The following is a 57,671-nucleotide window of genomic DNA, read 5'->3' on the forward strand; positions in this document are numbered from 1 at the left end:
AATTCAAACCGAAGGTAAAGAAATTACGGATTACTTTAATTCAAAGCTTTATAATGCAACTTTTAAGAAGTAATACTATATTGCCTGTGAGTTTAGCCACCGCCTTAGGGCGGTTTTTTTATGGGTGAGAATAATGGATTCTACAGAATACTTTTGGCTTACTCGGAAAAAAGAACCTAAAAACAAGCCTAAATCCAGACCGCTACCTAAAGCTACTCAAAAGTACTTAGAGGCAGAGGAAGAATTTACTGAAGCTTTAGACAATCTGGAAATTAAATACGAAAAGAAATTCCAGTTTAAATCAACAAAGCATTGGCGTTTTGATTTTCATTTAATTGAACATCGTATTTTAGTTGAAATTGCTGGCGGTCCCTGGTCAGGTGGACGAAAGGGCAAGCTGGCAACAAAGGCGTGGAGTATGGACCGTTACGATGTTGCTGAATCAATGGGATATACCGTTGTTCGGTTAGAGGCAGCACCAAGATTTAAGATTAATGAATCTGGTCCATTACAGATCCAAGCTCATTTCGCAAGCCAATGGCTTAAAAATTTAAAGAGGCAAATATTTAATGGATCAGATCAGACCATTTCCTCCAACTGATTTTATGGATCAGGCCGAAGAAGAGGAAGCACTCCGTTTAATACCTGCACCTGATTTAAAGAAATGGGTTGTGGCCAACTACTTAACGATAGGTGGGCCTCTTTATAACCCCGATCATGATCACATAGCTGAGCTGCTTCACGATAATGAAGAATTTTTATCATTTGCTTGGGCCTCTTCTGCATATAAAAGCAAGCAAGCTATGGTGTTAGGTCAGTGCGAAAAAGTCATGTTCAATGTTGGTGGCTGGCGTAAAGCTAGACAAGAGCAACAAATGCGCGACTGGTTTGGCGCAGTTCCAACTTATTTAATTACTGTCGATGCTTCTTTCTGTGAACGTGCTAATGATACTGAATTTTGTTATTTGCTTGAACATGAGCTGTATCACATTGGCGTTATGAAAGATGAAGATGGTGAAATCATCTATAGCGATAATACAGGCTTACCTAAGCACTATCTTGCAGGTCATGACGTTGAAGAGTTTATAGGCGTAGTTAAACGTTATGGACCAAGCAAAAATGTTAAGCGACTTATTGAAGTCGCAAAGAATCCGCCGTTTGTTTCTGATTTAGATATTTCGAAATGTTGTGGAAACTGCATAATTACCTGAGCCTTGAGGCTCTTTTTTTTGGCTATTTAGGTTGACGTAGGTTGACAGGATTGAGGATATGGCGGCTCTAAAAAAAGAGGTAAAACTCTTTATAGTTCGCTCACTTGCCGTATTTAATACACCCACAGAAACTGCTGAGCTCGTCAACCAAGAATACGGGATAAAAGTTACTAAACAGCAGTGTGAGAAATACGACCCGACCAAACGGGCAGGCGAGAACCTGAGCGAAGAATTAAGAAAAGATTTTGAAAAGACTCGCGAAATGTTTTTGGGCAAGCCTGAGGCCATACCTATTTCAAATTTAGCAGTACGTATGCAGCGCTATGAAAACCAGTATCAAAAACATAGCAGAAACCGTGTTGCTGCTATGAATATTCTCAAACAGGCAGCTCAGGATATTGGCGGGCAATTCACTAATAAAACAGAGCTAACCGGCGCTGGTGGTGGTCCACTTCAAAGCGAGCATGTCACACAAGTTGTTGCAACGCCTGAACAGATACGGCAGGTGTTAGATGAACTCAAAGGTAAATACTAAGCTGCTTGAAATGCAGCTGGAGCGTGAACTCTGTGAGAAAGAACACTTATTCTTTACACGGCGTTTTTTCTTGCCTCGCATGGGCTTTAAGTTTTCGGTCAATTGGCATCATGAATATATTGCCGACAAGATTGACGAGGTAATAGCTGGCAAGGTTAAAAACCTAGTTATTAACGTTCCACCCGGAAGCGGTAAAACTGAATTACTCACAAACCTTATTGCCCGTGGAATAGCGCGTAATGCACGTTCGCGCTTTCTGTATTTGTCTTTCTCGCAATCACTTGTAGAGGATGTTTCAGCTACAGCTAGAAATATTGTTAAGTCGGAAGACTTTCAGAATTTATGGCCTGTAAAGATCTCTACCAGTACGGACGCTAAGTCTAGTTGGAAAACCACAGTCGATGGATATGACGCAGGTCATGTTTATTCTGCTTCGATGGGTGGGCAGGTCACAGGTCGCCGTGCCGGTACATTAGCCAATGAGGGCTTTACCGGTGCGATTATTCTTGATGACCCATTAAAGCCTGAGGATGCATTTAGCCAGACCGCTAGACGTAAAGCTAATCGTAAAATTCTAAACACGGTCAACTCTCGTAAAGCTAAATCTGACACGCCAATTATTCTGATCATGCAACGTTTGCACGTTGAAGATCCGACTAACTTTGTGTTGACGGGCAATGTACCTGGTGAGTGGGAACAGATCAGTATTCCCGCACTTATTGATGATGAGTACATCAGTAAGCTACCAGAGCACATACAGCGCAAAATTCCACGTGATGTTGAACGTGATGAGAAAGGCAGACAAAGCTACTGGCCATTAAAAGAATCTTTACTTTCATTGCTGCAGCTTGAGAAAGGCGGGGAAGATAAAGACGGCGCCACAGTGTCACGCTATACGTTTGCAAGCCAATACATGCAAAACCCTAAAAAGCTGGGTGGTGATCTTGTTAAGGCTGAATGGTTCCCACGTTACCTAGATTTACCTGTTCTTAAATGGCGTGCGATTTGGGCAGATACGGCGCAAAAGACAAAAGAGCATAACGACTTCTCAGTGTTCTTATGTGCTGGTCTTGGCTATGACAATAACCTTTACATCATTGACGTGAAGCGTGGCAAATGGGAAGCGCCAGAGCTATTGAAAGAAGCTAAAGCTTTTATCAATAAACACAAGGACAGTAACACAAAGATTGGCAAGCTTCGTTATATGGCCGTAGAGGATAAGGCGAGTGGTACTGGTTTAATTCAGTCCATATCTAAGCAGACCACTTTACCAATACGTGCGATTCAGCGAAGTACTGACAAACTCTCAAGGACAATGGACGTCATTCTTTATGTTGAAGAACGCCGTGTCTGGTTACCAGCTAATGCACCGTGGCTATTGAACTACATTGAAGAGATTGAAGGCCTAACTGCTGATTGGTCACATGACCATGACGACCAGTGGGACCCGACCATTGATGCGATTAATGATTCATTAGCCAAAAAGCCAACTGTATTTGATTAGAGGAAATTATGGCTGAAACTAAAAAGCCCGATGCAATTGGCGATGCAGGGGCTTACACAAACTTTGTCTCAAATATTGGTACCGAACGTGACAAAGCTTCACACGGTTCTTTCGTTAAGAAAGTAATTCCTGATGAGCAATTAGAAGCCGTGTATCAACACTGGTTGGCTAAGCGCATCGTAAACCGTCCAGCAAGTGACATGCTCCGAGCTGGATGGTTTTTTGAAGGGATTCAAGACAACGATTTACTAAAGCTTAAAGAGGCGTGTAAGGCTTTTAACTTAGATGGGGTTCTCTTATCTAGTTTGGTACTTTCTCGCTTATATGGCGTTTGCTATGTGCTTCTAGGAACTGTGGACGGCGGCAACTTAGATCAACCGTTTGATTTAAACAAGTTAGGTATTGGTCGTTTAGAGTTTTTCACGGTGCTTAAGAAAAAGCACATTGAAGCTGATACCAGTAAATACTTATCGCCTAAGGAGGCAGGTGGACTTTTAAAGCAGCCTGAATTTTATAAGCTAAAGCTTGATGGAAAATCTAACCAACGGATCCACTACACTCGCTTAATCAAATTTTGCCATGCAGATGTAGTTAATGAAGAACCTGTAAGTGTTTTGCAGGAAGTTTATGAAGATCTGCTTGATCATGCCGCCGTTAAGAAAGCCTCAGCAAGTCTTGTGCATGAATCAAAAATTGACGTGATTAGAACTCCCAACTTGGTCGATAAGATCAAAGAGGACATGAAATCCGTAGCTGAACGTTTTCTTAGTGTCGGATTGCTTAAGGGCCTAAACGGCATGATCGTCTTGGATAAAGATGAGGAGTATGACTCTAAATCTTATAGCTTTGGTGGTTTACCTGACCTCATGCGTGAATTCTCTATCCAAGCTGCTGGTGCTGCCGATATGCCATATACGATTTTATTCGGGCAATCACCTGCAGGCATGAACGCAACTGGTGAGCACGACACACGGAACTATTACGACAGTATCGCTACTAAGCAAATATGGTCCTTAAAGCCATTCATGTTGAAGCTTTTAAGAGTAATTGTTCAAGCTACATTTGGTCGTCAGATTCCAAGCTTAGACGTTGTATTCAATCCACTCTGGCAATTAGACGCTAAAGTCCGTTCTGAAGTTGAGAAAGCTAACGCCGAACGGGATGCTAAATATTTAGAGATGGGCATCATTACAGAGCCACAAATAGCACGGCAGCTACTCATTGATGGTGTTTATTCAGTGATTGATGAAGAACATATCAAAGAGCTTGAAATAATGGTGAAGCGAAATGACAACGATAATTCAGATCCTGAAACCACACCTCCAGCAGGCGAAGAAACGTAAAAAAGGTCGTAAAGCTTCTAAGCCGAGGGCCGTGCATGTAAATCGCCGTGTAGAGCTTTATTACACGCGACAACTACTGGCTATTTCAAAATACTGTCAGGAACAAACTAAAGAGTTAGTTATTCCTACAGTTGGCCAGAATATCGGTGATGCTTGGTTTTCTGACATGATGACGGCGTTTCGGGAAAAGCTCACAAAATATGTTGTTGAGGTTTCTCGACCGTTGGCCACTAAAGTTGTGACTGACACTCAAAAGGAAGTAGACAAGCAAATTGCTGAGCACACTAAAACGATTATTGGTGTGGATCTTACGCCGTTCTATCGAGCTGCTGATATTCAAGATGAGGTAGATCTAAACATCACGGCCAATGTCAGTTTGATTAAGTCTATTCCGCAGCAATACGCCGATAAGCTTGAGGTATTAATCACCAATGCTTTGCAGACTGGACAAACTAATGAAGAGTTGGCCAAAGCAATTAAGCAATTGGGTTTATCTACTGATTATCGTGCACGTCTTATTGCTAGTGATCAGATGGGCAAGATTAACGGCCAAATTAACCAAGCCAGACAACTTTCTATGGGTGTCGAGACATACACATGGCAAACGGCGAAAGATGAGCGTGTAAGGCCAGACCACCAGCATAAACAGGGCAAGACATTCAGATGGGATTCACCACCAGACGGTGGGCATCCCGGTCAGCCTATTCGTTGTCGTTGTACAGCATTGCCTAACTATGATGATATCTTAATTGACTAATTCTAACGCTAGCGAGAAATGCTGGAAGTGTGGGAAGGACCACGGTCCAAGAAGACCCACTCCGCCGATTGTTTGTACACCCCCATTAGTTAAAGTAGATGGAGTTGAAAGCTCTAAAAAATTGACACAAGAGCAAATGAATCAGATCCGAGAACTTACTTTGAAAAAGGTTTTCTTGTCAGTTCTTTTAATCTCAATTCCCATTCTGCTTTGGAAATTAGATTCGATCATTATGGCAATTAAAGCTTAAAAGCTTCTATATAGGATCGAGTAATGGGACGTAAGAAGAAATATTCAAAAAAACGTTTTTATCGTCGTTTGAATGCAAAGCAACAAACAATTCAAGAACCCAATAAGTTTGAATCTATTATGATTGATTTCGCTAAAGGGCTTGATAAAACTGTTCACGCATTTAAGGACATGGTGAAAGGTACATTTCTGGCTTTAAGTGAAATGTCTAATCAGCAACTAAAAGACCTTGAGCATAAATTGAAAACTGAAAGAAAGTAAAGTTAGGGCAAATAGACGAAATATTTTAACTTCAAGCAAACCACCTTCGGGTGGTTTTTTATTGAGCGCAATTTATGAAAAACATTTACCGCTTCAAGGTAGGTGACTTTGCTCCAAGTGAATCCACACGCTCATATACACCAGAAGGTTATTTGAAATGTGTAAATGTTCGCTTGGGTAAAGCACCTCAGGTACGTCAATACTATGCGTATGAGTTCCCAAACTTAGAAGGCTTTTCAGCAGATCAGACTATTAACGTCTATACATCCGCAGAAGAGCTATTTAAGCCGGCAGCGATTAAAAGTTGGGATGGTGCTGATGCTACAGATTATCACCCACCCAAGAATGAAATTAATGCAGCCAACTGGAAGGACTATCACATTGGCTATTGTGAGAACGTCCGCCAAGAAGGCGAATATCTATTGGGCGATTTGCTCATTAAAGATAAGGACAGCATTGATTTAATCCAGAACAACGAGCGATTAGAAATGTCGCTGGGTTATGGAGCCACATTAGTTTTAGAGCAGGGCACGGCGCCAGATGGCACGGTGTACCAAGCAAAATTTATTAATTTTATTGGCAATCACGTAGCACTCGTTAAATACGGTCGCTGTGGTGGTGATTGTCGCATCGGTGACGAAAAGCAAACTCCAAAGGGGAAAACAATGGAAGTAAGTGTAAACGGTATTCGTTTTGACATTGGCGATAACAAGCCCTTGGCGGATGCATTAAAGCAGCAACAAGAGCAGCTGGAAAACTTGAAGGCTGCAAAACTTAAAGTAGGTGATAAGCAATTTTCTATCGGTGATGAACTGAACGCAGTACAAGCGGTTGTAGATCAATTGCATACCGATAAAACTACTCTTGAGCAAAAAGTGGGAGATCTGGAAAAGAACCAGATGACTCCTGAAAAGCTTGAACAAGCTGCTGCCGAACGTGCTGCTGTTATTGCCGATGCAAAGGCATTGGTACCAACGGTAAAAACTGAAGGCTGCACATGTGAGCAAATCAAACGTGACGTTATTGCAGCTAAAGCGGGTGATGCTTTAGTAACAGCTTTAATGGGTAGTGTATCGGTAGGTGATGCAAAGCCTGAGCAGATCGACACAACTTTCCGTGCACTCTGTGCTGTGAAGGGTACACATCCTTCTAATCCTGTAGGTGATGCTCTTCACCAGCAACAGCAAGTTAAAACTGGAGACGGTAAACCAGTAGATGGGGAGCCTAAACCAAACAACAAAAAAGAAGCTTGGAAACAAAGTTTCTAATTAACTGGAGAACCTCAAATGTCTTTAACCCCTCAAGCTATTCCGGGTATGCGTGCTCGCCTGCACATGCCCGAAGAAATTTTATCTTTGCCAGTTGCTGGTACAGGCGTAGTTAGTGACGGTGAAGTGGTAGTCCAATCTGCTGACGGAAAAACGGTATGCGCGGTAACTGGGGCAACCAATACAAAGTTTGGTGTAGTGGTTTTTCAGCACGTGGGTAAATCTGGAAAAAATGCCTTAGGTAAAGAAGCCTATCAAGCTAAGGACTGTGCACCTGTAATGCAAATCGGTTCTATCTGGGTGAAGCCTTCAGCTCCAGTGATTGATATCAATGCGAAGGTTTATGTACGTACTGCGAACCCTACTGCCCAAGCGCCACTTGGTTCACTTTCTTCTGCAGCATTAGATTCTACGGAACTACCTAATGCCTCTTGGGAAACCATCACTGGTCCTGATGGATTAGCTATTCTTCGTTTGCGTGGAGCATAATCAATGTCAAAACAATTAGAACAAATGAAAATCCGCCTATCAGCAGTTGCACATGGGGTGCAAATCGCTGTAGGGGATGCATTTAATTTAGATAACTTTGCCTTCTGCGTGGGCGTTTTGATGATGCCCAGATTCATAGCGCTGGTGAACAATTTGTACGCCTTGATCGGGCTATCTTTGAGTATGGATTTAATGAAAATCTTGTGGGTAAACAGATCTTCTTAAAGTTTACTAGCTTTAATGGATTGGAGCGCAAAGAACAGACATTGGATGAGGTAACAGCTTTTAGCTATACATTATCGGGTGGACGTCCTGCGGGTGTGAAAGGCCTGTCACTTCAATCGCCGTTTGTAGGCACAACATTTAAAGTCCAATGGCAAAGCTCAACCGGTGCAGCTGGCTATCGTGTACAAGTCTGGTCGAATGGGGCAATGATTCGGCAAGTTGATACAACAAATACGGATTACAGCTATTCGATAGAAGAAGCTAAGACTGATGGAGTAGGACGAGCTTATACAATACGTGTAGCAAGTAAGAACGGCGACCAGATCAGCACCTATGCTGAATTAAGTATTAGTAATCCGGTACCGCCAGTTCTTCTAAATGTTTATACGGCTGCAACGGTAGATTCTATTACAGTGAATTGGGTACCGAGCGAAGTACCAGACCTGAAAGATTATGCAGTATGGCTAAGCAGTACTCCTAATTTTGATCCTACACAAATGTCGCCTACGTGGACCGGCACAGACTTAACCACTACTTTTGGAGGGTTACAACCAACAACTCCTTATTACATTCGTGTCGCTGTACGGGATGTTTGGGAAAACACAGTCTGGAACTATACAAATCAGATTACTCAAAGTACTTCTGAAGGTTAATTTAAATTACGTATTTAGCACCCAATCGGGTGCTTTTTTTTGCCTACTTCTGGAGTAAAAGGCATGGAACCAGTTTCTACAAGCGGTTTAACAGCATTATTAAAATTTTATGGGGCAGCAATTATGGTGACTTTAGCGGTCGCATTAGTTGCAACAGTTGTCTTAATGACTCGTATGCCACGCTCACCTCAAGAGTGGGCTGTGGGGCTCATTTGTACGGTTGTATCAAGTTTAGCGGGTGGCTCATTCATCATTGTGAAGTGGGGCCTCCACGAATGGATTACAGATATTTGGGGGATGATGGCACTCGGTGGATTCTTTTTTGTTTGTGGTATTCCCGGTTGGGCTTTAGTTAGGTGGACGTTTAATTTTATTAACAAACAGGAAGGTAAAACGATTATTGAAGTAATCAAAGAAGTTAAAAAAGCCAGAAGTGATATCGAAAACAGTTAATGCCGCCTTCGGGCGGTTTTTTACATCTAAAGGAAACTGAAATGAACATTGAACAATATCTTGAAGAACTCATTAAACGCGAAGGCGGTTATGTAAATAATCCAGCCGATCGGGGAGGAGCAACAAAATACGGCATTACTGAAGCAGTTGCTCGCGCCAATGATTTTAAAGGTAATATGCGTGATTTGCCTTTAGATGTGGCTAAAGCAATTTATCGCAAAAATTATTGGACAGCTCCACGGTTTGACCAGGTGAACGCTATTAACTCTGCAGTTGCTGAAGAGCTTTTAGATACTGGTGTTAATTGCGGTACCGGCTTTGCTAAACCACTTTTACAGCGTGCACTAAACTTATTGAATAACCAGGGTAAAGCAGGGTGGCCAGATTTATCAGTAGATGGGATTTATGGTCCAGCAACATTAAATGCACTTAAAACTTATCTGGCCAAGCGCGGCAAAGAAGGAGAGAACGTATTGGTGCGAGTTCTTAATATCATGCAAGGCCAGCGTTACATCGAAATCTGTGAGCGAAATCCTAGCCAGGAACAATTTTTCTATGGCTGGATCAACAATCGAGTGGTGATGTAAATGACTCAAGCAGAAACAGTAACTGAGCTCACTCCTTTTCTAGAATATTGGAGTAGCGGCATCTATATGTTTAAGTGCCCGGGTTGTAAATATTTACATCCATTCCATGTGAAAGAAGGTGCACATCATAATGGCAGTACTTGGGGTTTTAACGGCGATATAAATAAGCCAACGTTTACACCGTCTTTACTTATTAATGACCATTATCCAGCAAGCCGATGCCATCTGTTTTTGACTGATGGGAAGATTCAATTTTTATCTGACTGTCATCACGAATTGGCTGGTCAAACGGTCGACATGGTTCCGATCGATGTTTAAGTTTTTGATGTTAATTATCCTATTATCAGGATGCTCAGCGCATACGATCAATAGTAATGTGAATGTAGCCATTTGTGTAAAAGCCCTCTAAGGAGGGCTTGATTGAGAAAATATTTGCTCATTTTTAATTAATTTTGCTGAATTTGTGCAAAATTATGCACACTTTTTAAAAAAACATAGTTGGCATTGTCAATTTAAGTGTTCTTGCAATTTATCTAAAATATCTTTTATAACTTTGTTATAAGTATTTTTTCTTAATGATAAGTACTCGTCAAATAAGTTACTATAATTTCTCCAGAATTGATTATATGAAGAGTAAGAAAGTTCATCTTCATTTTTATAAAATTTAAAAAATTGTCTATATAAGTCTTTTTGAATAATTAAAATTTTATCTCCTTGATTGGTAACTACGCAATAGTCAACCAATTGACTCATGAAGTTCATAAATTCATTTTCAGCTTCATGTACTTGTGAAAACATCAAATTCATTTCATTTCGTTTTTCTATTACCTTTGAGTCATCGAGTGGCAACTCAATTTCATTATACCAATCAATGATATTTGATAAGTTTGAAAAAGTATCATTAGCTTTAAATAAAGCTAATTCAAATTTTTTAAATTGATTATATGTCTTTAGAGAAAAATCGTTTTGGACTTGTTTATTATGAAGTTCTTTCCAATCATTAAATAGTGATATTGCAATTAAAGCAGCAAACAGCGTAGCTCCAATTGAAAATATATCCTTAATAAAAGAAATTTCAATTTCTTGTCCATAAAAAGATTTTAATATTACTATTAGCATAAAGCATATGGAAACTACTATTCCAAAAATGCATTTTGCATTAATTACATTGTCTTTATTTATTCGCATAATACGCCTAGCAAAAATTATTTACTAATAATCAATAATTCATCCCAAGTAAAGGGGTTATTACTCAATTTATCTCTGCTCATCGACCAAGTTCGACCAGGTATATAACAAGGACCAACACCGAGCTTTTTCTTTCCGAATTTTGTGTGTACGTTATCCAGTGTTTTCATCAATTGTTCTTTCTTTTCTATTACTTCAAAATCTGTGAGTAGGTCATAGGTATGGCCAGATTTGGGCTCAAGTCCTGTCAGCACTACGCCGCATTTCTTATATTTGATGCCTTCTTTAAAGATATCTGACACCATCCTTACAGCTGCTCTTACGAAATCTGTTGTGCAATCTGTGGGTTCAGAAAATGCGCCAGTACTAGACTTATTATAAAATGGCGCACTTTCATCAAATGGGCTTGATTGAACAAATACAAGTAGACAACCACATAGTGACTCTTCATCACGCAACCGTTTACATGCTTCTTGTGCATGCATTGCTATAGCTTCTTTCAAATCATCTAGCTCAGTTACTTTTGCCCCGAAGGAACATGATTTAATAATTTGTTTTTTTGATGGCGGGGTGTCTTCAATCTCAATACATGAAATGCCTTGTAGCTCATTAATTGTACGAGCCATGACGATAGAAAATTGACGCTGCATTTCACGTGCTTCAGTACAAGCTAGATCCAATACTGTTTTAATCCCCAGAGAATGCAACTTCTTTGCATGTTTACGGCCAACCCCCCAAACCTCTGAAACATCAATTAAAGAAAAATAATATTCTTTATTACACGGATCCATATTTACCAAATCACAGACGCCGTTAAACCCTTGATTTTTCTTAGCTATATGATTGGATATCTTTGCCTCCGTCTTGCTGCGACCAATTCCTACGCACACGGGCAAACCAATCCATTTCCATATCTTCGCCCGCATATCGTGACCGACTTTTTCTAAATCAAAGTTCTTCTCATAAGCTGTGAAATCAACAAAGCATTCATCGATTGAGTAGGGCTCAACCTCTTCATCTGTTACGTATGAAGCAAGGATCTTATGAAAGCGCCGTGACATTTCTGCATACATTGCATAGTTGCTTGAAAGAACGATCACATTATGTTGCTGGACAATGTCTTTGATTTGAAAAAGTGGCACACCCATTTTTATGTTTAGGTTTTTTGACTCATTGCTACGCGCGACGGCGCACCCATCATTATTGCTGAGAACAATCACAGGCTTATTATTCAAACTTGGGTCAAAGACTCTCTCACATGAAACGTACATGTTATTCACATCGATGAGAAAAAAGACTTTATTCTCATGTTTCATGATCTTTTTCTTGTCATTTTAATGATATGAGTGACAACACCCCAGATAATTAGTTCCTGACCATCTGCCAGATAAATATTTTTATACTCAGGGTTTTCTGCTTTAAGCCACTGACCTGATTCATCAATCATCAGACGCTTAACCGTAAAATCATTATCGATTAGTGCTACAACAATATCGCCATGCTTTGCATCTAAGCTACGATCAACAATTAGCTCATCATCAATTTCGATTCCTGCATTCAACATAGATAAAGATGCTACTTTGACAATAAAGGTTGCAGTTTCATTTTTTATTAAGTGCTCGTTCATATCGAGCGCTTTATCTACATAATCTTGTGCAGGGCTTGGAAATCCTGCAGAAATCTTTTCTAAAGCGTAAGGGACAAGCATATGAGTTGTTGGTACAACTAGCTTGATAGACATAACATCAGACAAAGCAATACCTTGAGTAAGGTAAGGCTTTATCTGGATAATGGATGGTGCAATTTCGCTCATAAAATATCCCCTAACTTGAATTTGTAACATATTCAAGATGATATGCTAGAGCTTAGTTAAATTTCAAATTTAAAAAGTTGTGGATAAATAATGACTAGTCGTAACTTGTCGCACATTATTGTGCATTTGGTCGGAATTTCTACAAATTAAATTACTTTGTAAACTTGGAATAATAGGGTGAAAAAAGTAATAAGAAAATTATAACAAAATGAGTCACTTCTAGAACAATATATATATAAGTTATTGATTTTATACTTATCCACAAAGTTATCTATAAATGTTTTTTAACAGCTTTGCTATGGTAACTTCTAACAAATCATAAAGATAAAAATTTAATAAAAAGTCAAGATTGATCTGCTATTAGACGTGCTATAAGCTTAGAAATACAAAGAGATAGCATGCTGTCTAAATAGCTAATGTATTTATGGCAAGAGAATTTGTTCGTTGATTTTTTTGACTAGGAATAAAAACATTAGGAGGGGCTGCTCACTTTCGAAATTTTGGTCGAGGACGAAAGTAAGCAGCGGATTTAAACAAGCGCGTTATTAAACGTTGTTTAATTTAATTTTCAACGAAATTTAAAACTAAGTCTTAAATCGTTTTCAATTGAGAATATATTGACATTGTTTTAAAGAAAATTCAAACAACGAATTATAGCGCCGCAATAAAGGCGAAATGTAATGTTAGGACTTAAGGTCTTGAAATTCGTATGCTTTCATTTAATCGGGATCTTAGCTGATTTAGTTCAGATCGCTGATTTTGTGATTCGTTAAGAACTTGAAAAATAAGCTGAACTTAGACCCGTTTGCTGGTGCAGGCGGGTCTTTTATTAAAGTGTTATTTTATTTTTGGAAAGTATTCAGCAGTATATTCCCCAACTGGCATTTCAAAGAAAAATTGGTCTGCCTCTTCTTTTTTACAGTTTAACCAGTCAATTCGATATTCTTCAGGAATGACGATGATAGAACGCTTTTCGTCTTCGGGTTTGTGGAATTGGTTCATGAAAGGATGATTAGTAGCATTGATTGTCAACATAGACATTGACCTAACTTGCTGACCTTCAATTATTGTAGATTCATAAATCGCAGCCACAGTGAATGGCATGCGATCTTCACGATAAATTCCCCAACGTTCTGCTTTCCCGTTCACATATTTGGGTTCATAAATCTTTTCTACAGGTATTAACGCAAATTGGCTTTTAGCCCATGCATGTCTAAAACTGTGTAGGGTAGATACTGTTTCAGTTCTTGCATTATATGTATAGTGAGAATATTTAAGGTCATGCTTCCATTTTGGGATCAAGCCAAACTTAACAGATCTCCATTCTATATTTCCATTGTTGCTAAAAATAAGAGGGCAGTCATAACCAGGATAGACATCATTTTTATATTCAAATGTCGGCTCAAGCAAATCTAGTAGATGTACTCGGTCTTTTGATATAGGTTCATAATTAGCGCACATAGACCACCTATTAATTAGCCCAACTATCTACGATATTAGCCCAGTCTTGTAGCATTTTTCGTCTGCTTTCAAGATATTTTGCATGGTTATATGTAGCTCTGGTTTTATTTCCATCCGCATGTGCTAGTTGTTTTTCAATCCATTTATCATCGTAATCTTTTTCATTTAGTAATGTGGAAGCTGTAGCGCGAAAATCATGAGCCGTTACATCAGACAAACCAATATAATCAAGCATTTTGTTCATTGTAGTAGCTGAGAGCATTCCATCTTGATAAATCGCTGGGAAAACATATTCACGATTTCCAACAATATTGCGTTGCTCTTGAAGAATATTGAAAACTTGATCGGACATAGGAACGATATGAATACGTTTCTTTTTCATCATCTCTTTTGGAAATGTGATTGTTCTTTCTTCAAAATCGACATATTCCCATTTCATGCGACGGATCTCGATAGTCCTAAGCATTGAGTAGAGCATTACAAGACCAGCGTTTTTAACTGTAGTAGATCCACCATAACTATTTAATTTATTCCTGAGTTGCACAGCTTCATGTTTTTCCATTGGTCTGGCATGTTCTATTTCAGGACGCTCAACAACGTTTTTAACTGCATACGTTGGGTCATACTCAGCTCTAAGTGTAGCGATTGCATAACGCATTACACCACCAATAAAAGTACGATTTTGGATTGCTGAAACTTCGCCAGTACCATGGTTTTTTTGACGCTTAACTCGTGCAATCGTCTTTTTCATAATTGTCAAAACGTCTGCTGAAGTAACTTCTTTAATATCCTTATCACCAATAACTTTTAAAATATCTTTATCTAAAGCACGTTGAAAAGCTTCTTGATATCTTCCTGAACGATTATTTAGTTTTTCAGCTTTATATTCTGCAGCAACATGTTTAAAGAGAACTCTATTTTCATATTCATCAGATTTAGCTTTTTTTTGATTTTCTTTTTCTTCAACTGGATTTATACCGCTTGCTACTAAAGATTTAGCTTCATCTCTTTTTGTACGAGCTTCGGCTAATCCCACAATAGGGTACTCGCCTAAACTCATCATTTGAGTTTTCTTAAGCCACTGGAAACGATAGCGCCAATACTTCTTTCCATTAGGTTTAATTTCAATACATAACCCGTCCGAATCACCAATCCGATAAAGCTTTTCTTTTGGTTTTGCACTTCTAATTTTAGAGTCACTTAACATGAAATCTTGAGTATCCAATTTTGATTTTTAGGGCCATACTCAAAATGATACTCAAGATTAGTGATTTTGCATAGTTTGCTTAGATTTGCTTAGATTTGTATTTTTAATAATTTTCAATAATTTGTGATTTTTAAAATTTTGCTAGATTTTTTTAGATTTGTTCAATACTTCTTTTCGATCATTAGAAGCATGATGAACTTAACCTCATGATAATTAAAATATATTTAATGAGTAGTTAGAATATTACTCACATTCATACTCACTGTTTAGAAAAGACTTTTTAGGTTTGAAAAATAAGAAGCCGTTTTCTAATGGGCTAATATAGCAAAAAAAGAAGTAACCAGTTTAACTATTTCATTCGTTAGAAATTTGCAGAAAAACGGCTTTAAGAAGTGAGGTTTTTTGAAATGATATATAAGTACAAATAAGGCAGAATAAGCTTCTATTATAAATAAAAAAACTATTCTGCCTTGGTCATACAAGAAGATTAAATCTTACGTGTGTTATAAATCAACCAATCTAAAACATCGCCAGATAAATGTTCAGCCAGTCTTTCTTGAACAGTTTGATGATAACCATTTAACCAGCCTTTCTCTTCATCCGTTAGCATGTCAACGACAATACAATCTAAATGAATCGGGCAAAGGGTCAGCGTTTCAAACTCTAAGAAATCGCCGTAGGTTTTCTCAAACCCTGAGTGAAGTCTGTTTGCAACCAGATTTTCAATACGAATACCGTATTGTCCCTCATGGTATAAGCCCGGCTCGTTGGAAAGAATCATACCTTCACGCAACTTACTATAGGCATGAATAGGTGCGTAATAAGAAAGCACTTGTGGTCCTTCATGCACGTTAAGCGCAAAGCCTACACCGTGACCTGTGCCATGGCGATAATCTAAACCATATTGCCATAACGTATGGCGACAAATTGAATCGAGTAGAGGAGCCGCTAAACCTTCTGGATAAATCGTCTTTGCCAAAGCAATATGACATTTTAAAACCAGAGTATAGTCACGTTTTTGTTGTTCTGTTGGTGTTCCTACAGGAACAACACGGGTAATATCCGTTGTTCCATCAACATACTGGCCGCCAGAGTCAATGAGTAATAGGCCATCGCCTTCAATGAATGAGTAATGTTCTTCAGTTGCACGGTAGTGAGGTAGAGCACCATTGGCATTAAAGCCGGCAATCGTTGAAAAGCTTGGGCCTATAAAACCCTCTTGTTGAGCACGGAAGGCTGTAATCTTTTCATCAATGGTGAGTTCTGAAATGCGTTGACTTTGATGAAGTGCTTTTTCTAACCAGTGGAAGAAATGGCAAAGGGCAACACCATCTTTCACCATGGCATGACGGATATGAGCTATTTCACTTTCATGCTTACGCGATTTAAAAAGTGTACTTGGGTTGATGTCGTAGACAACCTGAATATCTTTTGCGATAGCTTGCTCATGATAAATCGATACTTTGGCGGGATCTAATAGCACAGATGCATTAGAAATATTTGCTAAAAACTGAGCTGAATCTTGATAGTCACGAATCTCAATGCCATCAGCTTTAAAAGCCTGTTGGGTGCTTAAATCAACTTTGTTACTATCAATGAATAAAACAGCCTGTTGAGCACTGATATATAAATGCGAAAGAAATACAGGGTTATATTCTACATCTTGTCCACGTGCATTTAAGACCCATGCAATATCATCTAAAGATGAAATGAAATGTCCTTCAATCGCCTTAGTTTTTAACGTTTCGCGTATTGCCTGAATTTTTTCTTTACGAGATAGGGCATTTAACCCTTCAGGCATTAAATGAATCTGCTCTAAAGGAAGTTCTGGACGATTAGACCAGATCGAACCAATTAAATCTTGCTGTGTTTCAAGCTTAAAGCCACGTTGCTTTGCTGTATTTTCCAATGCTTTAAATTGCTGGATTGAAAGTGTTTGCCCATTTACTGAAATAACCGAACCAGCCGGTAGATTTTTCTCAATCCATGCAAGATGTGTAGAAGATTCATCACTGGTCAGTTTTTGTAACTGAAAGCCAGTTCCAGCGAGTTGTTGTTCGGCTTGTACCCAATAGCGCCCATCGGCCCAGAGTCCTGCAAAGTTTTGGGTCACAACTAAAGTGCCAACAGAGCCACTAAAACCGCTTAACCACTGCCTTGCTTTCCAATAGTCTGGTAAATATTCAGACATATGGGGATCTGCACTCATAACAACCAAAGCATCAATACTTTGATTGGTCATGAGTTCTCGAAGTTTCGCTAGTTTTTCTGGAACAGTTAAGTCGTTCATATCGTTTCCAAATCAGGTTGAACTTTGTTGGTACTTTTGTCCATTAATTTATTCATTGGTTTCTTTAATAAAAATAACACGATTGCACCAATAACCAAGGCTAATACACAGCGCATAAATAGGCTAGGTAAATGATTAATACCATCTGCCGAGACTTGCCCGCCAATTAAACCTGCCATAAGGTTGCCAAGGGCTGTACCTGTAAACCATAAACCCATAATTTGACTACGTATGACATCAGGTGCAAGTTTAGTCATGGTTGATAATCCAATTGGGCTTAAGCACAGTTCTCCTATGGTAAGTAAAAATAAAGTTCCTACTAACCAAAATGGTGAAACTAGGCCGCCAGCAATTGCGAAACGACTAGCAAAAGACATAACAAGAAAGCCACCTGCTGCTAGTAAAAGTGCAATAATAAATTTGCTGATATAGCTTGGGTCTTTATTTGATTTACCCAGTCGTGCCCAAAGCCATGCTGCAACTGGGGCAAAAATAATAATAAATAGGGCATTAATTGATTCAAACCATACAGTTGGAATCTCAAATCCAAAAAACATACGATTTGTATAGTCTTGTGCAAATAAAGTAAAAGTTGTGGGCTTTTGTTCGAAAGCTGACCAGAATAGGGCAGAGGCTGCTAATAAAACAAAACAAATAATAATTTTAAATTTGTCATGCTGCTCTAAATTCAGGAAAAGCAGTAAATATGCAAAATAAGCAATAATCCCAATACCAATCCCAACTGTTAAATAAGTTGCTACCTCGACCGGATTGATATGAATGACACCAAATAAGGTAAGAACAATAACGACTGCAACAGATAGTAAGAAGGAGAAAGCAATTTTTGGCGCATTTTTGTTTTGTACGACAGGTTTATTCCAATTATCATTTTCTTGACGTAACTCATTAAAAGTTTGTAACTGAGGAACAGCCAATACACGAAAAATAAGTAATGCAACTAACATCCCAAGGCCACCGATTCCAAAACCTAAGTGCCAGTTATGATCACGTGCTAATAAGCCTGTTAGAAGAGGAGCAATAAAAGAACCTAAATTAATTCCCATATAAAAAATGGAGAAACCAGCATCTCGTCTACTATCTTGAGCTTTGTATAATGTTCCGACAATTACGGAAATACATGTTTTAAATAATCCAGTACCTAAAACAATCAATACTAACCCGAAATAAAAAAAGAATTGATCAAAAATGGTAGTGAGGGCAATAGATAAATGACCTAGTGCAATAATAATAGAACCATACCAGACCGATCGTGCCTGACCTAACCAGTTATCGGCAATCCAGCCACCAAAAACGGTCATTAAATACATAGATCCAGCGAATAACCCAACAATTGCGGCTGCAGTTGGACGGTCAAGACCTAAACCACCGTCATTAACCATTGCAATCATATAAAGAACGAGTAAAGGCCGAATACCATAATAAGAAAATCTTTCCCAAAGCTCTGTAAAAAATAAAGTTTTTAATGGTTTTGGATGGCCGAAAAAAGCTCTGTCATATTGTTCGAGTTCATGCTTCATTTCAAATCCTTTGAACATATTTGTAGTTTAGATAAAACAAAACTTTTAGTTTGTTTAATTATAAAAAAAAGTTATGTTTTATTTTTTAGATTTTTTAAAATGAAAAAGCAAGTTGGTCATGTATAAAAAAGGTATATAACAAATGGTAAAAATTAGAAAGTTGAAATTATCAGTCGAAAAGATTCCTCTTGGCGCACCAAAGCTGATCAGGCTAGCCCTAGCGTAAAACTACGATGAGAAAAATTAAATTAGCACTTTAAAACCTCAACCTTTCTATGGATGGGCAGTGAAGAGTGGTAATTGATATTATTTAAAAAAAATTGTGTAGAGTTACTTAGAAATCGTATTTATGTTCAAACTTTTTTGGCAAGGGCATATTGTAGATAACATCGTCTAATTTAGAGATTAATAGTTCTATCGGGAATAGATTATTATTTTTAAGGATTACAGTAAGAAAGTCAGATTTCTATATAAGAAAGTATTATGATCACAAATTACTGTTAGATATTGATGCGGTGATTCATATTAGCGCAACAATTTTGCACCAAATTAGGGCGATTGCGAGCTATTCTTGTATGCCATAATTTGAAAATGTCTGAATATGGTGCATTTAACTATGCAAACAGTATAATGGGTTCAAGACAAGGGGCCTAAATCATGGATAGTTATAAGCAATTCAATGTTTTAGGTAAGTCTTATAAAGTTGGTATGAGAATTGCTATATAAATACCAGCAACTAACACGCACTTAACAAGTGCAACAAAATTTCATTGGAGCAAAATGAGCATGGCGAACAAGGTCCTTCAACTCATACAAGAAAGTGGCGCAAAATGGGTCGATTTTCGCTTTACTGATACTAAGGGTAAAGAGCAGCACGTAACTTACCCAGCTGATTCTATTGATGAAGATACTTTTGAAGACGGTAAAATGTTTGATGGTTCTTCAATCGCTGGTTGGAAAGGCATTGAAGCATCTGACATGATTTTACGTCCAGATGCGGAAACTGGTTTTATCGACCCGTTCTTTGCTGAACCAACTGTAGTTGTGACTTGTGACGTTATTGAACCTTCAACTGGTCAAGGTTATGAGCGTGACCCGCGTTCGATTGCTCGCCGTGCAGAAGAATACTTAAAATCTACAGGTATCGGTGATACTGCATTCTTTGGTCCAGAACCAGAATTCTTTGTATTTGACGAAGTGAAGTGGGACATCGATATGTCTGGCGCTCGTCATACATTAATCGCTGAAGAAGCTGCTTGGTCTACTGGTAAAGATTACGAGTCTGGTAACTCTGGTCACCGTCCACGTGTTAAAGGCGGTTACTTCCCAGTTCCTCCAGTTGATTCTTCACAAGATATGCGTGCAGAAATGTGTGCAAAAATCGAAGACATCATGGGTCCAGGTCGTGTAGAAGTACATCACCACGAAGTTGCTTCTTGCCAGTTAGAAATTGGTGTGAGCTTCAATACACTTGTACGTAAAGCTGATGAAGTTCAACAGTTCAAATATGCTGTTTGGAACGTTGCACATCAATATGCAAAAACAGCTACGTTTATGCCTAAACCAATGGTAGGTGATAACGGTTCTGGTATGCACGTTCACATGTCTATCTCTAAAGATGGCAAAAACTTGTTTGCTGGTGATGAATATGCAGGCCTTTCAGAAATGGCATTGTATTTCATCGGTGGTATCATCAAGCACGCTCGTGCATTGAATGCAATCACAAACCCATCTACAAACTCATACAAGCGTTTGGTTCCTCACTTCGAAGCACCAATCATGCTTGCTTACTCAGCACGTAACCGTTCTGCTTCTATCCGTATTCCATACGTTTCTAGCCCTAAAGGTAAGCGTATCGAAGCTCGTTTCCCAGACCCAATGATGAACCCGTACTTAGGTTTCGCTGCATTGTTAATGGCTGGTATCGACGGTATCCAAAACAAGATCCATCCGGGCGAAGCTGCTGATAAGAACTTGTATGATCTTCCTCCAGAAGAAGAAGCAAAAATCCCAACAGTTGCTCATAGCTTAGATATGGCTCTTGAAGCACTTCAAGCAGATCACGAATTCTTGTTAAAAGGCGGCGTATTCACTAAAGAAATGCTTGATGCATACATCGAACTTAAAACTGAAGATGTACGTCGTCTTAACACGACTACTCATCCAGTTGAATTCGATATGTACTACAGCTTGTAATACGTATTTCGTAAAAAAGCCTGCATATGCAGGCTTTTTTATTGCCTGGAATGTTGATTGAATTCTCTACGTTTTTTATCAAAAAATTGGAGTAAACTAAGTGCGAGTTTTCATGTGAGCAGATTATGCGTAAACGACAACCAGTACTTAAACAGGAAAAGGCTTTAAATCCTGAGTTGAAAACATGGTTGTATGCTTCTGGTTCTCTGACTCAACAATTAACTGAGCTCGGTGGCGGCCAGTTTAGTGTGAGGCCCTTTAAAGAACACTTTCAGCGTTTAACGTTTGTAGATAGCCAATGGATGAACATGTCTCATGCTCATACTTCATGGGTAAGGGAAACCTACTTATATGGCTGTGAAGCAGAGCCGTGGGTGAAAGCAAAAAGTATTTTTCCAATTCAAAGTTTACAAAAAAAAGCGCGTATATTTCAGCACATCGGTTCTAAACCGATTGGCTTTTTTCTATTTCAAAGAACAACTCCGCTTTGTGACCGTCGTGTCATTCGTTTGCCAGAAGGCTGGACGCGACAAAGTTGCTATACTTGGCATGGATGTAAATTTATCGTCCAAGAAACATTCTTACCGGCTTTTGAAGCTTTTTTAAATCAGCAGCACGACAAGGAATTACTATGACGACTGCAACAGGCACAACATGGCGTCAGCGTTTAGAAGCTTATTATTATCTATGTCGATTTGATAAGCCTGTTGGAACAGAACTGGTGTTTTGGCCAACCATGTGGGCACTTTGGATTGCAGCAGAGGGAATGCCACCTCTACATATTCTTTTGGCGATGGTATTCGGTACAATTTTTATGCGTGCCGCTGGCTGTGCGATTAATGATTTTGCTGATCGTAAAGTAGATGGACATGTAGAGCGTACAAAAACGCGCCCTTTGGCAACAGGGGTAATTAGTCCAAGAGAAGCGGTATATGTATTTTTAGCATTAGTATTTGCCAGTGCTTGTACGCTGTTCTTTTTACCTATCGCGACGTTCTACTGTGCATTAGGGGGCTTGGCGTTAGCATTTATATATCCTTTTATGAAACGTTATACCCATTTACCGCAAGTAGTGTTAGGTATGGCATTTTCTTGGGGGATTCCAATGTCATTTACTGCAATGGGTAAGCCTTTAGATATAACGTGTTGGCTAATTTATTTTGGTAATTTGGCATGGACAGTGGCTTTTGACACTCAATATGCAATTACAGATCGTGAATATGATTTAAAGATTGGCGTGAAATCTACAGCTATTCTTTTTGGCCGATATGACATCCAGATTATTGCTCTTTTACAAGCAACTAGTCTTATTTTAATTGGTACTGCATTATATTTAGAAAATATCTTATTCCCATGGGCAATTATTGCTTTAGTTGTAGTGGCCTTTGATTTTGTATATCAAACAATTAAAATCAAAGACCGCAACCCTCAAGTATGTTTTTGGGCATTTCGTCACAATCGCTGGGTTGGATTAATCATTTTTCTAGGAATATTTTTAAATTTCATATAGTAAAAATGACCGTGAGGTTGAAAAGTGTTCTATGCAGAGCACTTTTTTTATGTCTTAATATTTGTGCATAAAAATATGCGGAATAAATAACACATAAAAAGGATATTCTATGAAACGGTCAAAAATTGCTTTAGCTATAACATTATCAATTTCAGCATTATTTCTTACAGCATGTAATGACGATGATGATGACTATATTGGTGTTAATCCCGATAAAACTTATGTTTCTGAAAAAGCCTATTCTAAGGATACCTTAAGTGGCGCTTCATCTATAAAAGTAATGACTTATAACATGGTGAATGTACAAGGGAAAACAGCTGAAGCAACCGCTTTAGTCATGTTCCCGAAAGTTGCTCAACCAAAGGATGGTTATCGCGTAGTGGTATGGGAGCACGGCACTGTAGGAGTAGGGGATAGTTGTGCACCAAGTAATAATACGATTAATCCACGCTTCAAAATTTTAGCTGATACTTTATTAGCTGCTGGATATGTGATTGTGGCACCTGACTATGAAGGTTTAGGTACTAGAGGCATGCATCCATACCTTAATTTGGGAAGTGAGGCTAAATCTGCAATTGCAGCAGTTAAAGCTGCTAAAGATCATTACGGTAGTCAATTGAATAGTTCATGGATGTCGATTGGACAATCTCAAGGAGGTCATGCTTCATTAGGAACAGCTGAATTTGCTAATAACGACAGTAACTACAAAGGAGCGGTTGCAACAGCACCAGCTTCTAGCCTTGGCGATATTATTTCTAAAGTTGCTCCGCAAGCAATTAGAGATATTCTTCAGAAAGAGCAGGCTGGTACTGCACCTGTGGGTACGGCTGTAGAAGTGTATGCTGAGCTACTCGCATATGCTGCATATACCACAGTGGGTATTACTGCTTATGAACCTAAATTTAATTATCGTGAAATTTTCCAACAACGTTCTCAGAGTATAGCTGAGTTTGCAGAAGGCACTACGGGTGAAAATGGAGTCTGTTTAACTGATTTGCATAATAAATTTGCTGATGATATTCGAGATTTTCTTGCGACTAATACTGGTAAAACAGTTCTAGATTATCCAGGCCTAGCTGGTAATTTCCAGGAGAATCCAACGGTGCAAAAATTCTTGGTAGATAATCAACCTGCTACCAAAAAAATTAATTCACCAGTCATGATTGTTCAAGGTACTGCTGATATGGCTGTACCATATCCTATTACTAATGCCTTACAAGAAGGGCTTAAAAAAATGGGAACTGATGTGACATTTGTTCCTGTTGTAGGCGCCGCTCATACTCAAGCGATTGTATGTAGAAATGCTGAAATCTATCAATTTGTACAATCTAAGATGCCAGCTAAAACAAATATAGTGCTTGATCCATCAGTAATAGATGCTAGTAAGAATGTTGAATGTACTGGAGTAGCACAATAATTTTTTGTATTTAAAATCTTCAAATTAAAAAGGTCCTGAAAAGGGCCTTTTTTGTTATATTGTTACACAGTTTGATTTGATACTATTTGAGTTTGAAAAACTTATGAGCCAGCAACCTGTTGAAAAAAAATCTGTTCCTTGGTTATTAATGGGGTTAGGTTTACTTATTCCTTTAATAATTATTGGAATACTTTTCTTGGCTGCAAAAAGTGATGCTAAGAATAAAAAACAATATGAACAGCAGCGTTTAGAGATGGCAAAAAGAATAGCTGAGAAAGAAGCTGCAAACTCTGAAACAAAATAGCTTGTTAATGAATATCCTTTTGTAATTGGCGTACAGTAGGAATATTTGTGTAACGCTTTACAAGGTAGCCTGCTTCAGTGAGCATTTGATCACGAATACGGTCTTCTTCTACTTTTTCAAGATGGGTAGGGTCATCTAGCTCAATAATGGCCATGACTTCCATCTTGTCGTTGAGCACCACAAAGTCAGTAACTTTACGATTGAACTGACTACGAATTTTATAGTCATTACTGGTAATTAAAGCGCTAAAAGCCACTTGTGCTAACACATGATAATTGGGAAAACTTTGTTTTAAGCGTATAAACATTTGAGTTTCAAAGTTTGTAATGACAGGGCGAGCAAAGAATTTTTGTTTTGGAAATAAATAAGGGCGTAAACAAACAAGAAGAAAAATACAGGTACTTACGCAACCTAAAACAATAAAAAATAAGTGACTCGATTCGAACATGTGAAGGCATCATACAAATAAAAACCCACTCATGATGAGTGGGTTTTTAAGAATCTTGGCTCTCCCACCTGGGCTCGAACCAGGGACCTGCGGATTAACAGTCCGTCGCTCTACCGACTGAGCTATGGGAGATTAGTAGATGGCTCTCCAACCTGGGCTCGAACCAGGGACCTGCGGATTAACAGTCCGTCGCTCTACCGACTGAGCTATTGGAGAATCTGATGCGCATTTTATGGATGAAATCTAAAAGCGTCAATAAGAATATTAAAGAAAATGAATCGTTTGCTTGATTAATATGCTTTTGTTGTATTAAAAATAAAAAAACCACCCAAAATAGGGTGGTTTTTTATAAAGAAATAAAATTATTTCTCTACGCCAGCTGGTTGACCTGCAAGTTTTGCATTTGCATAGTCCCAGTTCACAAGGCTTTCTAAGAAAGTTGCGATGTATTTAGGACGTAAGTTACGGAAATCGATGTAGTAAGCATGTTCCCATACGTCAATTGTTAAAACAGCAATTTGACCATGTGCAAGTGGAGTGTCTGCATTAGAAGTTTTAGTAATAGATAATTTACCATTTACTTCATCAGCAACTAACCAAGCCCAACCTGAACCAAATTGAGTTGTTGCAGCAGCAGTAAATTCTTCTGCAAACTTTTCGTAGCTACCAAAAGCTTCGTCAATTTTAGCAGCGATTGCGCCAGTAGGCTTACCACCACCATTTGGCTTCATGCTGTTCCAGTAGAAAGTGTGATTCCAAACTTGAGCAGCATTGTTGAAAATACCAGCTTTAGATGCATCACCAGCAGTCGCTTTAATGATTTCTTCTAAAGTTTTACCTTCAAGGTCAGTTCCTTTGATTAAGTTGTTTAAGTTAACAACATAGGTATTGTGGTGTTTATCGTGATGGTATTCTAAAGTTTCTTTACTAATATGTGGCGCTAAATCATCATAGCCATATGGAAGTGCAGGTAAAGTAATGGTTGTCATGTTCCTATTCCTTGCATTTGCTGGGTTATACAATTAAGTGGCTCTATTGTAAATGATTCTGGTAACAATAGGGCATCGTTTTAAAGAACTATACACAATAAAGATCTAATTAATACGCATAACACAGATTGAAAAAAAGACTTAATTAAATCGGATTATTCAATTCAAAATATTCAGCTTCAATTGAAAACTGTTTTGAGATCGCTTGTGCCAAACGCTGAACTCCATAACGCTCAGTAGCATGGTGACCACAGGCGAAATAGTGAACCCCTAATTCTTTTGCTTCATAAAAAGTTCGTTCACTGACTTCACCTGAAATATAAGCATCACAATTTTGCAAAGCAGCTTTAGCAATAAAATCTTGAGCGCCGCCTGTACAGAAGCCTACTTTTTGAATGCTTTGCTTTTCTGCTGGTAAATGAATCACTTTAAAATCAAAACTGTTTTGAAGCTGTGCTTTAAACTCATCTACAGAAACTGCTTGCTCTAAATAACCAATATTACCAATCGGATGTTTCTCGGTTAAATCGAGTGGTTCTAAATTCTTCAAGTTTAGTTTTTCTGCAATCGCTACATTGTTGCCCAAAGTTAGGTGTGCATCTAAAGGTAGATGATAAGCGACTAATGAAATATTATTTTGAATGAGTTTTTTAATGCGGTTGCCTCGCATTCCAGTAATTGGATACGGTTCACCCTTCCAAAAATAACCATGATGTACGAGTAATAAATCTGCATTTTGAGCAATTGTTGCATCAATCGCATCTTCGGAAGCAGTAACCGCACAAACGATACGTTTTACTTCAGTTGAACCTTCAATTTGCAGGCCATTTGGTGCGTAATCTTTAAATTCTGCCGCTTTTAAGGTTTGGTCGCACCACTGAATAATTTCATGCAAATTTGCCATGATATTTCCTGAATTGAGTAGTAAATAATTGCTAAAGCTATAGAAACATATTTTGTTGTGTAACTAAAGCTAGACAAATCTTTTTTGACTTTTTTATGTATATCGACATATTTAATTTAAAATGCTTAACTGAAAACTCTTTTTGTTCAATATATTAATTTAATTAAAAACTTCTTTGCGTAGAGGATATGAACGTGCGCCGCACCTTTACATGGTTACCTTGGGTGTTACTTATTATTGTAATTGCCAGTTTTATTGCATGGCAAAAATACCATCAGCCGAAACCAACTGTTGCAGTTGATGGGGTGCAAATGCCTGCTGAGAAAGTTGAACCACTCGTTGATACTTCGAGAGCGGGCGGGGTGGTATCTTATAGCGCTGCAGTAAAAGTTGCAGCGCCAGCAGTTGTTAATATTTTTACGACCCAGAAAGTTAAACAAAATCATCCATTATTAAGTGATCCAGTATTCCGCGAATTTTTTGGAAATCAGGTTCCTGAACAACAACAGCAAAATGAAAATAGCTTAGGCTCTGGGGTTATTGTACGAGCTGATGGTTATATTCTGACGAATAATCATGTGATTGCTCAAGCTGATCAGATTGTAGTTGCATTACATGATGGTCGTCGTGCAGAAGCAACGATTGTTGGAACTGACCCTGATACCGATTTAGCCGTAATTAAAATCGATTTAGATAAATTACCGGTATTGCCATTTAAACTGAGTGGTAATGAAGTAGGTGATGTTGTCTTGGCTATTGGTAACCCATTTGGCGTAGGCCAAACGGTAACTCAAGGTATTATTTCTGCGACTGAACGCTCTGATTTAGGCATTAATACCTATGAAGACTTTATTCAAACAGACGCCGCAATTAATCCAGGTAACTCTGGTGGAGCATTAATTGATGTGGCTGGGAATTTAATCGGGGTAAATACTGCTATTTTCTCTCAGTCAGGTGGATCTTTAGGAATTGGTTTTGCAATTCCTGCTAAAGTTTGCCAACAAGTACTAAACTCAATATTGAAAGATGGTCGTGTAGTTCGTGGATGGTTAGGTATTAGTTTAGTACCACCTACCCAAGAAGATGTATTGGCACCAAAACAGCAAATTGGGGTGGTGGTTGCAGATGTCTTGAAAAATGGTCCAGCTGCATCAGCAGGTATTAAGATTGGTGATAAAATTATTCAGGTGAATAATCAACAAATCACTTCAGCATCTCATTTGATTAATTATGTTGCATTACAAGCGCCTAACAGCGAAATTAATGTAATGGTTGAGCGAGATGGGAAGCAACAAAACTTTGTGGTGACAGTAGGGGAAAGAAAAAACCAAAATACTCAATCACAATTTATACCGCTGCCTAAACAGTAAAGATAAAAAAGCCTCGTAATGAGGCTTTTTTCTTGGTGTTAATTAAGTATGAGATAGTGCTTGATGCTGATGTTTGAACTCAGTTAAAGCATCAATACGGTACTGAATGAGCATTTCACCAATCTCAGCACCTTTAATGTTTTCAGGTAAATCCTGAACTTTAATAGAGCGAACGATTTGCATCGCATCCAACATGTACTGAGCTTGTGGATAAGGTCGGTCTTCTAAACCTAATCTTCCTTTAGCATCACATTCACATGCTTGTACAAAAGCTTCAACTCTCTCAGGACGTCGTAACACATCTAGACGCTGTAATAGACGCCATACAGTTCCTGGTTTTAACGACATAATTTGATGACATTTTAGATGTTCTTTACACACTGATAATGCCAACTGTCGAGTTTGAGTTGGAACTTTTAAACGTTCACATAATTCGGTAACGGGTTTCACTCCACGTTCTTCATGCATGATATGACGAGGGAGTTCGTTAGCTGGAGTTAATGCTTTACCCAAATCATGTACTAAAACAGCAAATCGAACATCAAGCGAATAGTTTGATTTACAAGCTTGCTGTAACGACATTAAGGTATGTATACCGCAGTCCACTTCTGGATGATATTCAGGGCGCTGTGGTACACCAAATAATGCGTCAATTTCAGGGAAAAGATGTTTCAACGCCCCACAGTCACGCAATGTCTGAAAATAAACATCCGCATGATCTTCTAAAAGTGCGCGAGAAGTCTCTTTCCATACACGTTCTGGTGTTAAGGCATCAAGCTCACCTGATTCGGCCATGGTTTGCATAAGCTGGATTGTCTCTGGCGCAATCTGAAAACCATATGAAGAATAGCGAGCCGCAAAGCGTGCAACACGTAAAACACGTAAAGGATCTTCAGCAAAAGCTTCTGAAACATGACGCAAAGTTTTATTTTCTAAATCTGTTTGACCGCCATATGGATCGTATAATTTGCCATCTTGATCCATTGCTATGGCATTGATCGTTAAATCACGGCGGATTAAATCCTCTTCTAAACTTACTGTGGTATCGGTAAAAAATTGAAAGCCGTGGTAGCCTTTACCAGATTTTCTTTCAGTACGTGCAAGTGCATATTCTTCTTTCGTTTCGGGATGAAGAAACACAGGAAAATCTTTGCCTACAGGTTGAAAACCTTGGGCGAGCATGTGTTCCGGCGTTGCACCGACAACAACATAATCTTTTTCTTGATAGGGATGCCCAAGTAAAAAATCACGGACGGCACCGCCTACTAAATACACTTGCATGAAAAAACCTCTATTCTTCAAGCAATCATGCTACAGAATAGAGGTTTTCTCAAGTCATTAGAGATGCTTTTCGTAAAAAGCAGTTTCTAAATTACTTTTCTTGTTGTTGGATTTCAGCAACAGTTAAAGCAGTCATATTGATAAGACGACGAGTCGTTGCTGTCGGCGTTAAAATATGAACAGGTTTTGCTGCCCCAAGTAAAATTGGACCAATAGTAACGTTGTTACCAGAAGTCGCTTTCAACAAGTTAAACGAAATATTTGCTGCATCTAGGTTTGGCATAATGAGCAAGTTTGCCGAACCTTTGAAACGTGAGCCAGGGAATGCAAATTGACGAATGTTTTCGTCTAATGCTGCATCACCATGCATTTCACCTTCAACTTCAAGCTCAGGAGCTTGCTCAGATAAAATACGATAAACTTCACGCATTTTTTGAGCACTAGAGTCAGTCTGGTCACTACCAAAACTTGAATGAGAAAGTAGAGCTACACGCGGAGTAATACCAAAACGACGTACTTCTTCAGCTGCTAAAATAGTCATTTCAGCAAGTTGTTCAGCAGTCGGGTTTGTATTTACGTACGTATCAGCAATAAACAAGTTACGATCTTCAAGCATTAATGCATTTAGCGTGAAGAAGTTGTTCATACCTTCTTTTAGACCGATGACATTGCGTACAAAGTCAAGGTGAATGTTATAGCTACTGTAAGTACCACATAACATACCGTCTGCTTTACCGAATTTAACCAGTAGAGATGCAATTAAAGTTGAACGGCGACGAGCTTCACGTTGAGCATATTCAACAGTAATGCCTTTGCGTTGCATTGTTTGATAGTAGTCTTTCCAAAACTCTTCATACATCGGGTTTTGTTCTTGATCTACAATCTCAATGTTTACGCCATGTTGTAAACGTAAGCCTAATTTTTTGATATTAGCTTCAATTACAGCAGTACGACCTACTAAAATTGGTTTAGCTAAATCTTCATCAACTGCGATTTGCACTGCACGTAATACGCGCTCATCTTCACCTTCAGCGTATGCGATGCGTTTAGGATCAGTTTTTGCTTGAGCAAAAATCGGTTTCATCAAGAATGCAGAGTTATAAACAAACTCAGATAATTTTTGACGGTATGCAGAGAAATCTTCGATTGGACGAGTTGCGACACCTGAGTCCATTGCAGCTTTAGCAACAGCAGGAGCAATTTCTAAAATTAAACGTTGGTCAAGTGGGCGTGGAATTAAATAGTCACGGCCAAATGAAGCAGATTTTTCGCCATAAGTTGCTGCATCTGCTTCTACGTGTGCCATACGTGCAATTGCATGTACACATGCAATTTTCATGTCTTCATTAATCGTTGTTGCACCAACGTCAAGCGCACCACGGAAAATGTAAGGGAAACATAACGCGTTGTTTACTTGGTTTGGATAGTCAGAACGACCAGTTGCCATGATTACATCAGGACGTACTTCATGTGCATGTTCAGGTAAAATTTCTGGATCTGGGTTTGCTAAAGCAAAAATAATAGGGTTCTCAGCCATCTGTTTCACCATTTCTTTGGTGAGAATACCAGCAGCAGAAAGACCCAAGAACATATCAGCATCAGCCATTACTTCATGTAACTGAGTTGCTTTGATATCTTGAATATAACGTTTTTTCGATTCATCCAAGCCTTCACGTGAAGTAGTGAGTAGACCGCGAGAATCGGCAACAATAATATTTTCTTTATTTACGCCTAAAGCACAAAGTAAATCTAAACAAGAAAGGGCAGCAGCGCCTGCGCCTGAAGCTACAATTTTGATTTCATCAATTTTCTTATTTACAAGTTGCAATGCATTAAGCAAAGCTGAACCTACAATGATACTTGTACCGTGTTGATCGTCATGGAATACAGGAATTTTCATGCGTTCGCGAAGTTTCTTTTCGATATAGAAACATTCTGGCGCTTTAATATCTTCGAGGTTGATACCACCGAAAGTTGGCTCAAGAGAGGCAACAATATCTACAATTTTATCTGGATCGTTTTCTGCAATTTCGATGTCAAATACGTCAACACCAGCAAACTTTTTGAAGAGAACGCCTTTACCTTCCATTACAGGTTTAGAAGCTAATGGGCCAATATTACCTAAACCAAGAACAGCTGTACCGTTACTGACTACGGCAACCAAGTTTCCGCGAGCTGTATATTTAGCAGCAGCAGATGGATCACGTTCAATCTCTAAACATGGCGCAGCAACTCCTGGTGAGTAGGCTAGAGCCAAATCTCGTTGGTTGACAAGTTGCTTACTTGGGGTGACGCTGATTTTCCCTGGGTTTGGATATTCATGGTAATTTAAAGCGGCCTGTTTTAAAGATTGATCGTCCATCTGAGTCTCTATTTGATACAAAAAAGCAAACTAGTCAAATTGCTCATTTAGGGAGAGGCAACTCACTTCTTAACTACGCTTTAATTTTTACCAATTAAGAGAATAGTAGACGAATTGCCAATAGCCCCGTGGTGAGCTAAATGCTAAAGAATATAACACTACTTCTTTATTTCTCACAGTCAAAAACGCTCATTTTTGGAAAAAGCAGCATAGGTAAAATAGATGATTGGAACAATTAAGAAATATGCGGATTTGTTTGTAGATAAGGAATAATCTGCTCGGCAGGAATAGGACGACTAAAGAAATAGCCTTGTAAAAAATCACATTGTTGTTTTTGTAGATAGGTGACTTGTTCTTTTGTTTCTACACCTTCAGCAACCAGTTTAAGTCCCATACTTTTACCCATCGCGATCATTGCATTTACAATTGCTTCTTGTTTATGGTCACCAATTTTAGAAATAAAAGCACGATCAATTTTTAATACGTCAATTGGGTACTCTGTCAAATAGGCTAAAGAGGAATAACCCGTACCAAAGTCATCTAAAGCAATTGAGATATCTCGTTGTTTTATCGCATGTAATAGTGTTTTTACATTGGCAGTATTATCTAAAAGGGCTGACTCTGTAATTTCAAGTTCGAGATCTGAACCTTGAATATTATATTTTTGCAAAACCTCATCTAAGTCATTGAGTAATAAGCCTCGATGTATTTGTTGAGCGACGATATTTACAGAGACTTGAATATTGATATAACCAGCATTTTTCCACTCTTGGAGTTGCTTTCCAACTTTATCTAAAACAACTTTCCCAATATCTGAGATCAGGCTACTACGCTCAGCAAAAGGTATAAACATATTTGGCAGGATTAATCCTTTTTCAGAATGCTGCCAACGAATGAGTGCTTCAAAACCAATAATTGATTGATCGTGTAGATTAATTTTGGGCTGGTAATAAATGACAAATTCATCATTTTGAATGGCTTTACGTAGCTCTTGCTCTAAATCGGCAGTTTTATATGAGTGATTTGTTTTATTGCAGTAATAGCAAATTGTATTACCACCTAAACGTTTTGCCTCGGAAAGTGCTTGCTCTGCATGATTGTTGAGATGATCAATTTGTCTGCCATGTTCAGGAAAACATGCAACACCGATAGATGCGGTAATAAAATATTCGTGATTATCAATGTAAAAAGGTGCATTGAGTGCTTGTAAAATATTTTGGCAATATTGCTCAACATTTGGATGAATTGGCGAAATCTCATAAATGATTGCGAAATCATCACTATTTAAATAGGCAACTAAAATCGCATTGATATTGATTAAGCGTAATCTTTGTGCGAACTGTTTAAGTAATTCATCACCACTATCATTATTTAAAAATTCATTGAAAGCTCGGAAGCGGTCAATATTTACCCGTATTAAAGCTAAATTTTTAATGTTATATGAAGGGTTTACAAGATATTGGTGTAATTGATTGTAGTAGTAAAGGCGGTTAGGCAGGTGGGTGAGGCTATCGTAGTTTTTTAAGTAAGATAGATGTTGCTCTTGGCGCTTTTGCTCAGTGAGGTCACGTGCAAATCCAATATAATTGGTAATTTGATTGAATTCATCTTTGACCACATTGATATGCAACCATAAATATACGCTTTTACCAGAACTGAACATTTCATCAAACTGGCCCATATATTCTCCTGTCTCCAGAAGTTGTTGCGTTATTGATGTATGAAACTGTTGTTGCAATTCTTTTTGATTAATTGTAATGCTAAATAGTTCTTTATTCAGAATTTCTGACTTAGAAAATCCGGTTAATTTTTCATAGTAGGGATTTACATCAATATAGTTTAGGTGCTCATCTAAAATAAATATTCCTTCCGCAGCTTGCTCGAGCACAATTGCAGATAGCCTTAGATGTTCTTGATCCTTCTTCTCTTGATGTATATCGCGGGTCATTCCTACCATACGAAGCGCTTTTTGTGTCTTTGGATCTCTAGTGATGACACGGCCTACATCATGAATCCATCTCCAAGAACCATCTCGACGTAAAATTCGAAAGGTGATATTAAAATGATCTGTAACGCCTTCCAAATGTTGTTTTAAACGTTCGTTAAAAAGTTTTTTATCGCTTGGGTGTATACGATCTAATATGGTATTGAGATGAATAATGGCGGTTTGAGTTTGTTTTTGTTGATCGAAAAACGTAATTTCTAATCTTTGACTTTCAATATCCCAATCCCAAGGTCGAATACCCGCAGTTTCATGTGCAAAAGCTAAATTATAGTGATGGCTTTCGAGTTGCTCATTCATTTTTGTGAGATCATAGGTACGTTCTCGTACTTTTTGCTCAAGTAAATGATTATTAAATTGAAGCTGGGCTTCAATATCTTTGGACTTATTCACTTCTTGTTGGAGTTGTACACATAATTCTTCAGCCCATTGGGTATGCTGGTCTGAAATTTGAACAAGCTGTTTGTTTTTTAATAATAATTGAGAGATCTTTTGGTAATTGCGTTGAGTTGCATATGCACAAAGCACAGTTGCCACAAAGGTGAGGTTATAGGCGAAATAAAAAGGTAGCTGAGTAATTGGATTATGTGTGAATTGAGCAATTAGTAGAGGGAAGGTGCTAGGAATAAATAAGAGATAAAAATATCGGGGTTGTTGGGTTAAAAAAGTAAGACCGATGATATGAGCCGAAGTAATAAATAAAGCAATTAAAATATGAGCATCTGGTAGTGCAATTAAGTCAGGAGGTAGATAGAAATGAATAATTGTGACATTTATTCCAATTAAAATTCCTGAGAATAAACAAATACTTTGTAAGACACGATCAGCTTTTTTTGTAAAATCAATCGTGCGATAGTGGGTTAAAATATTTGGAATAAATAATAAGCAGACAAGAGCGACGACGGTAAGGCCAATAGACCAGCTAAATATTGTTATTGTAGATGAAAAATAGTAAGAAAAAATACCATATGAAATGAGGCACAGTAATATCAGGCTAATTAAATACCAGCGGATATATTGAGTTGAAAGTTTCAGCTGTTCAATTTTTGTTTGATGCTGTAGATATTCTTCCTGAAGCCCAGACATAAGATTTTTCTATCCTATTTTTTTACATATATACAGAAAGAATCTGATTTATCAGTGAAAAAGAGTTTGAAATTTTATTCATACAATAAAAGTAAGTTAACTTTAAATAATGATTTAATCAATGTGCAGAGAACTTAGGTGGATAAAAATCGATAATTTAAAATAGACAAGGCAACAACAGGGGCAGTTTCTGTACGCAAAACTCGGTCACCAATACACCAGTTCATAAATCCAGCTTGATTGGCTTGGGTAATTTCATTTTCACTTAGTCCACCTTCTGGGCCAATCAATAAGGCAAGTTCAGGCTGTATCCCCGCCAATACATCTTTTTGTTCTTTTTCTGGCGCTAAAACAAATTTAGATTGAGGAAGCTCAGAAGAACTTAACCATTCATGAAGAGAAATAGGCGCTAGTACTTCTGGAACCAAGTTCAAGCCACATTGTTCACATGCTGCAATTGCAACAGCTTGCCAGTGATCTAATTTTTTTTGATCTCGATCGTATTTTAAGCGCATTTCACAACGCTCACTTGTTAGCAATTGAATCTGGCTTACACCTAATTCAGTGGCTTTCTGAATGGCATAATCCATTCGATCGCCTTTACTCATGACTTGACCTAAAACAGCTTTAAAAGGGGCATCACGGTTTGCAGGGTTAAAATTCTCAATGGTGACAAACGCATTTTTTTTATTAATTTCGGACAAAGTCGCGAGATATTCACCACCTTGTCCATTAAATAGAGTCGCTTGTTCTTGTAGTTGTGCACGTAAAACGCGTACCCAATGATGGAATACTGATTCTGTCAGTTGAATTGTTGAACCAACTGTAAGTTCAGTTTCGATAAAAAAACGGTTCATTGGGTACGCCTTACAAAATTAATTTAAACCAAGATCAACAACAAGTTGACGAGTTGGTTCGACTTGATTCATTGAATAGAAGTGTAAGCTTGGTGCGCCACCTGCAATAAGGCGTTCGCATAGCTTAACAACAACTTCATGACCGAAAGCTTTGATACTTTCACTGTCATCACCATAGGCTTGTAATTGCTTACGGATCCAGCGAGGAATTTCAGCACCCGTACCGTCTGCAAAGCGAATTAAGTTGCTTGCATTGGTAATAGGCATGATTCCTGGAGCCACCGGAATGTTAATTCCAGCTTGCTCTAAACGCTCTATAAAATAAAAGTACGAATCTGGATTAAAGAAGAATTGAGTAATTCCTGCATTGGCACCAGCTTGTACTTTTTCAATAAAACGTTGAATATCTGAATCAAGGTTTTCAGCTTGAGGATGCATTTCTGGATAAGCTGCAACTTCAATATGAAAATGGTCACCTGAGTGCTCACGAATAAAACGTACTAAATCCTGCGCGTAAGGAAGTTCCCCAAGTCCAACCTGACCAGAAGGTAAATCACCGCGTAAAGCAACAATACGGTTAATACCTTGAGCTTTATATAAATCCAGTAACTCAGCAATACGAGCTTTATCATCACCAATACAAGAAAGGTGAGGTGCAACTGGTGTACCTTTACCATTGAAATCATCAATAGCAGCAAGAGTACGTTCGCGAGTAGAACCACCAGCCCCATAAGTAATTGAGAAAAACTCAGGGTTTAGAAGTTGTAATTCTTGGTGAACAATACGAAGTTTTTCAGCACCAGCATCAGTTTTTGGTGGAAAAAACTCAAAAGAAATAGGTGTACGTTTAGTCATGTCAAATCCTTGTAAACAGCGAAACATTTTAGAAAAAAGGGCAGTCGGTTCACCGTCTGCCCTTAAGTTCTTAGTATTTGTAAGCGTCAGACTTGAATGGTCCCTCAACAGCTACGCCTAAATAATCGGCTTGCTCTTGAGTTAACTGGGTAAGTACACCACCGAAACCTGCAACCATTGCAGCAGCAACTTCTTCGTCAAGTTTCTTAGGAAGAACTTCTACACGAATTTTTGCAGCTTTTTCATTTGCAGGAAGATCAGCAAATTTCTCTTGGAATAAGTGAATTTGACCTAAAACTTGGTTAGCAAAAGAGCCATCCATTACACGTGATGGGTGACCAGTTGCATTACCTAGGTTTACAAGGCGACCTTCAGAAAGAAGGATAAGGTAGTTATTTTCATCTTCTGAACGATAAACTTGGTGAACTTGTGGCTTAACTTCAACCCACTTGTAACCACGTAAATAAGCTGTATCAATTTCTGTGTCGAAGTGACCGATGTTACATACAACTGCACCAGCTTTTAAGCTGTCTAACATTGCTGCATCGCACACGTGGTAGTTACCAGTAGTGGTTACAACAAGGTCAGTATTTCCAAGTAAGTCGTGGTTAATATCTTCTTTTTTGCCTGTTTGTACGCCGTTTTTGTATGGAGATACAACTTCATAGCCGTCCATACATGCTTGCATTGCACAAATTGGGTCAACTTCAGTTACACGAACGATCATGCCTTCTTGACGTAAAGATTGAGCAGAACCTTTACCTACGTCACCATAACCCACTACAAGTGCGCGACGGCCAGACAAAAGCATGTCAGTTGCACGTTTGATTGCGTCATTTAATGAGTGACGGCAACCATATTTGTTGTCGTTTTTAGATTTAGTAACCGAGTCATTTACGTTAATTGCAGGAACTTTCAAAGAACCGTCTTTCCACATTTCGATAAGACGTTGAACACCTGTTGTAGTTTCTTCGGTAATACCGTGAATACGTTCTAAAAGCGCAGGATATTTTTCATGAACAAGAGCAGTTAAATCACCGCCATCGTCCAAGATCATGTTGGCATCCCAAGGTTGGCCATTTACATTGATCTGTTGCTCTAAACACCATACGTATTCTTCTTCAGTTTCACCTTTCCAAGCAAAAACTGGAATACCGCGAGCAGCAATTGCAGCAGCAGCGTGGTCTTGAGTTGAGAAAATGTTACATGATGTCCAGCGTACTTCAGCACCTAATTCAACAAGCGTTTCAATAAGAACCGCTGTTTGAATGGTCATGTGAATACAACCAAGAATTTTTGCGCCAGCAAGTGGTTTAGAAGCTGCATAGCGTTTACGTAAGCCGATCAAAGCTGGCATTTCTGCTTCAGCAAGTTTGATTTCTTTACGGCCGTAGTCAGCAAGAGAAATATCAGCAACTTTGTAATCTGTAAATGAAGCATTAACCGCGTTCATCAGGATCTCCTAGGAAAAAATAGTATTGATCATTCTGTTCGCGGATGCCGTTGTTGGTTAAAACGACTGTTTAACCGATCGTCGAGCCTGGCAAATTGATCTTTAGTGCCGATCAATTGTCGCAGCATCCCTCGACTAGCGAAACATTGTACTTGGAAAAGCTTTTAGTGCCAATCCAGTTTTGTTTATTATCTGCGTAATTATCACTTTAGATTCTAATTATGGCATTAAATATTCCCGAGTCGTTGGCAAGCCTAGAGTCAAACTGTGGCGTTTTTGCAGTTTGGATGTTACTTCAGCATCATGGAGTACAAATTGATGTGGTTGAGCTGATTAATGTTTGCCGACACGATGAAGGAGGCACCTATACTATTGCCTTAGCTGTTGCTTTAAAGAAACTAGGATTTGAAGTGTCATTTCATTCAGATGAGGATCCTAGCATTAGCCAAAGCGAACGCATGAGCTATAAAGAAGCAAAGGTATTAAAAATTCCAACTGGACCAGCGCTGAGCTATCAAGATATTCAAGCTGCAATTCAAAACGGAAAAATGGTGATTGTGTACTACGATACTTTAGAAGGTGTTGGAAATCAGTCGCTCACTTATTCTATAGATCAAAATGAAATCTGCTTTTTTGATAGTTTTGAACCGATGTCAGCGGCAGTTTTTGAAAAGCAGCGTCAAGTAGAGGGGATTTGCCGTCAGGCTATTGTGATTAATGATCGTAATTTTCAGATGCAATCATCCAAATTGAATTAGATAAGAAGAGCCAGTAGAGTGCTGGCTCATATTGAAGTTATTTTTGTTGATATTCTTGAATGACTTCTAAAGCAGCACGAAAAGCTTCTTGTGTAGCAGGGGCACCGCAATATGGCAAGCTGTGCAATAAAGTTTCTTGAATCTCTTCAACTGTACAACCATTGTTGAGTGCACCACGAACATGGCCTTTGAGTTCAGTTGGTGATTTAAGTGCCGTGAGCATTGCCAAAGTAATTAATGAACGATATTTACGAGGTAGCACACCTTCACGCTGCCAAGTCGATCCCCATGCATGTTCATTAATCCAGTCTTGTAAAGGCTGGGTAAAGGGTACGGTATTTTCTTGGGCACGTTTTACAAAAGCTTCTCCCATCACTTCTGTGCGTACTTTTAATCCATTTTCGTAATCTTGCTTAGACATTAATTTCTCCTAAAAATAAAAGCGTCAATTGACGCTTTTATGGCTGTTTATTAATTAATGCGAATCAAGTGTGATTGCAATAGTGAATTAGTGGAGGCATCAGTCACTAAATTTGATGAGGGTTCGAAAAAGGAAGATCTTTATTTAAATCTTCATCAAAAACATCGGTAAGCATGCTATCGAATCGAATTGCGTTGTATTGCAATAATTGTTGAGCTTCGCTTTCAGAAATAAAGCCTTCTTTTATCGCTTGTGCAATATTCTCTTCGAAAGTAAGTCCTGTAAATTTGCCTTTAGATTCAGCTTTTTTAAACTTATCCCAAAGTGGTTCAAGTGTTCGTAGAATTTGGAAAGCATGCTCTAAACGACCAGTTACATCATCGGCTTTGGTTGAATAAAATACGTGATGCTTAAGCTGTTCTCTGAAAGGATGCTCTTGCATCATAAGTTCAGCGACTTCTTGTTTTAACTCATCATCTGGTTTTGAAATAACACGACCAAAAGGGAAACAGATCCATTTGACAAATGCTGCTGGAAGTCTAGCTGGGAAGTTTTCAAATAATCCCCAAAATGCTTCCTGAATATTCAAGAAAGCTTTTTGTAGTGCTAATTTAGCGTGAAGTTGTTCAGCTTCAGTTTTTTGCCCAGCTTCATAAAATTTTAAAATCGCAGTAGAAATAAAGAGGTGCGCGTGAATATCTGCCAAGCGGCCTGATAACATTTCTTTGCGTTTTAAGTCGCCTGCAAGTAGGCCAAGTGACATATCTGAAACAAGTGCGAAGTTGGCACTAAAACGATTAATCGTTTTATAGTAACTTGCAGTGAATTGATCTGCTGACTGAGGCGCATCACTTGAGCCACCTGTCCAACCGTAGGCAAATGATCTTGCACCACGGTTAAAGGTATAGGCTAAATGTTTAAATAACAAATCATCGAATTTTTTGACTGAGTTATTTTTATCTTCAGATTGAAGGAGTTGTAACTCTTCAAATAGATAAGGATGACAACGCATTGAGCCTTGACCAAAAATCATCAATGAACGGGTCAAAATATTTGCGCCTTCTACCGTAATAGCAATTGGAATTGCTTGATAGGTAAGGGCAAGGAAATTACGTGGCCCAAGTTGAATTGCACGTCCTCCAGCAATATCCATTCCGTGATTGACAACTTTACGCATCGTTTCAGTTGCATAATATTTTGCCATGGCAGTCATCACGGCAGGTGTTCCACCTTGGTTTAAGCCACATGTCACTAAATAACGGAATGCTTCAAGCATATAGGCATCGCTGGCAATTTCACTGGTTGCTTCTTGTACGCCTTCAAATTTACCGACAGAAATATTAAATTGCTGGCGAATTTTCGCAAAAGCACCAACGGTTAAATAACTCATTTCACCTGCGGCTGTTGCTAGAGCTGGAAGGGAAATACCACGGCCTACACCTAAACATTCCATGAGCATTCGCCAGCCTTTTCCGGCATTTTCTTGACCACCAATAATCCAGTCAATAGGAATAAAAACATCTTCTCCTTCTACTGTTCCATTCATAAATGGTGAACCAGGATAATGGCGTGCTCCTATTTTTACACCCGTATGACTTGCAGGAATTAAGGCACAAGTAATACCGTATTCTGTTTTGTTTTTATCTCCCAGTAGGCCTTCTGGGTCATAAAGTTTAAAGGCTAGACCAACAACGGTGGCAATTGGCGCAAGCGTAATCCAGCGTTTAGAGAAATTCATGCGAAGTCCAAGGACTTGAGCACCTTCATATTCACCGTAGCAAACAACACCTGAATCTGGAATGGCGCCTGCATCTGAACCTGCTTCTGGGCTGGTTAAACCAAAGCATGGGATCTCTTCACCTTTAGCAAGGCCCGGTAAATACTGCTGTTTTTGTGCATCTGTACCATAGTGCATGAGTAGCTCACCCGGTCCTAACGAGTTTGGAACCATACAACTCACAGCTGTGGTGAGTGAGCGGGAAGCAATTTTGCTCATAATACGGCTTTGGGCAAATGAGCTAAATTCTTTGCCACCAAAGGACTTTGGAATAATGAGGCCTAAAAAACCTTTGTCTTTAATAAATTGCCAAACTTCAGGTGGTAGATCTTTTAAGTGATGATGAATCTCCCATTCATCTAACATGCTACAAAGGAGCTCAACTTCATTGTCGATAAAACTTTGTTCTTCTGCTGACAAGGTTGGGTAGGGATATTTTTCAAATTGAGACCAATCGGGTGCCCCCATAAATAATTCTTTTTCCCACCAACTGGTACCTGCCTCTAAAGCCTCTTGTTCAGTCGTACTGATGCTCGGCATTGAGTTTGCTAATGTTTTATATGCAGGTTGAGTAATCAGATTAAAGCGTAATGGTGCAAATAAAATAATGATACTAAGGACAATAAGGGGAATACCTAAAAGGAGAGCCCATGGCGTTAGTATGAGTGCAGTAAGTATGGCTACAGCAATCGTAATAACACTACCAATGGTTCTGTTTAGATTAAAAAAGAAAATTGCCCATATTGCAAAAAGCTGAATGACAACGCTTAAAACAAAGAGTAGGAAAATCATACTTGCTCCTTGCTAGATAAGCCCTCAAGTTAGAAGTTACAAAAAAGCGAGGAGAGATTTAAGGCTTAACTAGCTAATTTTTAATGCTGTTTAAATTTAATTTTTTATGTCGCAATTGATGTATATGCTAGAGCAGGGATATATCGTACTTTTAGGTATAAGATATTTTTAAGTGAAAGTGTAATGGGTTGTTTTATCGATTTGTCAAGAAATGTTATTGATTTTCTTATACAAATAAAAAGCCCTCTAACGTAGAGGGCTTTTATAGATATTTAATTTTTAAGCTTCGACAACTTGAACAGCGATTTTTTTAGCTGGATCTACTTTGCGACGAACTTCTGGTACTGGTTCACCGTGGTATTGACGATCAGCAAAGTAACTTGAACGAACCATTGGTGCAGACCAAATATTTCTAAAGCCAAGTTTACGGCCATGCTCTGCATAACGTTCGAACTCTTCTGGCGTTACAAAGCGGTCAATTGGCGCGTGTTGTTTAGAAGGTTGTAAGTATTGACCAATAGTCACATAGTCAACATCGTGAGCGCGCAAGTCATCAAGCAATGCAATAACTTCTTCTTCAGTTTCACCAATACCCACCATCAAACCACATTTTGTTGGGATATCAGGGCAATATTCTTTAAACATTTTTAATAAGTTTAAAGAATGTTGATAGTCTGAACCTGGGCGCATTGCTTTATAGAGACGTGGCACAGTCTCAATGTTGTGGTTAAATACATCTGGCGGACATTCAGTCATAATGCGTAAAGCAATATCCATACGTCCACGGAAATCTGGTACTAAAATCTCAAGCAATGTATTTGGGCTTAGTGCACGAGCTTCTTTGATACAGTCCACAAAGTGTTGTGCACCGCCGTCAAGCAAGTCATCACGGTCAACCGAAGTAATTACTGCATACTTGAGTTTAAGATTAGCAATTGTCTCTGCCATGTGACGAGGTTCATCTGCATCGAGTGCATTTGGACGGCCATGTGCTACATCACAGAAAGGGCAACGACGTGTACAAATATCACCCATGATCATGAATGTTGCTGTACCACCACCAAAACATTCTGGTAGGTTTGGACAAGCAGCTTCTTCACAAACGGTATGGAGTTTTTGAGCACGTAAAGTGGTTTTAATACGCTGAACTTCTTCTGGTGCCGTCATCTTGACACGAATCCAGTCAGGTTTACGCGGCACTTCAACCGTAGGTACAACTTTTACAGGAATTCTTGCGACTTTTTCTGCGCCACGAAGTTTTACACCCTGTTCAGGTTTACGGTGTTCTGACATATTTAACTTTTCCACTCGTTTATAGAGACATTGACATTGTATTATAGCGAACTTCTGCAGTTAATAGCGGAAAATAACTATTCATATAATAAATGTGGTTATTCAGAAATATAGGGTTGAGAAATACATAAATTCACCGCATATTAGCCATAATTTATTATAAAATATGGTCATTCAAGTGAGGAAGGAGCTTTCAATGCCACGTAAAAAAGAGGTCGTTAGTGGGAATTTCGTTAAATACGATGCGGTAGTTCTCGGTTCTGGACCTGCAGGTGAAGGCGCGGCAATGAAGCTTGCAAAAGCGGGTAAGCGTGTTGCAATTGTAGATGTGCGTGATCAACTGGGTGGTAACTGTGCACACGTAGGTACCATTCCAAGTAAAGCATTACGTCAAACAGTTTCTAGTATTATTCGCTATCAGCGCGATCCAATGTTTCAAAAAGTAGGTGAATGGAAACAGTTCACCATGAAACAGGTTTTGCGTAATGCACACAAAGTAATTCAACAACAGGTTGATACGCATACACGTTTTTATGATCGCAATAAAATCGGTGTATTCCACGGCCGTGCATATATTCAAGATAAAAATACAGTTTTAGTTTTTAGCCATGAAGGCATTAAAGAAACAATTATCTGTAAGCAAATCGTGATTGCTACAGGTAGTCGTCCTTATCATCCGCAAGGTTTAGACTTTGATCATCCTCGCGTATTCGATTCGGACAAAATCCTTGATCTTGATTATTCAATTCAAAAAATCATTATTTACGGCGCAGGTGTTATTGGCTGTGAATATGCCTCAATCTTTATTGGTCTAGATCATAAAGTTGACTTGATCAATACTCAGCAAAAACTATTAAGCTATCTAGATGATGAAATTGCTGATGCTTTGTCTTATCATTTACGTGAACAAGGTGTGTTAATTCGTCACAATGAGCAAATGGATCATCTTGAAACGTTTGATGACCATGTTGTTTTACACTTACAAAGTGGTAAAAAGATTAAAGCCGATGCGATTCTTTGGTGTAACGGCCGTTCAGGTAACACAGAAGGCTTAGGTCTTGAAAATGTTGGCTTAGTACCAAATAACCGTGGTCAACTTTCAGTAAATGATCAATATCAAACTGAAGTTGAAAATATATATGCTGCTGGTGACGTGATTGGTTGGCCATCACTTGCTTCTGCTGCTTATGACCAAGGGCGCTGTGCTGGCGCAAACATGAGTGGTGAAGATGCGAAGCCAGTACGTGATATCCCAACAGGTATCTATACCATTCCAGAAATCTCATCAATTGGTAAAAATGAACAGGAATTAACGGAAGAGAAAATTCCGTATGAAGTAGGTCAGGCTTCTTTCCGTCATTTGGCTCGTGCACAAATTACTGGTGACACAGTGGGTGAGTTAAAAATTCTTTTCCACCGTGACACTATGGAAATTTTAGGTATTCACTGTTTTGGTAATAACGCTGCCGAAATTATCCACATTGGGCAAGCAGTTATGCACAGCCCAAATAATACCTTGAAATATTTCGTTGAAACGACATTTAACTATCCAACAATGGCTGAAGCATATCGTGTAGCTGCGCTTAATGGTATGAATCGTTTGTTTTGATTTTAAATAAGTTTTTCATAAAAAAGCCCGCAAACTTGCGGGCTTTTTTATTTTCATTAGACCATAGGTTTTTTATATTTTTATGACAATTTGCAGTATGCGTCTGGCTGTCTATATCTCTAGTGGGCACAAAATGCTTGATTGAAATATACAAACAAATCAGGAGTTTGTTTCCATAAAATGATTGAACAGGCCAGCAGAGTAATCACGAGCAAAGTCATAATTGTTTTCAAAAGTAAGGTATTATGCGTCATGAATAACAGCCTCCTCATTTACAAAGAAATGTACGATTACCCCTAATATACTCAAAGCTATTGAACATAGCCAAATCGCATTGTAATTACCTGTTAAGTCATGGTTAACACCGCCAAGCCAGCCGCCAAAGAAAGAACCGACTTGATGGGTGAAAAACACAATACCACTTAACATTGAAAGGTATTTAACACCAAACATATTTGCCACGATGCCGTTGGTAAGTGGAACTGTAGAGAGCCATAAAAGTCCCATAATGACGCCAAAAGCATATACCGTATAAGTGCTTAGAGGTAATAGTAAAAAGGCGATGATTGCGATGCCGCGGCTACCGTAAAGTGCCATTAATAATTTAGGTTTTGAGAATCGATCTCCCAGCCAACCCGCCCCATAAGTTCCCCCAATATTAAATAGTCCTACTAATGCCAGAAACACAGTTCCTGTAGCTGCATCAAAGCCATGATCGATTAAATAGCCCGGCAGATGAACGCCTAAAAAGACCACCTGAAACCCACAGACTAAAAAGCCTAAAGCTAACCACCAGAATGGCTTATGTTTTCTAGCAATATTCAGTACTTGTTTAAATGTGGGCTGTGGTTCAGCAATTGCTTTTGGCGTTTGATTGCTTGGTCCTTTTAGCATCCACGCTAGGGGAATAATAAGAGCAATTAATAGTGCACTCACCATCAAAGCTGACGACCATCCTACCGTTTTAAGCAAGAGAAGGGTGGAAGGTAACATAATAAACTGACCAAAAGAGCCTGCTGCACTGGCAATACCCATTGCCATACTTCTTTTTTCTGGAGGGGCAGCTCGGCCTACTGCACTCAGTAAAACCGTAAAAGAGGTTGCTGATAAAGCTAAACCAATAATAAGACCTAAGCTTAAATTCAAAATGAGTACACTTGAACTAAAAGCCATTAAAAGTAGGCCTAGGGTATAAAGTAAACCACCAACAGCAACCACAACTTTACTGCCATATTTATCTGCAATTGCACCGGTAAAAGGCTGAACAGCTCCCCAGATCAGGTTCTGCATGGCTATCGCAAGACTAAAAACATGCTGTCCCCAGCCAAATTCATGGCTCATGGGTACAAGGTAGAGACCGAAACCATGACGGACACCTAATGAAAGGGCCAAAATAATTGCACTGCCAATCAGCATATAGATGAGGGACTGAGAAAATTGGTTGCCAGTTTTAGTCATGATTAATGGAAAATTATAATAATGATGATTTATTGTAGAAGATATATCGAAAAATATCGATATAGTTAGAGGGAATATTTAAGAAGAATTAAAAAGTTCTTAAGGATCGTATTTTATGAGAAGGAAATTAAAGAAGCAGACACCATTTTGATCTCTGCTTCTTGTAAAAATTATGCTGCGGAATTACGTTCAAGTAATGCTTGTTCAAAAAGTACTTGTTCTTTTTCTTTATGTTCAGTCGTGAAGCGAATTAGAATTACGCTACAGCCAGCGACTATAACCAACCCACCTAAAATAAATAGACAAGTTTGAATATCGAGTACACCTTTTAATAAGAAACCAGCTGCAACTGCACCAACATTACCACCTGCACCAATAATGCCTGCAACACCACCTAATGCATTACGATCAATAAATGGTACAAGAGCATATGTCGCGCCACAAGCCATGTGAGTAAACAGGGCAAAAATCGTCATAGAAATAATTGCAAGAGCTATCACATTCATTTGAGAGAAAAGAATTAAGAATAAACCTTCACCTAAAATCATGAGTACTAGTACTTTAGTACGGCCATCTAAACCTTTTTTGAGTGCGACTTTATCGGAAATAATACCGCCAAGTGCACGAGCAAAGAGTGCAAGAAGACCAAATATCCCCGCGGTTAAACCAGCAGTTTTTAAATCCATTTTGAAGTGATCAACATAGTACATTGCTGCAACGTTATGGATAAAAATTTCAATACCGAAACATGCACCGTAAGCCACAAATAAAATCCAGACACGGTAGTTACGAGCAGCTTGCATCAAAATTGCCATGCCACCTTTTTTACCACTGCCAACTTCAATACCTTGTGCGCGGACTTCTTTGAAGTTTCCTTGAGGACAGTCTTGGGTGAGTTTCCAATAAAGAATACCAACAATGACCATCATTACGCCTGGTACGATTAATGCAACACGCCAACCCATAGTTTGTTCGACACCGAACATGACAATTGCACCAAGTAATAAAGGCATTAGAGCTTGGGTTGCACCGCCACCAGCATTACCCCAACCAGCTGCTGCCGCATTTGCTGTACCTACAACATTAGGTGCAAACATAACGCTTGTATGATATTGCGTAATAACAAAGCTTGCGCCAATTGCACCAATCAGTAAGCGGAAGAATAAAAAAGACTCATAACTGTTAGCAGCAGCAACGCCAAATACAGGAATACTGCCAAGCAAGAGAAGGGCTGTATAGGTAATCCTCGGGCCATATTTATCACAAAGCGGACCGACAACGAGTCGTACTAAAATCGTAATTGCAACGGCGGCAATATTGATATTGGCAATTTGATCTTTGGTTAAGCCGAACTCACCTTTAATAACCGGCATGAGTGGTGCGCAAGCAAACCATGCGAAGAAGCACACAAAGAATGCGAGCCAAGTCATGTGAAAAGCGCGCATTGCAGGAGTAGAAAAGCTAAATAATTTTATTTCAGTTGCTTTTTTTGCATCTGGATTGATATTTGAAGACATACGCCGTCCCTCTGAACTGAACGAAATTTTAATTTGCATGGCAATTTATTGCCTATCTGCAGACCGATCAGAGCGGACATCGTTGGCCGTCTTGGTTTATTCATTGAATCATCGTTGACTCATCATGCTGTAAATAAAGCAAGGGTCGTGCCAAAAAATTATTTTTACTAAAAAGGAAAAATTACTTTCTAATTCTATTGGGTTAGTTTATTAAAAATAAAATTAATTAAAAAACAGAAATAAATCAGTAAATGCTCATAAGAGAGGAAGGCGGTAAATTTTTTCAATCGGCTTTATAAAAGTGCTCATTTTTTTAGCATTTTGATTTAAAAAGAAGCAAAATGTGGAAAAAAGAAAGCTATATAAACATGCATAAGTTTTTATAGCTTTGGGTGACATAAAAATTAGAAGCGATAACCAATACCGGCATAACCTAAAATTGGATTAATTTCGATATCCGCTTTTGCATTAATTAATTCACCATATTTGGCATCATTGACTGTAATGGTCGTATCCGTTTTTAAGTGAGCGTAAGAGACAGAACCAACCGCATACCATTTGTCATTGAAGTCATAGGTGAAACCCAAAGTTGCTACGGGCGCAATTGCGTCAGATGCCTCAAGGTCTACTTTAGGATCACCAGAACTTTTTTTACGATCAAGAGCAGCCCCAGCTTTACCATCTTTAATATTCACAATCATATGACCTGCATTGATTAAATCATTTTCAATTTCAGGATTCATTTCCAGTTCACTGAAATAGGCATACATCACACCTAGTCCAACATAAGGCCTAAACTTATTTACGCCAGTCTTGCCAAAATGGTACTGAAGTTCAAAAGCTGGTGTCCAGGCACGAGCTGATGCAGCACTTCCATGGGCTTCAAGATCGGTAATAAAAATATTATTTTTAAGCGGTAGGTCTCCGACAATTACACCTAAATCTTCTGGAGTGGCTGTACCGGTAAGAGGGGCATAGATTTTACCTTTACCTTGTAGATCGACTTTAGGCGGAATGCCAGCTTTCACTTCTAATGAAACATTATCTGTAAAGAAATAACTTGTCATTAAACCTAGTGTTGTTACATCATCAGCTTCAAGACCAGTACCAGGATTATCCCAAGAGGAGAGGCCATTAATTACTGCAGAGCCTGCGGTATCTGCTCTTAGATACTGAGCTCCGTCATCACCTTTATAAGATACGATACCAGGCAACCCTAGGTTAAGAAGTGTATTTCTCTCGAAATCTAATACACCTTTGAGTAATGCCTTTTTAGCTGTTGCATTTGGTTGTGATTCATCAATGGAATTTAATACTGAATCACCTTTTACATCTCCTACTCTTGTTTTTGTTCCTTCTGCGATTGCAGTATTTACATGTAAAGGCTGAGCTTTTCCTGTTGGTTTGACATATAAAGGACCAGCAGAGACAGAAAAACGTTTGAAGCCATCGCCATCTTTAAAACTAAAATATGGTGAAGCGGCATAAGTGAATGTTGGCAGAGCAAAAAAGGCAGCTGTCATACAAAATAATGACTTTTTCATCATAAAAGGACTCCATGTCCGACATTTGTTTACTGATTTTTATTGAGCCCACCATACCTTGTTTTATTGAATAGATTGTGTATTAAAAATTAATAATTGTAATTTTTTTGAAATATTTGTTTATATTTAGAAAGGTTTATTAATAAAAAGTACATAATAAATAATAAAAGGCTACACAAAGTAGCCTTTTATTTAAGTTTTTTAAATTATTGGTTGAAGCGAGATAAGTCTTCTTCAGGACGAGCAGTTAAGACTTCAATGCCTGTTTGGGTAACTAAAATAGTATGTTCATACTGAGCTGAAAGTTTATGGTCTTTGGTTACGACAGTCCATTTGTCACCTAACAATTTAGTTTGCCATACGCCAGCATTTACCATAGGTTCAATCGTAAAAGTCATACCTGCTTCTAAACGCATACCTGTACCAGCTTGACCATAATGGAGTACTTGAGGTTCATCATGGAAAACAGTTCCAATACCGTGACCACAATATTCGCGTACTACACTAAAACGTTCTGATTCGACATACTTTTGGATTGCGTGGCCGATATCACCTAAATATGAACCATCTCTAACAGTTGCCATTCCACGATACATCGCTTCTTGAGCAACTTTGCATAGACGGCTGGCTAAAATAGAAGTTTCACCACCAACGACATACATCATGTTGGTATCGCCGTGGTAACCATCTTTAATGACAGTGACATCAATATTAAGGATGTCACCATTTTTTAAAATTTTATTTTCAGAGGGAATACCATGACAGACAACATGGTTAACCGAAGTACAAATAGAGTGTTGAAAAGCAGGGCGCCCAGGAGCTCCACCATAGCCTACACATGCAGGAATAGCATGTTGCACATTTTCAATGTGATTACGACAAATGGTATCAAGTTCAAGTGTACTTACACCTGCCTTAATATGGGGCTTGATCATCTCTAGAACTTCAGCCGCCAGTCGTCCTGCAATGCGCATTTTTTCAATTTCATCTGGAGTTTTGATTAATCGACGTGGAGCTGTATAAGTACTGTTCATGATCTCTAAAAACTTTTGGTAATTTACAAGTGTCTATGGTATAAATAGCCGCCCATTTTATCAAATGCTTTTCGTGAATATCTTTTACGAACAATTTTGATAGATGGAGTAAAAAATCCGCACATATATCGTCACATTACTCTGGGTGCCTGTAAAAAGGTGGAGAATGCGGATATATGGAGGCCTAACCCAACTTTTAAGGTAAAGAAAATGGCAGATTACAACGTAAGCATGCGCGACCTTCTTCAAGCAGGTGCGCACTTTGGTCACCAAACTCGTTTCTGGAACCCAAAAATGCGTCAATACATTTTTGGCGCGCGCAACAAAATTCACATCATCAACCTTGAACACACTGTTCCTGCGTTAAATGATGCTTTGAACTTCGCTAACCAATTAGCAAGCAAAAAGAACAAAGTTTTGTTCGTTGGTACAAAACGTGCTGCTTCTAACATCATCCGTGAACAAGCTCAACGCGCTGGTCAACCATATGTAGATCACCGTTGGTTAGGTGGTATGTTGACGAACTGGAAAACACTTCGCCAATCTATCAACCGTTTAAAAGATCTTCAAACTCAATCTCAAGATGGTACTTTTGCTAAACTTACTAAACGTGAAGCTTTAGAACGTGCTCGTGAGATGGAAAAACTTGAGCGCTCTTTAGGCGGCGTTAAAAACATGGGTGGTTTACCTGACGCATTATTTGTAATCGACGTTGATCACGAAGCGATTGCAATCAAAGAAGCGAAGAACTTAGGTATTCCTGTTATCGGTATCGTTGATACAAACTCTAACCCAGACAACGTTGATTATGTTATTCCTGGTAACGATGATGCGATCCGTGCAGTAACTCTATATGCTTCAGCTATGGCTGACGCAATTCTTGCTGGTAAAGAATACGCTCAATCTCAAGCGAACGCTCAAGCAAAAGGCGATGACGCTGCGAAAGACGCTTCTGAGGCTTAATGCGTTTTGACGCAGGCTTGTCATTTTTGCGACATGTAATGGTGGCAAATTAAGCGTCGAGAGTGCAAACGGCCCAGAGTTTCTTTGGGCCGTTTTTGTTGAAAAGATTTATTTTCTACCGATTTTAGGAGATCAACATGACTGCAATTACTGCAAGCATGGTAAAAGAATTACGTGACCGTACTGGTCTTGCAATGATGGAATGCAAAAAAGCATTAACAGAAGCGAACGGTGACATCGAGCTTGCTATTGATAACCTTCGTAAATCTGGTCAAGCTAAAGCTGCTAAAAAAGCTGGTAACATTGCTGCTGACGGTGCAATCACAATCGTTCAAGAAGGCAACAAAGCAATTTTAGTTGAAGTTAACTGTCAAACTGACTTCGTTGCTAAAGACGAAAACTTCTCTAACTTCTCTAAAGCTGTTGCTACTGCTGCTTTAGCTGCTGGTGAAACTGATGCTGCTAAAATCGCTGAATTAAAATTAGCAGACGGTCAATCAGTTGAAGAAGCTCGTATTGCACTTGTTCAAAAAATCGGTGAAAACATCCAAGTTCGTCGCGCGAAAATCGTTGAAGGCGAAAACTTGGCTATCTACAAACACGGTTTAAAAATCGGTGTTGTAGTTTCTTATACTGGTGATGCTGATACTGGTAAAGGTATTGCAATGCACGTTGCTGCATTCAACCCAGTAGCTGTAAATGCTGAAGCTGTTCCTGCTGACCTTATCGCTAAAGAAAAAGAAATTGCTGAAGCGAAAGCGTTAGAATCTGGTAAGCCAGCTAACATCGTTGAGAAAATGGTAACTGGTTCAGTTGATAAATACTTGAACGAAGTTGCTCTTGATCGTCAAATGTATGTAATCGACAACGACAAGAAAGTTGCTGATGTATTAAAAGCAACTGGTACTACTGTTGCTGAATTCGTACGTTTCGAAGTTGGTGAAGGTATTGAGAAGAAAGCAGAACTTAGCTTCGCTGAAGAAGTTGCTGCTGCTCAAGCTGCTGCGAAGTAATTCGTATCACAATAAAAAAAGCCCCATTGGGGCTTTTTTTATCTCAGGTAAAATAAGGGTATACAATGACAAATAAAAAAAATCTCAGTATTGGTGGTGTCATTATTTTATTGATTGCTGCTTATTTTGGTCTGGATTTATCTGGGCAAAAGCAAAGTCAATCACCATCATCAACTATACTCTCAGCTCAGCGTAATGAAACTACACTTTCAAATAATGGGGTGGACACTGTAAAAGCTGCTTATGAGCAGAGACAAAGTAATGTTCAAGTGCAGGGAAGTGGTCGAGTCAAAGCAATTTTAAGAGATGATAATGATGGGTCAAGACACCAGAAATTCATTCTAGTATTAAAAAATGGTCTTTCAATTTTGGTTGCACATAATATCGATTTGGCACCTAAAATTTCTAATCTAAATAAAGGTGACATCGTTGAGTTTTATGGCGAATATGAATACAACCCAAAAGGTGGTGTACTACATTGGACTCATCACGATCCACAAGGTCGTCATGAAAGTGGATGGCTTAAACATGACGGACAGATTTATCAATAAAGCTCACGTGAACGTTTAATCAGATTATTTTCATAGAGCAATTTTGTTCTATTCAGTTTATTAAAACGTGCTATGGTTTTTTTATTGAATAGATGAGACGTATTTATGCAGCGGGAGCAAGCCGATTATCTGCATGTGCGAGAGTTGGGCGGTTTAGAGTTACTAAAAGCACATTATCACCAAACACAATTTTCAAAGCATACTCATGAAGGGTACTGTATTGGTGTGATTGAAGAGGGAGCACAGTCTTTTTTTAGGACAGGACAGCTACATGTAGCTCCTAAAGGCGATATTATTTTAGTCAATGCTGACGAGATCCATACTGGTTCATCGGCTGTTGAGTCGGGGTGGCGTTATCGAGCGATCTATCCAACACCTGAAATGTTAGCAGAAGTTAGCCAAGATTTTTTTGAAAATTCACATGGCGCACCATGGTTTCCTCAAGCCGTGATTCGCGACCTAGGTTTGGCTCAACAGCTTTGCTTACTTTTTGATTTATTAGAACAAAAAGATAATTTTCTACTCAAAGAAACGATGTATTTAACAACTTTAGCTTGTCTTATGAAGAGACATGGTAAATCAAATCATACTTTTTGTGAGTTACCAGAAGCATATTCAAAAATATTAAGAGTTAAAGAATTACTCGTAGAAATGCCTGAAACAAACTTTTCTTTACAAGATTTGGCTGATATGGTCGGCTTGAGCGCTTGGCATTTCTTAAGGCAATTTAAAAAATATGTAGGTCTGCCACCTCACGCTTGGCTTGTACAAGCACGTTTACAAAAAGCAAGACAGTTATTAAAACAGGGGGACCAAATTGCCATGGTGGCACAACAATGTGGTTTTTCTGACCAAAGCCATTTTAATCGTCACTTTAAAAAAGCAATGGGCGTCACACCCACTCAATATGTAGCAAGTTTGAACATATAAATAAATTAGTTCTAAAGCAATTTTATCCAATATAAGTCGGCACTCATCAAGCATGGTATAGAGATGTTTCTTATATTGGATTTTATATATGAATATTCAGCTTAATCAGCCAGTTGGGTTTTCAAAAAATAAGCCATCCTATTTATTTTTACGTGGTGCAATGGATATTTTGCCATTTTCAATTTCTGTTATTCCGTGGGCAATCTTAGCGGGATCTATGGCAATTCATGCAGGATTATCTTTCTATAAAGCACTAGCAATGTCTGGACTCGTCTTTGCTGGAGCTGCTCAATTTGTTAGTTTAAGCATGGCTATGGAAGGTGCATCTGTTTTTACAATTTATTTGACTATTTTCTTTTTAACGGCTCAGCACTTTATTTATGCATTAACTTTAAGAAATGACATTTCTATTTTGTCCCTACCTAAACGATTGAGTTTAGGTTTTTTATTAACAGATGAATTGTTTGCGGTGAGTGCTCCATTTGAAAAAAGAAGTTCGGAATATCTGTTGGGAGCAGGACTGTGTTTTTATTTATTTTGGGTTGCTTTTAGTTTGGTGGGAATACTGCTGGCGACAGTGATACCTGATCTTTTAAATTACCATTTGGATTTTTCGATCGTTGCTATTTTTATTGCTATGATTGTGCCGTTATGTAAAGGATTTCCGGTCATAGCTGGGGTGCTAACAACTTGTTTAAGTGGGTTTTTATTTAAATTTTATCAAATTGAGGGTGCGATTTTACTTTCAGGATTAATGGGGATGTTAATTGCTGTTTTAACTGAAAAAATAGGTAAGGAGCAATAATATGTCTTGGTTTATGATTTTAGGCTTGGCAGCAATCGTCTTTTTTAATCGCTATTATTTTTTAGAACCTCACGTAAAAATTAAACTGCCGCTTATTCTGAATAAGATGCTTAACTATTCTGCACCTTGTTTGTTAACTGCAATTTGTATTCCAGTTATTTTTTTCGATGGTAATCATTTAAGAGGCGTGATAAATAATCCTTATATTTATGCAGCAATTTTTTGTATTGTGATTGCTATGTACCTAAAAAAAGTTCTTTTAAGTGTGATAGCAAGTTTAGGATTTTTTTATTTTATAAATTTTCTAATAAATTACTAACATGCAAAAGCTGAATCGAAAGGATTCAGCTTTAAGTTAATCTTTAAGCAAGAGCTTGTTTTTGTCTGCTTTTCCATTTAGGTAAGATTTTTGAGAGATAAGCATCCATACACCAAACTGGTCCAATTAGTAGGAATTGTAAATCTTTAAAGAACGAGGGCTTTTTGCCTTCGACTTTATGTCCGTAAAATTGTCCAACCCAAGCAATCACAAAAATAGCGATATAAAACCCGACTCCTACAGGTAGGGTATAAATGAGCCATGCCATAACAACAAGTAAAGCAGCCATTGCCACAGCAAGTACAAGATCTAAACGTGCATAAAATACTAAGGTCAACACAAGTAATAAAGCAGTAAGCAATGTGCTGAAATGTGCAATGATTCCAATAATAGAAAATAAAATGGCGGGAACGCAAAGCCAGTGAATTTGTTTATTGGTTGGATTTTGATGACTTTCGCTATATTCATCAAACCATTCAGTAATGGATTTCATTAGTAGCACACTCCTTGTTTTAACTTTGATTTATTTTTTGTGAGTATATTTTAGCCTGTTCTTGAGGATCTCGACAAGAAACTAACACTATTCAACTATAGGGAGCGTTATATTAAAAAACCTAAGAAAGGGCAAACGAAAAAATAATGTGACTGTGCTTGGAAAGGTGATCAATTCGACCACAATAATGGGGCAATTTTTCATAATATTTTTTCTGTGTTGCTAGATGATGAAATCATCTAAAAAAGCGTAATTTTGAGATTGATGGGAAAATTGTATGAAAAAGCTCTACTCATCTACTCTAAAAACGCCATAAATAGCCTTTATTTTGGAAAAATGGTACTAGGGTAGCGTAAATTTAAAAAAGACGCTCTAAACGCAAATTAGACGTAAAATTAACTGGTATTAAATAACCATAGTTTTTTGTTTAAAAAATATTCAAATTTAGAGCTGGATAAGGGTCAAAAAAAAGAGGATTTTTTAACTTTACGTTAGGAATTATTTTGATAACCTAAAATATAAAAAAGCCGCAGAAAAAATTGCGGCTTTTTACATGAACTCGAGAGGCTATAACTTATGAAGTTGGGCCATCAACACGCTCAATATTTACTTTAGCTGTACCAGCATTGGTAATACCAAGACGTTTAGCTGCACCGTATGATAGGTCAAGTACACGGTTGCCATGGAAAGGACCACGGTCATTTACTTTTACAACTACACTTTTACCATTGTCTTTATTCGTTACTCGAATGTAACAGTTCAACGGTAGGCTACGGTGAGCAGCAGTTAAAGCATTCATGTCGAATGTTTCACCACTTGCTGTTTTACGACCATGGAATTGGCGGCCATACCAAGATGCCATACCAGTTTGGCTAAACTTACGAACAGTGTTTGAAGCTACTGTGTTAAGTTTTTCAATCACTGAAGGCTCATCTTCAGGGATTTCAATTTTTGCTGCGATAGCTTGACGACGGATTTGATCGCCAGAACGTTCAGTGATTGAAAGACTGTTAATGTTAGAAAAACGAGAATTAAAGTTTTGAGTATCTTTACTCAATACACGTGCTGCTAGATTAGGACCATCTACATCACTGTTTAATGATGATGACTGCACCATTTCAGCGTGCAGTGGGGCCATACTTAAACTAGCCGTCAGTGCAAGAACGTATTTCAGCGATAACTGCATTTGTATAAACTCCTGAGAACATGTACTTTTTTCTTTCAGCCATTGACTGAAATTTAAAGTGAACATGCCTTATTATTCACTTTTGCAATTGCTATATTGGGGTGGATAATATTCATCGGTTACGGAGAGTGTCTAGTCTTTAACGAGAAATCTTTACAAAAAGGGCAAAAACTTACAGTTTTAGATTAAAAAATAATCAACAATGTAACAAGTTATTAAAAATGTATGTATTGTGATCTATTTAACAAAAATATTTATTGACTTTTACATAAAGCATAAAAAAGCTAGCCTATCGGCTAGCTACTTCGGTGCCTAATAACCATACAGCAGTAGCGTACATGCGGCTCTTGTTATAAGTCGTAATCACTTGAAAATTCGGGTAAGTTAAATAGTAAATTGGTCCATTATAGTCTTGTAATTGAATAACATTCACCATATCGAGATCATCAATTTTAACTACAGGATTCAATGGAGAAATACCGAGTGTCTTTAATGCACCATAAGGAAAAGGTTGCGTTAAATCTTTAGCAATAATACTTTCTGGATTTGACCCAGTGTAACGAGCCATAAACCCGATCGGTTGATCGCGTTGCCAACCTTGTTTTGCTAAGTAGTTTGCAATTGATCCAATGGCATCTTCTGCTGAGTTTCTTAAGTCGATATGTCCATTACCGTCATAATCCACCCCATATTTACTAATATTGCTTGGCATAAATTGTGGATAGCCAATCGCACCTGCATAGGAACCAACAATACTATTTGTTGGGTAGCCTTCTTTATAAGTCCAAGCAATAAGAGCAGCTAGCTCATCACCAAAATATTCAGCACGGCGAGGGTAGCCAAAAGCAAGGGTAGCTAAAGCATCACGTGTAATAAAAGAACCTTTATTTGCGCCATAACCTGTTTCAACGCCCAAAATACCTAAAATGACAGCTTGAGATACGCCATATTGTTGTTCTGCGCGATTTAACGCATCTGCATATTGATTTTTAAAACGGACACCACGTTGAATTGTGCCTTCAACCAAAAACATAGAGCGATAATCATACCAAGGCTTACTTTCACCCGGACGAGTCATAATATTTAGAATGTTTAGTAAATTTTTTGCGCCACTCATGGCTGCATCGACTTGATCGCTACTT

At 38.5% G+C, this 57,671-nt stretch carries 52 protein-coding genes, 2 tRNA genes and 1 pseudogene (1 of these 55 running past the window's edge); 27 read left to right on the forward strand and 28 right to left on the reverse strand.

Annotated elements, in window-relative coordinates:
• Nucleotides 1-133: 133 nt before the first annotated feature.
• The 13 genes and pseudogenes from B806_RS0109605 (at nucleotide 134) to B806_RS0109675 (ending at nucleotide 9,853) form a co-directional block, all read left to right on the forward strand.
• Nucleotides 134-601 (forward strand): hypothetical protein, encoded by a 468-nt coding sequence (locus B806_RS0109605; RefSeq protein WP_000378498.1) that lies wholly within the window; start codon nucleotides 134-136, stop codon nucleotides 599-601.
• Nucleotides 570-1,211 carry a putative metallopeptidase gene (locus B806_RS0109610; protein WP_025466686.1) on the forward strand — a complete coding sequence of 214 codons (642 nt, stop codon included), beginning with the start codon at nucleotides 570-572 and terminating at the stop codon, nucleotides 1,209-1,211. The genes B806_RS0109605 and B806_RS0109610 overlap by 32 nt, the downstream gene beginning before the upstream one ends.
• Nucleotides 1,212-1,269: 58 nt before the next feature.
• A complete protein-coding gene (locus tag B806_RS0109615; RefSeq protein WP_017402944.1) occupies nucleotides 1,270-1,746 on the forward strand; it encodes a DUF2280 domain-containing protein in 477 nt (158 codons plus the stop codon).
• Nucleotides 1,724-3,250, forward strand: a complete 1,527-nt coding sequence (gene terL / locus B806_RS0109620; protein ID WP_017402945.1) for a phage terminase large subunit — start codon at nucleotides 1,724-1,726, stop codon at nucleotides 3,248-3,250. Before B806_RS0109615 ends, terL begins: the two co-directional genes overlap by 23 nt.
• An 8-nt stretch (nucleotides 3,251-3,258) precedes the next feature.
• Nucleotides 3,259-4,593, forward strand: a complete 1,335-nt coding sequence (locus B806_RS0109625; protein ID WP_017402946.1) for a DUF1073 domain-containing protein — start codon at nucleotides 3,259-3,261, stop codon at nucleotides 4,591-4,593.
• Nucleotides 4,538-5,350 carry a phage minor head protein gene (locus tag B806_RS0109630; RefSeq protein ID WP_017402947.1) on the forward strand — a complete coding sequence of 271 codons (813 nt, stop codon included), beginning with the start codon at nucleotides 4,538-4,540 and terminating at the stop codon, nucleotides 5,348-5,350. The genes B806_RS0109625 and B806_RS0109630 overlap by 56 nt, the downstream gene beginning before the upstream one ends.
• Nucleotides 5,351-5,623: 273 nt before the next feature.
• Complete coding sequence (locus B806_RS0109640) at nucleotides 5,624-5,860, forward strand: hypothetical protein (RefSeq protein WP_017402949.1); 237 nt, start codon at nucleotides 5,624-5,626, stop codon at nucleotides 5,858-5,860.
• 74 nt (nucleotides 5,861-5,934) lie between these two features.
• Nucleotides 5,935-7,128, forward strand: a complete 1,194-nt coding sequence (locus tag B806_RS0109645; protein ID WP_017402950.1) for a DUF2213 domain-containing protein — start codon at nucleotides 5,935-5,937, stop codon at nucleotides 7,126-7,128.
• 18 nt (nucleotides 7,129-7,146) lie between these two features.
• Complete coding sequence (locus B806_RS0109650) at nucleotides 7,147-7,617, forward strand: hypothetical protein (RefSeq protein WP_017402951.1); 471 nt, start codon at nucleotides 7,147-7,149, stop codon at nucleotides 7,615-7,617.
• A gap of 101 nt (nucleotides 7,618-7,718) precedes the next feature.
• Nucleotides 7,719-8,495 (forward strand): annotated as a pseudogene (locus B806_RS0109660) (fibronectin type III domain-containing protein); the annotation flags it as partial.
• A 63-nt stretch (nucleotides 8,496-8,558) separates the two neighbouring features.
• A complete protein-coding gene (locus B806_RS0109665) occupies nucleotides 8,559-8,948 on the forward strand; it encodes a hypothetical protein (protein WP_017402954.1) in 390 nt (129 codons plus the stop codon).
• 41 nt (nucleotides 8,949-8,989) lie between these two features.
• Nucleotides 8,990-9,535: an N-acetylmuramidase gene (locus B806_RS0109670; protein WP_017402955.1), complete on the forward strand. Its 546-nt coding sequence runs from the start codon at nucleotides 8,990-8,992 to the stop codon at nucleotides 9,533-9,535.
• Nucleotides 9,536-9,853, forward strand: a complete 318-nt coding sequence (locus B806_RS0109675) for a DUF6527 family protein (RefSeq protein ID WP_017402956.1) — start codon at nucleotides 9,536-9,538, stop codon at nucleotides 9,851-9,853. It begins immediately after the preceding gene.
• Nucleotides 9,854-10,042: 189 nt separating this feature from the next.
• Here the strand turns inward: B806_RS0109675 and B806_RS20075 are convergent, their stop codons facing one another.
• The 7 genes from B806_RS20075 to B806_RS0109710 form a co-directional block, all read right to left on the reverse strand.
• Nucleotides 10,043-10,723, reverse strand: a complete 681-nt coding sequence (locus B806_RS20075) for a hypothetical protein (RefSeq protein ID WP_029768976.1) — start codon at nucleotides 10,721-10,723, stop codon at nucleotides 10,043-10,045.
• A gap of 17 nt (nucleotides 10,724-10,740) precedes the next feature.
• Entirely contained in the window at nucleotides 10,741-12,039 is a 1,299-nt protein-coding gene (locus tag B806_RS0109685) for a Y-family DNA polymerase (RefSeq protein ID WP_017402958.1), read from the reverse strand.
• Nucleotides 12,036-12,536: a translesion error-prone DNA polymerase V autoproteolytic subunit gene (gene umuD / locus B806_RS0109690; RefSeq protein ID WP_017402959.1), complete on the reverse strand. Its 501-nt coding sequence runs from the start codon at nucleotides 12,534-12,536 to the stop codon at nucleotides 12,036-12,038. Before umuD ends, B806_RS0109685 begins: the two co-directional genes overlap by 4 nt.
• 837 nt (nucleotides 12,537-13,373) lie before the next feature.
• The gene (locus B806_RS0109695; RefSeq protein WP_017402960.1) at nucleotides 13,374-13,997 is read right to left on the reverse strand and encodes an SOS response-associated peptidase family protein; all 624 of its coding nucleotides are present in this window, start codon (nucleotides 13,995-13,997) and stop codon (nucleotides 13,374-13,376) included.
• Between the two features lie 10 nt (nucleotides 13,998-14,007).
• A complete protein-coding gene (locus B806_RS0109700; RefSeq protein WP_017402961.1) occupies nucleotides 14,008-15,204 on the reverse strand; it encodes an integrase arm-type DNA-binding domain-containing protein in 1,197 nt (398 codons plus the stop codon).
• Between the two features lie 487 nt (nucleotides 15,205-15,691).
• Entirely contained in the window at nucleotides 15,692-17,494 is a 1,803-nt protein-coding gene (locus tag B806_RS0109705) for an aminopeptidase P family protein (protein ID WP_017386561.1), read from the reverse strand.
• Nucleotides 17,491-19,050, reverse strand: a complete 1,560-nt coding sequence (locus tag B806_RS0109710; protein WP_079380941.1) for a peptide MFS transporter — start codon at nucleotides 19,048-19,050, stop codon at nucleotides 17,491-17,493. The genes B806_RS0109705 and B806_RS0109710 overlap by 4 nt, the downstream gene beginning before the upstream one ends.
• Nucleotides 19,051-19,812: 762 nt before the next feature.
• Between B806_RS0109710 and glnA the strand changes: the two genes are divergently transcribed.
• From glnA to B806_RS0109735, 5 genes are all read left to right on the forward strand, one after another.
• Entirely contained in the window at nucleotides 19,813-21,228 is a 1,416-nt protein-coding gene (gene glnA, locus B806_RS0109715; protein WP_002052696.1) for a type I glutamate--ammonia ligase, read from the forward strand.
• A gap of 125 nt (nucleotides 21,229-21,353) precedes the next feature.
• Nucleotides 21,354-21,863 (forward strand): chorismate lyase, encoded by a 510-nt coding sequence (locus tag B806_RS0109720; RefSeq protein WP_001231788.1) that lies wholly within the window; start codon nucleotides 21,354-21,356, stop codon nucleotides 21,861-21,863.
• Entirely contained in the window at nucleotides 21,860-22,738 is an 879-nt protein-coding gene (gene ubiA / locus B806_RS0109725) for a 4-hydroxybenzoate octaprenyltransferase (protein ID WP_017386559.1), read from the forward strand. Before B806_RS0109720 ends, ubiA begins: the two co-directional genes overlap by 4 nt.
• 109 nt (nucleotides 22,739-22,847) lie before the next feature.
• A complete protein-coding gene (locus B806_RS0109730; RefSeq protein WP_017402962.1) occupies nucleotides 22,848-24,155 on the forward strand; it encodes a lipase family protein in 1,308 nt (435 codons plus the stop codon).
• 103 nt (nucleotides 24,156-24,258) lie between these two features.
• Nucleotides 24,259-24,459, forward strand: coding sequence for a hypothetical protein (locus B806_RS0109735; protein ID WP_025466688.1), 201 nt, complete (start codon nucleotides 24,259-24,261; stop codon nucleotides 24,457-24,459).
• A gap of 4 nt (nucleotides 24,460-24,463) precedes the next feature.
• Here B806_RS0109735 and B806_RS0109740 read toward each other — a convergent pair whose 3' ends face one another.
• The 5 genes from B806_RS0109740 to B806_RS0109760 all read right to left on the reverse strand — a co-directional run bounded on the left by B806_RS0109740 (nucleotide 24,464) and on the right by B806_RS0109760 (nucleotide 26,800).
• On the reverse strand, nucleotides 24,464-24,907 hold the full coding sequence (locus B806_RS0109740) for a DUF2726 domain-containing protein (protein WP_005068176.1): 444 nt from the start codon (nucleotides 24,905-24,907) through the stop codon (nucleotides 24,464-24,466).
• 56 nt (nucleotides 24,908-24,963) lie between these two features.
• A tRNA-Asn gene (locus tag B806_RS0109745) sits at nucleotides 24,964-25,039 on the reverse strand.
• An 8-nt stretch (nucleotides 25,040-25,047) separates the two neighbouring features.
• Nucleotides 25,048-25,123: transfer RNA gene (locus B806_RS0109750), tRNA-Asn, on the reverse strand.
• 146 nt (nucleotides 25,124-25,269) lie between these two features.
• The gene (locus B806_RS0109755; protein WP_000208083.1) at nucleotides 25,270-25,896 is read right to left on the reverse strand and encodes a superoxide dismutase; all 627 of its coding nucleotides are present in this window, start codon (nucleotides 25,894-25,896) and stop codon (nucleotides 25,270-25,272) included.
• 145 nt (nucleotides 25,897-26,041) lie between these two features.
• Nucleotides 26,042-26,800 carry a Nif3-like dinuclear metal center hexameric protein gene (locus tag B806_RS0109760; RefSeq protein ID WP_017386556.1) on the reverse strand — a complete coding sequence of 253 codons (759 nt, stop codon included), beginning with the start codon at nucleotides 26,798-26,800 and terminating at the stop codon, nucleotides 26,042-26,044.
• 194 nt (nucleotides 26,801-26,994) lie between these two features.
• Here B806_RS0109760 and B806_RS0109765 point away from each other — a divergent pair, with 194 nt between their 5' ends.
• Complete coding sequence (locus B806_RS0109765; protein ID WP_005068179.1) at nucleotides 26,995-28,170, forward strand: trypsin-like peptidase domain-containing protein; 1,176 nt, start codon at nucleotides 26,995-26,997, stop codon at nucleotides 28,168-28,170.
• 42 nt (nucleotides 28,171-28,212) lie between these two features.
• Here the strand turns inward: B806_RS0109765 and B806_RS0109770 are convergent, their stop codons facing one another.
• From B806_RS0109770 to ahcY, 6 genes are all read right to left on the reverse strand, one after another.
• Complete coding sequence (locus B806_RS0109770) at nucleotides 28,213-29,451, reverse strand: multifunctional CCA addition/repair protein (protein WP_017402964.1); 1,239 nt, start codon at nucleotides 29,449-29,451, stop codon at nucleotides 28,213-28,215.
• A 91-nt stretch (nucleotides 29,452-29,542) separates the two neighbouring features.
• Nucleotides 29,543-31,813: an NADP-dependent malic enzyme gene (locus tag B806_RS0109775; protein WP_017386554.1), complete on the reverse strand. Its 2,271-nt coding sequence runs from the start codon at nucleotides 31,811-31,813 to the stop codon at nucleotides 29,543-29,545.
• Nucleotides 31,814-32,048: 235 nt separating this feature from the next.
• On the reverse strand, nucleotides 32,049-34,901 hold the full coding sequence (locus tag B806_RS0109785; RefSeq protein WP_017402965.1) for a GGDEF domain-containing phosphodiesterase: 2,853 nt from the start codon (nucleotides 34,899-34,901) through the stop codon (nucleotides 32,049-32,051).
• Between the two features lie 134 nt (nucleotides 34,902-35,035).
• A complete protein-coding gene (locus tag B806_RS0109790) occupies nucleotides 35,036-35,758 on the reverse strand; it encodes a 16S rRNA (uracil(1498)-N(3))-methyltransferase (RefSeq protein WP_014207254.1) in 723 nt (240 codons plus the stop codon).
• 18 nt (nucleotides 35,759-35,776) lie between these two features.
• Nucleotides 35,777-36,613, reverse strand: coding sequence for a methylenetetrahydrofolate reductase [NAD(P)H] (gene metF, locus B806_RS0109795; RefSeq protein WP_017386552.1), 837 nt, complete (start codon nucleotides 36,611-36,613; stop codon nucleotides 35,777-35,779).
• A 70-nt stretch (nucleotides 36,614-36,683) separates the two neighbouring features.
• Nucleotides 36,684-38,066, reverse strand: coding sequence for an adenosylhomocysteinase (gene ahcY, locus B806_RS0109800; protein WP_016145934.1), 1,383 nt, complete (start codon nucleotides 38,064-38,066; stop codon nucleotides 36,684-36,686).
• A gap of 221 nt (nucleotides 38,067-38,287) precedes the next feature.
• Here ahcY and B806_RS0109805 point away from each other — a divergent pair, with 221 nt between their 5' ends.
• Nucleotides 38,288-38,824 (forward strand): cysteine peptidase family C39 domain-containing protein, encoded by a 537-nt coding sequence (locus B806_RS0109805; protein WP_017386551.1) that lies wholly within the window; start codon nucleotides 38,288-38,290, stop codon nucleotides 38,822-38,824.
• Between the two features lie 37 nt (nucleotides 38,825-38,861).
• Here the strand turns inward: B806_RS0109805 and B806_RS0109810 are convergent, their stop codons facing one another.
• From B806_RS0109810 to lipA, 3 genes are all read right to left on the reverse strand, one after another.
• Entirely contained in the window at nucleotides 38,862-39,245 is a 384-nt protein-coding gene (locus tag B806_RS0109810) for a carboxymuconolactone decarboxylase family protein (RefSeq protein WP_000043120.1), read from the reverse strand.
• 106 nt (nucleotides 39,246-39,351) lie between these two features.
• Nucleotides 39,352-41,814 carry an acyl-CoA dehydrogenase gene (locus B806_RS0109815; RefSeq protein ID WP_017402966.1) on the reverse strand — a complete coding sequence of 821 codons (2,463 nt, stop codon included), beginning with the start codon at nucleotides 41,812-41,814 and terminating at the stop codon, nucleotides 39,352-39,354.
• Nucleotides 41,815-42,093: 279 nt separating this feature from the next.
• Entirely contained in the window at nucleotides 42,094-43,107 is a 1,014-nt protein-coding gene (lipA, locus tag B806_RS0109820) for a lipoyl synthase (protein WP_002118167.1), read from the reverse strand.
• A 196-nt stretch (nucleotides 43,108-43,303) separates the two neighbouring features.
• On the opposite strand from lipA, the gene sthA reads away from it, so the two are divergent.
• Entirely contained in the window at nucleotides 43,304-44,716 is a 1,413-nt protein-coding gene (gene sthA / locus B806_RS0109825) for a Si-specific NAD(P)(+) transhydrogenase (RefSeq protein WP_002118117.1), read from the forward strand.
• A 243-nt stretch (nucleotides 44,717-44,959) separates the two neighbouring features.
• Here sthA and B806_RS0109835 read toward each other — a convergent pair whose 3' ends face one another.
• From B806_RS0109835 to map, 4 genes are all read right to left on the reverse strand, one after another.
• A complete protein-coding gene (locus tag B806_RS0109835; protein ID WP_017386548.1) occupies nucleotides 44,960-46,174 on the reverse strand; it encodes an MFS transporter in 1,215 nt (404 codons plus the stop codon).
• Between the two features lie 170 nt (nucleotides 46,175-46,344).
• Nucleotides 46,345-47,691, reverse strand: coding sequence for an MFS transporter (locus B806_RS0109840; protein WP_017386547.1), 1,347 nt, complete (start codon nucleotides 47,689-47,691; stop codon nucleotides 46,345-46,347).
• A 404-nt stretch (nucleotides 47,692-48,095) separates the two neighbouring features.
• The gene (locus B806_RS0109845; protein ID WP_002118130.1) at nucleotides 48,096-49,238 is read right to left on the reverse strand and encodes an OmpW family outer membrane protein; all 1,143 of its coding nucleotides are present in this window, start codon (nucleotides 49,236-49,238) and stop codon (nucleotides 48,096-48,098) included.
• 203 nt (nucleotides 49,239-49,441) lie between these two features.
• Nucleotides 49,442-50,269, reverse strand: a complete 828-nt coding sequence (gene map, locus B806_RS0109850) for a type I methionyl aminopeptidase (RefSeq protein WP_005068204.1) — start codon at nucleotides 50,267-50,269, stop codon at nucleotides 49,442-49,444.
• 210 nt (nucleotides 50,270-50,479) lie between these two features.
• Here map and rpsB point away from each other — a divergent pair, with 210 nt between their 5' ends.
• The 6 genes from rpsB to B806_RS0109880 all read left to right on the forward strand — a co-directional run bounded on the left by rpsB (nucleotide 50,480) and on the right by B806_RS0109880 (nucleotide 54,850).
• Nucleotides 50,480-51,232, forward strand: coding sequence for a 30S ribosomal protein S2 (rpsB, locus tag B806_RS0109855; RefSeq protein WP_002118204.1), 753 nt, complete (start codon nucleotides 50,480-50,482; stop codon nucleotides 51,230-51,232).
• A 137-nt stretch (nucleotides 51,233-51,369) separates the two neighbouring features.
• Nucleotides 51,370-52,245 (forward strand): translation elongation factor Ts, encoded by an 876-nt coding sequence (gene tsf, locus B806_RS0109860; RefSeq protein ID WP_002118238.1) that lies wholly within the window; start codon nucleotides 51,370-51,372, stop codon nucleotides 52,243-52,245.
• Nucleotides 52,246-52,310: 65 nt separating this feature from the next.
• A complete protein-coding gene (locus B806_RS0109865; RefSeq protein WP_017386546.1) occupies nucleotides 52,311-52,796 on the forward strand; it encodes a DUF3465 domain-containing protein in 486 nt (161 codons plus the stop codon).
• A 105-nt stretch (nucleotides 52,797-52,901) separates the two neighbouring features.
• On the forward strand, nucleotides 52,902-53,726 hold the full coding sequence (locus tag B806_RS0109870; RefSeq protein ID WP_017386545.1) for an AraC family transcriptional regulator: 825 nt from the start codon (nucleotides 52,902-52,904) through the stop codon (nucleotides 53,724-53,726).
• Between the two features lie 88 nt (nucleotides 53,727-53,814).
• Nucleotides 53,815-54,531 (forward strand): AzlC family ABC transporter permease, encoded by a 717-nt coding sequence (locus B806_RS0109875; protein WP_017402967.1) that lies wholly within the window; start codon nucleotides 53,815-53,817, stop codon nucleotides 54,529-54,531.
• A gap of 1 nt (nucleotide 54,532) precedes the next feature.
• Entirely contained in the window at nucleotides 54,533-54,850 is a 318-nt protein-coding gene (locus tag B806_RS0109880) for an AzlD domain-containing protein (protein WP_017386543.1), read from the forward strand.
• Nucleotides 54,851-54,893: 43 nt separating this feature from the next.
• On the opposite strand, the gene B806_RS0109885 is transcribed toward B806_RS0109880, so the two are convergent.
• The 3 genes from B806_RS0109885 to mltB all read right to left on the reverse strand — a co-directional run.
• Entirely contained in the window at nucleotides 54,894-55,343 is a 450-nt protein-coding gene (locus tag B806_RS0109885; protein ID WP_002118194.1) for an Mpo1-like protein, read from the reverse strand.
• Nucleotides 55,344-55,917: 574 nt separating this feature from the next.
• Nucleotides 55,918-56,529, reverse strand: a complete 612-nt coding sequence (locus B806_RS0109890) for a septal ring lytic transglycosylase RlpA family protein (protein ID WP_002118141.1) — start codon at nucleotides 56,527-56,529, stop codon at nucleotides 55,918-55,920.
• Between the two features lie 289 nt (nucleotides 56,530-56,818).
• Nucleotides 56,819-57,671 carry the 3' portion of a lytic murein transglycosylase B gene (gene mltB / locus B806_RS0109895; protein WP_017386542.1) on the reverse strand. Its footprint extends 149 nt past the window's final position, so the window shows 853 of its 1,002 coding nt (coding positions 150-1,002); its start codon lies beyond the right edge, outside the window — the gene reads right to left on this strand; its stop codon occupies nucleotides 56,819-56,821.

It is taken from the genome of Acinetobacter sp. TG2027 (assembly GCF_000302435.1).
Taxonomy (GTDB): Bacteria; Pseudomonadota; Gammaproteobacteria; order Pseudomonadales; family Moraxellaceae; genus Acinetobacter; species Acinetobacter pittii.

Coding starts and splice junctions, on each gene's coding strand:
- B806_RS0109605 (WP_000378498.1), top strand. CDS start 134: ATGGATTCTACAGAATACTTTTGGCTTACTCGGAAAAAAGAACCTAAA.
- B806_RS0109610 (WP_025466686.1), top strand. CDS start 570: ATGGATCAGATCAGACCATTTCCTCCAACTGATTTTATGGATCAGGCC.
- B806_RS0109615 (WP_017402944.1), top strand. CDS start 1,270: ATGGCGGCTCTAAAAAAAGAGGTAAAACTCTTTATAGTTCGCTCACTT.
- terL (WP_017402945.1), top strand. CDS start 1,724: ATGAACTCAAAGGTAAATACTAAGCTGCTTGAAATGCAGCTGGAGCGT.
- B806_RS0109625 (WP_017402946.1), top strand. CDS start 3,259: ATGGCTGAAACTAAAAAGCCCGATGCAATTGGCGATGCAGGGGCTTAC.
- B806_RS0109630 (WP_017402947.1), top strand. CDS start 4,538: ATGACAACGATAATTCAGATCCTGAAACCACACCTCCAGCAGGCGAAG.
- B806_RS0109640 (WP_017402949.1), top strand. CDS start 5,624: ATGGGACGTAAGAAGAAATATTCAAAAAAACGTTTTTATCGTCGTTTG.
- B806_RS0109645 (WP_017402950.1), top strand. CDS start 5,935: ATGAAAAACATTTACCGCTTCAAGGTAGGTGACTTTGCTCCAAGTGAA.
- B806_RS0109650 (WP_017402951.1), top strand. CDS start 7,147: ATGTCTTTAACCCCTCAAGCTATTCCGGGTATGCGTGCTCGCCTGCAC.
- B806_RS0109665 (WP_017402954.1), top strand. CDS start 8,559: ATGGAACCAGTTTCTACAAGCGGTTTAACAGCATTATTAAAATTTTAT.
- B806_RS0109670 (WP_017402955.1), top strand. CDS start 8,990: ATGAACATTGAACAATATCTTGAAGAACTCATTAAACGCGAAGGCGGT.
- B806_RS0109675 (WP_017402956.1), top strand. CDS start 9,536: ATGACTCAAGCAGAAACAGTAACTGAGCTCACTCCTTTTCTAGAATAT.
- B806_RS20075 (WP_029768976.1), bottom strand. CDS start 10,723: ATGCGAATAAATAAAGACAATGTAATTAATGCAAAATGCATTTTTGGA.
- B806_RS0109685 (WP_017402958.1), bottom strand. CDS start 12,039: ATGAAACATGAGAATAAAGTCTTTTTTCTCATCGATGTGAATAACATG.
- umuD (WP_017402959.1), bottom strand. CDS start 12,536: ATGAGCGAAATTGCACCATCCATTATCCAGATAAAGCCTTACCTTACT.
- B806_RS0109695 (WP_017402960.1), bottom strand. CDS start 13,997: ATGTGCGCTAATTATGAACCTATATCAAAAGACCGAGTACATCTACTA.
- B806_RS0109700 (WP_017402961.1), bottom strand. CDS start 15,204: ATGTTAAGTGACTCTAAAATTAGAAGTGCAAAACCAAAAGAAAAGCTT.
- B806_RS0109705 (WP_017386561.1), bottom strand. CDS start 17,494: ATGAACGACTTAACTGTTCCAGAAAAACTAGCGAAACTTCGAGAACTC.
- B806_RS0109710 (WP_079380941.1), bottom strand. CDS start 19,050: ATGTTCAAAGGATTTGAAATGAAGCATGAACTCGAACAATATGACAGA.
- glnA (WP_002052696.1), top strand. CDS start 19,813: ATGAGCATGGCGAACAAGGTCCTTCAACTCATACAAGAAAGTGGCGCA.
- B806_RS0109720 (WP_001231788.1), top strand. CDS start 21,354: ATGCGTAAACGACAACCAGTACTTAAACAGGAAAAGGCTTTAAATCCT.
- ubiA (WP_017386559.1), top strand. CDS start 21,860: ATGACGACTGCAACAGGCACAACATGGCGTCAGCGTTTAGAAGCTTAT.
- B806_RS0109730 (WP_017402962.1), top strand. CDS start 22,848: ATGAAACGGTCAAAAATTGCTTTAGCTATAACATTATCAATTTCAGCA.
- B806_RS0109735 (WP_025466688.1), top strand. CDS start 24,259: ATGAGCCAGCAACCTGTTGAAAAAAAATCTGTTCCTTGGTTATTAATG.
- B806_RS0109740 (WP_005068176.1), bottom strand. CDS start 24,907: ATGTTCGAATCGAGTCACTTATTTTTTATTGTTTTAGGTTGCGTAAGT.
- B806_RS0109755 (WP_000208083.1), bottom strand. CDS start 25,896: ATGACAACCATTACTTTACCTGCACTTCCATATGGCTATGATGATTTA.
- B806_RS0109760 (WP_017386556.1), bottom strand. CDS start 26,800: ATGGCAAATTTGCATGAAATTATTCAGTGGTGCGACCAAACCTTAAAA.
- B806_RS0109770 (WP_017402964.1), bottom strand. CDS start 29,451: ATGCAAGTGTATTTAGTAGGCGGTGCCGTCCGTGATTTTTTACTTGGG.
- B806_RS0109775 (WP_017386554.1), bottom strand. CDS start 31,813: ATGGACGATCAATCTTTAAAACAGGCCGCTTTAAATTACCATGAATAT.
- B806_RS0109785 (WP_017402965.1), bottom strand. CDS start 34,901: ATGTCTGGGCTTCAGGAAGAATATCTACAGCATCAAACAAAAATTGAA.
- B806_RS0109790 (WP_014207254.1), bottom strand. CDS start 35,758: ATGAACCGTTTTTTTATCGAAACTGAACTTACAGTTGGTTCAACAATT.
- metF (WP_017386552.1), bottom strand. CDS start 36,613: ATGACTAAACGTACACCTATTTCTTTTGAGTTTTTTCCACCAAAAACT.
- ahcY (WP_016145934.1), bottom strand. CDS start 38,066: ATGAACGCGGTTAATGCTTCATTTACAGATTACAAAGTTGCTGATATT.
- B806_RS0109805 (WP_017386551.1), top strand. CDS start 38,288: ATGGCATTAAATATTCCCGAGTCGTTGGCAAGCCTAGAGTCAAACTGT.
- B806_RS0109810 (WP_000043120.1), bottom strand. CDS start 39,245: ATGTCTAAGCAAGATTACGAAAATGGATTAAAAGTACGCACAGAAGTG.
- B806_RS0109815 (WP_017402966.1), bottom strand. CDS start 41,814: ATGATTTTCCTACTCTTTGTTTTAAGCGTTGTCATTCAGCTTTTTGCA.
- lipA (WP_002118167.1), bottom strand. CDS start 43,107: ATGTCAGAACACCGTAAACCTGAACAGGGTGTAAAACTTCGTGGCGCA.
- sthA (WP_002118117.1), top strand. CDS start 43,304: ATGCCACGTAAAAAAGAGGTCGTTAGTGGGAATTTCGTTAAATACGAT.
- B806_RS0109835 (WP_017386548.1), bottom strand. CDS start 46,174: ATGACTAAAACTGGCAACCAATTTTCTCAGTCCCTCATCTATATGCTG.
- B806_RS0109840 (WP_017386547.1), bottom strand. CDS start 47,691: ATGTCTTCAAATATCAATCCAGATGCAAAAAAAGCAACTGAAATAAAA.
- B806_RS0109845 (WP_002118130.1), bottom strand. CDS start 49,238: ATGATGAAAAAGTCATTATTTTGTATGACAGCTGCCTTTTTTGCTCTG.
- map (WP_005068204.1), bottom strand. CDS start 50,269: ATGAACAGTACTTATACAGCTCCACGTCGATTAATCAAAACTCCAGAT.
- rpsB (WP_002118204.1), top strand. CDS start 50,480: ATGGCAGATTACAACGTAAGCATGCGCGACCTTCTTCAAGCAGGTGCG.
- tsf (WP_002118238.1), top strand. CDS start 51,370: ATGACTGCAATTACTGCAAGCATGGTAAAAGAATTACGTGACCGTACT.
- B806_RS0109865 (WP_017386546.1), top strand. CDS start 52,311: ATGACAAATAAAAAAAATCTCAGTATTGGTGGTGTCATTATTTTATTG.
- B806_RS0109870 (WP_017386545.1), top strand. CDS start 52,902: ATGCAGCGGGAGCAAGCCGATTATCTGCATGTGCGAGAGTTGGGCGGT.
- B806_RS0109875 (WP_017402967.1), top strand. CDS start 53,815: ATGAATATTCAGCTTAATCAGCCAGTTGGGTTTTCAAAAAATAAGCCA.
- B806_RS0109880 (WP_017386543.1), top strand. CDS start 54,533: ATGTCTTGGTTTATGATTTTAGGCTTGGCAGCAATCGTCTTTTTTAAT.
- B806_RS0109885 (WP_002118194.1), bottom strand. CDS start 55,343: ATGAAATCCATTACTGAATGGTTTGATGAATATAGCGAAAGTCATCAA.
- B806_RS0109890 (WP_002118141.1), bottom strand. CDS start 56,529: ATGCAGTTATCGCTGAAATACGTTCTTGCACTGACGGCTAGTTTAAGT.